The organism is Priestia sp. AB (assembly GCF_028369225.1).
GTDB lineage: Bacteria > Bacillota > Bacilli > Bacillales > Bacillaceae_H > Priestia > Priestia megaterium.
Map to the genome: position 1 here is coordinate 228,628 of NZ_JAQMYN010000007.1, position 57,671 is coordinate 286,298.

Sequence of the window (57,671 nt, forward strand, 5' to 3'; positions counted from 1 at the left end):
CTTTTTCGTTACATCTTATGTTCAAGCGCCTTGAAGTTTTCTTGAAATTGCGCTAAGCGAACAAGTCCTTCTTCACGAAGGCGTTTGTTTTCTTCTTCGATTGCTTTTGTTTCCTGCATTCCTTTCATAATAATATTCCACGTTTGCTCCATCGTTTCTACTTTTACGCTAGGGGCACCGGACATTTTGGCAATTTTAACGCTTTGCTGTGAAATGTTTTCTGCATTGCGAATGAGCAGCTCATTTGTGCGTTTGTCTAATTCGTTCATAGACTCCGCTACTAAATTTTGACGTTTTGCTGCGATTGCGTTAATAAGTCCATTTTTAAAAATAGGAATCGTTGTAATAAACGCAGAATTGATTTTGCCGATCAGCTTTGTATTTCCTCGCTGCAGCATACGGATTTGAGGAGCGGATTGATAAGATACTTGTTTTGCCATTTCTAAATCATATAATCGCTGCTCCATCAGCTCAACCGCATTTTTTAAGGTTTGAAGCTCCATTGCCGCCAGCTGATTTCCACTCGACGCTCTTTCTTCAAGCACCTTTAGCTCTTGTTTTAACTCTTCTACTTTTACTTCGCCCGCTACAATGTATTTTTCAAGCTCCATATAATACTGATAGTTTTGCTCGTAAAGCTGTTCAAGCGTCGTGGTTGAATGCTTCATTTCAATTTCATATTTTGTAATCTCTACATATACTTTATCAATTTCAGAGCCCATTGTTTCATATTTTTGAAACAGCTTGTCTACTATTTTTTGACCGCGTTTAAAAAGCTTAGAGAAAAACCCTTTATCTTCAACAAAATCCTTTGCATCGAATTTGTCCATAATCTTTCCAAGCTGCTTTAATAATTGACTTGACTCTTCCATGCTAGACGATTTAATTGTACTAAGCACTTTTCCGGAAAACGAGGAAATTTCATTGGCTGTTTCTTTCCCATACTCAAGTAGAGCCAACTGATTTTTATAATCAATTTGTTCTGCTAAGCGACGTACTTCCGGCTCATCTCGCAGTTTTGCTTTTACTTCATTAGGCTTTGTTTCTAAAACTTCTTCGGCTTCGTTTACATCTAAAGGCTGTAATTCGTTTGTTGCCATTTAAAAACCCTTCTTTCTTTAAAAGATTCGTTTTAACCATTTTTGAATGAGCGACGGCTCTTTGAATTCTTCATTAAAGCTAATATCTTCTAGCCAATGTATATCGAAATATTTTTCTTCGACAAACGCTTCTATATCTATTTGACCGGTCGGATTAAAAAGAACAATATCAACGCCAAATTCATTTAACAGAAGCAGTAAAGCTGCATCTTCACGCGTAAACGTTTCATGTTCATTTCCGTGATAAATAATGAGCCGAGGGACGTGCTGCGTATAATCAAATTTTTGAAGCATGCGAAGCAAGTTGTTCGGAAGCTTCAAAGACTGATTAAACAAATACATTTGATGCTGATACGCATCTTCATGATCCAACCGAAGGAGCTTTGAATGTGCACAGTATCTGGAAATGGCTGCAGCTAGCCCTTGCTGAAGCCCGATAGGCAGTTCTTTATAGCGCCACCAGTTGCTTTCAATCATTTTATCAGGACTGAGCGTCCCATCACTTCCGAGAGCGCCTTGGTAGTGAAAGTGATTATTTCCTTCTATTTTTTTGACAAAAGGAACAGAATCAACAGTCAGAGCTAACTCATTTTCTGTTTGCATGAGCTCATGCACTTTACTCCAGTACTCTTTTCGGTTTTTAGAAATGCCAAGCACTTTTGAAAACAGAACCGGCACGTGTACATATGGCTTTGACACTTCAAAATTAGGACGAATAAACGCCCGTTCTCTCATTAATAAAAAAATCTCATCATAAGTCGTTTTAAGAGTAACTGCAGTTGGAAAATACGAACGAAATTGCCACGGTTTATACAGCATGGACTCCTCTGAATGAAGCACTTGCTCAATTTCTTGAGAAGCTCGAAATGCTACCGTACCTTTTCGAACCGGTTTATCCATTGGAAAAGGAAAAAGTGAGCTAGTAGAAGGAAACGTATAAACCGTTGTTAAATGTTGGTTCTTATCTACTTCTTTTAAATTATCCTTTCCCTCTGGATGAAAGGTAAGGACGTCAAAACCTAGTAAAATTAAATAATAGAGAAAATACTGCTCGCTTTTATTCGCATCTCCATACCACATGATGCGAGGCGCGTGCTCAGGAAATGCTTTATCGACCATCCAAGGTTTTACATGATTCCACTGCCACTTTATTAAATCGATTAATACACGTTGAAAATGTCCGTCCATAAAGCCCTCTGCATGTTGTTCTTTAAAACACGTTAAGGTTTCAATAAATTTTTCGCGTACTCTTCTATGTATAGCGGGATTTTCTGACTTCACGATCAGCTTTTTTCCTTCTAAAAAAGCAAATAGCCGATTGACAGAAAGGCCGCGCTCTTCTTGATTAATTTTAAGGATCGTTTGTACTTCTTTTAATCTATCATTAGAAATGGACTTATCAAGCTTATCTTGCAAGACAATAATTGATGGTGATGAATGTGCAAGTTCATAAAGAAAAGCTGCGTACTCGTCCGCATCAAGATGAGTGCCTAAATATCTGCCTGCCACTTGTTTATAGGTAGTTTGCTGCTCATTTTGTATAAAGTCACCTCGCAGAGAAACATCTTTAGAAAAAAGAGAAGTTCCATCCTGCTCGTTAAGATTAATCATATGAGGATCAATTAATTTACTCACACCTTACAGCTCCTTTCTTTTCAGACATATACATGCTAAAAAGAAAGGGTACTCGTTAAAGCACCCTTTCTTTTTCATTTATCGCATGCCTTTTTTATACGGATAACCCGTAGTTGCGGCAAAGATCGGCCAATCCGCCAGAAAAACCGCTGCCAATGGCATTAAATTTCCAGTCGTTTCCGTGCTTGTATAGCTCACACACCACAACAGCTGTTTCGATTGAAAAATCTTCGCCTAAATCATAACGAAGCACTTCTTCATTTGTTTCGGCGTCAATGAGACGAACAAACGCGTTGGATACTTGTCCAAAGTTTTGTCCTCGAGCATCTGCGTCGTGAATGGTGACGCTAATTCCGATTTTTTCAACGTGGTCAGGAAGAAGAGAAAAATCAACGGCTATTTGCTCATCGTCTCCATCTCCTGCACCCGTACGGTTGTCACCGGTATGCTCCACAGCGCCATTGGGACTTTTTAAATTGTTGTAAAAAACAAACTCCTCGTCATTTAAAACCTGACTTGATTTATTGGCTAAAAATGCACATGCATCTAAATCGAAGTCCTGAGACCCAGCATATTTATTTGTATCCCACCCAAGACCTACTATTACTTTTGTTAAGCCTGGGTTCGTTTTGGTTAGGTCAATACGCTGACCTTTTGATAAAGAAATTGACATAAAAACATCCTCCGTACATTTTCTTACTTTAATGATTAGGCGTTTAAACCAAAGTCGTTTACAAGTGCCGCTAAGCCGCCTTGATAGCCGCTGCCAATAGCATTGAACTTCCATTCTCCACCGTGTCGATACAGCTCGCCTACCACGACCGCTGTTTCGATCGAGAAGTCTTCACCTAAATCATAGCGAATTAACTCTTCGTCATTTGTTGCATTTAAAATACGAACGTAGGCATTGCTTACTTGGCCAAAGTTTTGACCGCGCGCTTCCGCTTCATGAATCGTAATGGTGAACGCGATACGTTCAATAGATTGAGGCACATTTTTCAAATCTACTTGAACCTGCTCATCGTCTCCTTCACCTACGCCTGTACGGTTATCTCCAGTATGCTCAACCGCTCCGTTTGCACCCGTCGTATTGTTGTAAAAAATAAAATCAGATTCTGAAGCGCATTTTCCCGCTCCGTTTAATAAAAAGACAGATGAATCTAAATCAAAATCGTTTCCACCGTCATACTTATTTACATCCCATCCAAGACCTACTACTACGTTTGTTAATCCTGGATTCGTTTTTGTTAAATCTACTTTTTGTCCTTTTGAAAGATTAATAGCCATTTCGTTTCCCTCTTTTCAAGTTGTTTATTTTGTATATTTATTTGCAATTTCTCCCAATCCAGTATCTCTCGTTGCATCTCCAGTTGCTGAAAACTTCCATTCATTCCCGTCTCGGTAAATTTCACCTGCAAATAGAGCGGTTGCTCCTGAATAGTCTTCAGATAGATTAAAGTAGACAAGCTCTTCGTTTTTAGCGCTGTCTACAACGCGAATAAACGCATTTTTAATCATACCGAAATCTTGGTTTCGCTCAACACACTGATAGATGTTGACCACAAACGCAAGTTTATGTACGTTTCCAGGAACCTTTTTTAAATCAACAAAAATTTGTTCATCGTCTCCTTCACCTGCTCCGGTAAGGTTATCGCCTGAATGCTTAACGCTCCCGCAGTTACTGTGACGATTTCCAAAATACACAACGGCTGAGTTACTTACAAGCTTATCGTTTGAATTGAGCATAAGAACAGATGCATCACAGTCGATACTTGGTCCGTTTCCTCCGAAACCAAAAAAGCTGCGTTTTTTTACAGGATCCCATCCTAATCCAACTGTAATAGAAGATAGGCCTTCTCTTCCTTTTGTTAAATCAATTTTTTGACCTTTTTGTAGATTAATAGCCACTTTTATTTACTCCTTTACTGTAACGAACATATTCTATTTCAGGTTCTATATAGCTCTATATCATAGCGCAGATAAATGAAAAAATAGTGAAATTTTTATACCACTTTTAACGTTTACGTAAATCTTCTTTCCATGGAAAGAATACCACAATTTGGTGATTGTTTCAAAAATTAAGCGGTCTGTTATAGGGTAAATTAATTGATTTAAAGTTTGAAAGTAAAGATAATCTACTAAAAAAAGACTGTCTCTAAACCGGAAATCCGAGTTATGAGACAGTCTTTTTTGACTTATTGAGCTATTTTTAAAGTAGGTTCTTGCTGTTCAGCTGTTTTAGCAGCTGCCACGTTTTGAATGCGTCCTTCAGCTGTGTATTCAAACGGGCTGTTAAGGGTTTTAATATAGTTTACCGTTGCCTGTAAATCTTCTGGTCCCACTTCCATATCTGAAGAAAGTGCACCAATACCGTATTTTTCGTTTCCGTACATATAGTTATTGACTACTACTGTATATTCTTTTTCTTTGTCAATTTTACTTCCATCTGGAAGCGTGATATCGACTACTTTATTAGTACTACTGTCCCACTTATAGTTAAAGCCTGCAATATGGAAATCTAGTCCGGATGAGGTAATTTGATTGTTTAACACCGTTTCTAGATCTGCTCCGCTTAGCTTTACTTTATTTAAGATGTTGCCAAACGGCTGAATCGCAAACAAATCACCGTATGTTACGTCACCTGCATCAAGCTGTGAACGAACGCCTCCGCCATTCATTAAAGCAAAGTCAGCGTTCATTTCTGCTTTCATGCCGTCAGCAATTAAGTTTCCAAGCGCGATATCGCCTGTTAGCCCGCTAGACGGATAGCCTTTTGCCAAATCTGTAGATGACTTCCCAACCACTTCTGCTTTAATAGGTGCTGCTAAGTCTTCGTACTTTTTCATAATGCTTGAAACTTCAGGATCTGGCGTGTAGTCTTTTTGGTATACGGTCACAATTTTTGCATCTTTTTTCACGATGTCACCCGTATTATCGATTTCAACGTCTACGTCAGAAAACGCTGAGCCGTATGAATAAGCTTGAACAATTAGTTTGTTATCTACTACTTTGTTGTTGTATACGTGATTGTGAGCTGAAAAGATAACGTCAACTTCATCGTCAACTTTTTTAGCAATATCTGCTGCATCAAACTCTGTAGAAGTTCCATTTTGATTAGATGGATTATGAGCAAGTACCACAATTGCTTTAATACCTTGCTTTTTCAGCTCTTCTGTATATTTATCAATCGCTTCTGCTTCGTCCGTAATTTTTAAGTTTTCATTTCCTTTACGAACGATCATGCTTGGCGTTTCTTGTGTGACAACGCCGATGAAGCCGATTTTCTTGCCGCCTACTTCTTTTATTGCGTAAGGCTCCGTAATTAATTTATTAGTTGAAGTGTCATAAGCATTTGCCGCTACAACCGGGAAATTCATGCCATCGTACCCTTTTGTTCCTTTTGGATGGTCTCCGCCTTCAATCATACGGTGAAGCTCAGCAATGCCTTCATCAAACTCATGATTTCCAAGCGTACCTACATCAAATCCAAGTGATTCCATCACTTCAACAGTTGGCTCATCTTGAAACAGCGCTGAAACTAACGGGCTTCCGCCAATCATATCTCCAGCATGAACTAAAAGCGTATTCGGATTTTCAGCTTCTTGTTTACGAATAGCTGCTGCTGTATATTTCATATTTCCAGCTAAAAGCGCTTGGCCATTTGAATTGATTTTTGTATCTGTATCGAGCTGACCGTGCAGGTCGTTCATGCCTAAAAGCTGAACCTTTGTATTATCTTTTGATTCGCCGTTTAAATTGATTTTGTAAATACCGAATCCTTTGTCATCCGTTTTATTTGTATACGTAATGTTGCTTCCTTGAGTTAAATAGCTTTCTCCGCGCGGTGAGCTTGTGAACGTCACGTTAGCCGTTCCGTTAATTGGTGCAATGGACCAGTTATCGTCAGCTGTTGGTGTAATTTCTTTTTGCTCAGTGATGTAGTCCATTAGAATTTGACGGTTTTCATCCGCTGAATCCACCACAAGCTCGCTTCCTTTTAGACCAGGGAAGTTTCCGCCTCCGCCAGCTCGGTAGTTATTTGTCACAACGATAAACTCTTGGTTCGGATCAACCGGCTTGCCGTTATACGTTAAGTTAACAACACGGCTTGAATCTCCGTGAATCACGTTTCCATTCACATCGTATTTTGCTGGTTTTGTGACGTCAATTTGGTATTGAACGCCATCGATTACGTCGAAATTATAAACAGGGAAGCTTGGGTTTAATAATTCCTGCTCTTCTGTTTTATTCGGTGTAATTTGATTAAACTTACCCGCAGACATATCAATCCAGTCTTTTACAACAGAACCTTTTACTTTAACCGCTTTTAACGTGTTGTCATATAGATACAGGTCGCCAGCGCTTCGGATCGTTAAGTCACCTTTTTTAATTTCCGTATATTCATCAACGCCGTTTCTTCCTGCTTTAAAAGGTGCTCCAACTGATAAAATTGGAAGGTCTTTGTATTCCGGCTTATTTTGAGAAACATATTTTTCTACGTAATCTTTTTGTGCGTTTGTCACAACTTGAATAGATGGATCATCTTGCACAAGAGAAAAATAGCTGTGGATATCATCGGTCGTTTTACCGATTGGTGTGTTCACGTATTTAACCGTTGCATCATGATCTTTTTGAACTGCTTTAACAACGCCTTTATCCGGTTCTACCGTACTTTGCGTAACCGTTTTCCCTGACGCGTCTTTTACGTCTTTATACGTTTCACGCGTGGACGATTGAGAGCTTACTACTTTCCATTTTCCTTTTTCTTCTTTTAACGTTAAGTCGATTAAACCAAGTGACCCTCCGCCGTAACCTGCTTGAACAGCCGGAACGCCGTTGATCGTTCCTTTTGCATTATCAACTCCAGGAAGAGGTTTTTTATCTGCTCCGAGGAACAAACCGTCTAGCGAAGCTTCCGTTTTAGCAGGGAAGACTTTATGCGTGTGTGAAAACGTAATAGCGTCAATGCCTTTTACTTCACTTAATGAATAAATGACATCTTCCGTGTTTTGCTTGTTGCTGCTAAATCCAGAGTGAGCCATTGCAACAACTACGTCTGCACCTTTTTTCTTCATTTCTGGAATATATTTGTTGGCTGTTTCCACAATGCCTTTTGTAATGACTTTTCCATCAAGGTTTGCTTTATCCCAATCGTTAATTTGAGGCGGCACAAAGCCAATGAAACCAACTTTAATGGTTCGTTTCTTTCCATTTTCATCGACGACTTTTTTATTCATAATTTTATAAGGCGTAAATTTATTTTTATCGTTTTTCGGGTTGTTGTCATGATCATCAACGTAGACATTGGCATTTATGTAAGGAAAGTTCGCGTCGTTATACGCTTCTGTTAGGAAGTCTAATCCATAGTTGAACTCATGATTTCCAAGCGTTGCAATATCATAATCCAGCTGATTCATTGCTTTAAATACAGGATGAACTTCCCCTTTTTTCAGCGGGTCAATCTTAGCTTTGTACGTGCCTAGAGGCGTTCCTTGAATGAGGTCTCCGTTATCTACTAATAAGCTGTTTTTTACTTCTTTTCGAGCGTTTTTGATTAAGGTAGCGGTTTTAGCTAAACCCACTTTCTCGTAAGAGGCATCTTTAAAATAATCATAGTTTAATAGATTCGTATGAACATCGGTTGTTTCCATCAGGCGTATGTTCACAAGCGCATCTTTTTTATTATGGCCTTGATGCTTGCTTTGCTGTGAGCTTTGTCCAGGATGACGTTCTTCCGCTCCTGCCTGTGTAGTTAAAAGAGGCATCGATAATAGAGAAAGTGCCAGTGATGTGGATAGGATTTTTTTCGTTTTACTACTTTTGTTCTTTTTCATCTACCATTCACCTTTCAAGTAAGTTATCATCGCTATAAATCTAGCAACTGTTCAAAAATAGTATAGCAGAAAAGATTTATAAAGGATGTAAATTTTTTGATTTTTTAGTAAACCATTTGTATGCGTTTTATTAACTTTTTGTAAACCGAAAAAATTTTTTTAGTTTCTCTCTTCAAAACCCAGGACTATAGTTTTTATTAATTGGATGAACCCTCCTTTTCAAATGAGTCTTATTACCTAATACATCAACGTTCCCACACCCTTTTTTAATTCAAAAAAAATTTATTTCAAGGGGTGTGTATATATGTACTATACATAGGATATGAAAAGCAGACATTAAGTTTGTCACAGCTTCTAACAAAATTTCGTAGATATAAAAAAGAAAGAAAAGGTTTTTGTCTTCTAATAAATAGATATATTTATATAATTTTACATTTACAACAAAGAAACGAGGTTGAGTCATAAGACATAACTACATCAAACCTACGTTTACCTGCAAATAAAAAAATCCGAACGAAGTTGATTCTCCATCAAGAATCTTGATTCATCGTTCGGATGTTCTTTAGTTAACATACTTTTTTCTCAGCCGCGTTTTCTTACTGACCTAATTCTTTAATTTGTTTCATAATACTTGATACATCTTGAATTGATTGAAACAATTCACTGTTTTTTAGCGCTTCTGGATTGAAGCTCCCATCCTTTATATTGGCTTCATACGCTTCAATTCCACTAATGATTTTTTCGTTTTGTTGAACAAGCTGATCGTGCACATCAGAAGCGATGTCAGGAGCTTTTGTTTGATTAAATTCTTCAGCTTTCCCTTTCATTTCCTGCAGCTTTTGCTCTAGCTTCTTTATTGCCTCGTCGTCATTAACAGCTTTTTCTGCTAGAGGCGGTATTTCTTCAGCAAACTTTTGTGCTTCACTCACGTAATCTTTCGCATCATTTGCGTAGTTCAGCGTACTGCTTGTATCTTCAAAAAAAGAACAGCCGCCGACCATAAAAAGAACAGCAGTTGATATGACTAGCATCCACTTTTTCACTTAGCACTCAACCTTTCTTATTTTCTTTTCTGCTATCTTCTTTTCGATTTTCGTTTCTTTAACTCTTTCATAATAATGGGGACAGCTTTTTTTATTCCTTTTTTTACAGCGGGGCTTTTTAACAGTCTCGATAGTTTTGACATTTTCAAGCTCCTCTCTCATTTTGAAATAACAAAAAACACCTTTACCACATGTGGTAAAGGTGTTTGTATCCAGACCTTTACCAATGGCAACATTGGCAAAGGTCTCGCTAACAATTTGCATTGTCAATAAAGCCGGAGATAATAATCTCGAAATGACGACTTTACTGCAAGAGCTACTCCCCTTTGAGCAAAACAGCATTTTTTGTTAACACAATCATAACGCACGTTCCTGAATATCGTCAACTTATACGGAATTAGTACACGTCTTTTTTGGTAAATACCAGAAACGACACGAGCAGCCCGGCAAGTCCCCAAATGGTTAAAACACCCAAGGAAAACCCTAATGTCATTCCTTCAGTCGGAGGAGCTGTGCCTTGCAGATAAGAAGTTAAATTTAAATTAACCATAAACAAATACTTAGCTGAATGCCATGAAGAAACCATGCTGCTTAAAATTGTACCTGCAATCAAACAAGCAAGCATCACACCCATACCCGCAGCTGTACTTTTAATTAAAACAGACAGCATAAAAGCAAGCGTTCCAACAACTAGTGAGACAAACCAAGCAAGACCAAACTCCATTAAAATATATCTCCACTGCGAAATTAAATGGACGTCCGCTGTATTTAAGTCATTTCCCTGTACGCTAAACCCCGTAAGAATCGGGGCTGTCCAGCCTTTAAATCCAAATACAACACCAGAAATGAGGTACGACAAAACGCCAAACATTAAAATTAAAAACGAGACGGACATGACGAGCGTGATGTATTTACTAAGCAGGATTTTCCACCGTTTCACAGGCCTCGTCAACAATACCTTGATGGATCCCAAGCTGTACTCTGAAGACACTAAATCCGCTGCAATAATCATAATCATCAGAGGCAGCAAAAGCTGAATGGCGTTTTCAATGAACCCTCGCACAAACGTTGGCGCTCCTGGTTCTGAAGGATTGATATCGTTATCTAAGTAATACTGCTGCTGCGCCACGCGAATTTCAAGCTGCTTGCGCCAATCATCTGAAATTTGGCTTCCGCTCAGCCGGTTTTGCGTATCGATAATTTCTTGCTGCAGCGTACTGCGCCAATCGGTCGTTCCTAGCTTTTCTTGAAGGCGCTGCGTTTCGCGAAGCTGAGCATAGGTAAACATGGAAATCAAAACTCCCATGATAAGCGTAACGATTAACAGGCGCTTTTTTCGAACGAGCTTGATCATTTCATTTTGAACCAAACTAATCAATCGATTCGCCTCCTGTCATTTCGATAAATAAATCTTCAAGAGTTGGAAGCTTTCGATTCATTTCTTTTACCGTTACTCCTGCTTGAATGAGCTGTTTATTCCACTCTCCCACTTCAGCTTCTTCATAAAACGTCGTGACATACTCCCCCTGCACTTGTACAAAGTCCGTCACTTGTTTTAAAACGTCTATTCCTCCGGGCTGCGGATCTAGCTTCCATAGTAAACGCTCTTGCTGAGTTAACAGGGTCTTCACCGATTCTGTGTGAATAACTTCTCCTTTTGCGATAATCGCTACTCGGTCACACATTAGCTGAATCTCGCTCAGTAAATGACTCGATACTAAGACGCTTAGACCTTCACTTTCAGCTAAAAAGCGAATAAATTTACGCATATCCCGAATCCCAGAAGGGTCTAGTCCGTTCGTTGGCTCGTCTAAAATAAGTACTTTTGGTTTTCCGAGAAGCGCTTGCGCAATTCCTAAACGCTGCCTCATACCTAACGAATACGTGCGAACTAAATCGTGGATACGCTCTTGCAAGCCAACTAATGCCACAACTTCATGAATGCGTTCTTCCGTCATAGAAGGAATCATGCGTGAAAAGTGCTGCAGATTTTCCCAGCCGCTTAAGTATGGATACAGCTCAGGATTTTCAACAATACAGCCGATATGCTCCATCGCTTTTGTAAACTGCTTCGATACGCTGTATCCACAAATATAAATGGAACCAGCCGTCGGGCGAATCAAGCCGACAAGCATTCGAATCGTTGTCGTTTTACCGGCTCCATTGGGTCCTAGAAAGCCGAACACTTCGCCTCTTTTTAGTTCAAAATCAATATTTTTGATAATTTCTCGTTTTCCTATTACTTTTTTCAGTCCTTTTACTGAAAGCGTTACTTCACTCATATCATTCCCTCCCTTACCACGTAATAAGCGATGCTACACGTTCTGCAATCAGCTTGTAGCCTTTTGCATTAGGATGAAACTTATCGGTATATAAGTAGTCATCTACCTTTAGCTGAAACAAATCAAAGGTCGGAACAAAAACAGTTTGCTTATAATTAGCACTTAATTCACTGCTTTTGTAATTCCATTCTCGTACAATAGCCGTTGTCGTTTTTGCATCTTGCAGGTTACTAAACGGATTGTATAAACCAATCAAAAAAATCGTCGCCTCTTTATTTGCCGACCGGATACTTTTTAAGATGCTGTCTACGTTTTTTAAATAGTCATTTTCTAGCTTTTGAATATTGTTTTTATTTAAGTTTTGCAGCGTTTGTCCGCCTTGAAATAAGTCATTTCCGCCAATCGTAATCAACACGGTATCTGCAGATTTAATCTGCCGCTGAATCTGCTGCTGCTTTACTTGACTTGCCAGCTGCGAAGACGTTTGACCTTTTATACCAAAGTTACTTAAGAGAATTTTTTTCTTCGTTTTTTCTTCAAGATTATCTTTTAAATACCCAACGTATCCTTTTCCCGCTGCGTCTCCTGTTCCTCTTGTCAGGGAATCACCTAAAGCGACAATCGCATAATTCTTGGTGCTTTTGTTACTGCTGCTTGTTTCTTGCTTTGGCTTTGGCATTTCTTTTACAGTAGCTTTTGAGGCGCTAACATAATCATAAATAGACATTCCAAGTCCCGCTGCAAACAGCAGACACGAAATAATCGAAATAAAGGATACAATCCATACCCACTTTCCTTTCGCTTTCACTGGCTGCACTCCTTTTCGTCTTTTTAGTTATCTTTTTTTAGAGCTTCAACTGTTTTTAGTAAAGCGGACCAGTCTAAATGACCCCAGCCATTTTCGATTCCTTGTTCATAATGACCTTTAACAAGCTCTCCTAACGGAAGCGGAGCGGACACTTTTTTGGCTGCATCAATAGCCAGGTTTACATCCTTTAATCCAAGCTCCAGCTTGAACCCGGCTGGATCAAAGTCTCTTTTAGCAATTAAATTTCCGTAATTTTTATACACAGGAGATGCAAATAAGCTATTAACCACTTCAAGAAACTCCTCCGCTTGCATGCCATACTGTTCTACCATGACTACTGCTTCAGAAACAGCTTCTAACATCGATACTAATAAAAAATTATTGCCAAGCTTAGCTACATTTGATAAGTAAGGCTCGTCTCCTACAGTAAAAATAGTTTGACCAATCGCTTCAAACAGCGGCCAAACGTGCTCTCTTGCTTCTTTATTACCTGCAACTATTACTTTGAGAGCCGCGGCTGCTGCTGCGTCGGGGCGACCTAAAACAGTCGCTGCAACAAAATGCTGTCCTGATGCAGCATGTGCGCTTGTTAATTTTTGCGATAAATCTACGCTAATAGTACTCACAGAGACGTGAATACCACCTTCTTGAAGGCCTGCAAGTACACCGACTTCTGAAAGCGTTACTTCTTCTAAAGCCTCATCATTTGAAAGAATCGTAAAGACAAGATTCGCTTCTTGTGCTGCTTGAGCAGGTGTCTCCACAACCTTTGCTCCTTTTTTCACAAGACTTTCCGCCTTTGAAGCAGTGCGGTTATAAATCACAAGTTCATGACCCGCTTTTATCATATTTTCCGCCATCGGTAATCCCATATTTCCTAAACCAATTAAACCCACTTTCATCTTTACCACTCCATTTCAGCACTCAGTATGTACATTTATACTTGTTTTCTACCTTTAGAAAAACCATATTTTCATTATTATATAACTACAGTAAAAGCGAATACAAAGAATAGCCTTTCTAAAATGTTCAAAATGTGACATTTTTTAGACGTGTCTTATGAAAAACTTGTCAAAAAAACAAGGATAGTTTTCAAATAAAGCGCTTGCAATCATAGGAAATTTCTGCTAAGATATAAGAGAATTATTTTTGTTCGGTGGGGATGTATGAGTATTGTCACTTTTCGTCTTTAGATTTGAGCAAGAATAGTACCACAATGTGCGAGTCCGCACGAGGAGGCAACAATTATGGAACAAGGTAAAGTAAAATGGTTTAACGCAGAAAAAGGTTTTGGATTCATCGAGCGCGAAGGTGGAGACGATGTATTCGTACACTTCTCAGCAATCCAAAGCGAAGGCTTCAAATCTTTAGACGAAGGTCAAGCTGTAACATTTGACGTAGAACAAGGTCAACGCGGACCTCAAGCTGCTAACGTTCAAAAAGCATAAGAAACACAACATATCAGAAACAGATCCTTTAAAGGATCTGTTTTTTTGTGTACAAACATAAAAAAGCCCTGTTTTTCAACAGGGCCAGTCGGTACAAATACAGAAGTAAAGTTAATGGTACTCTTAGTATAGCACAAGATCATAACAATCTATACGAAATAATAAAATAAAACTTTCATCCGGTACGTTTACCTATGTTTATAGCTATTCCAGACTCTCTAGGGCGCTCGCAAATCGTTTGATTCCTTCTCGAATGACCTCTTCTTCCCCTCTGCCAAACGTAAAGCGAATAGCTCCGCTTTGAGAACTCAGCACGCTTCCTGGTACAAAAGCCACACCTCTCTTAAGCGATTCTTCCAATAGACGATAGTCATCGACCGGCTGATTCACTTTGCACCATAAGTGAATCCCGCCTTGAGGTGAATCGAAAGATACTTTTGATCCGAGCAATTCGTTCAGACTCGACGACAGGGCATACTCTTGCTTTTTGAGCTCTTGTCTAAGCTTTTCAATATGCGAAGAAAATGTAGGAGAATCTAAGAATTGATAAGCAATCCACTGCGGAAAGATGCTGTGGCCAAAGTCAATTTGCTGCTTAGCGTCTGCCAGGCGCTGAATCACTTGCTCCGGCCCCACTATCCAGCCAATTCGAAGGCCCGATGCCACAATTTTAGAAAGCGAGCTGATATAGAGGACATTTCCGTTCTCGTCCATCGATTTCAGCGTTTGATGTACATTTCCGTCAAATGCCGTGAGTGAATAAGGATCATCTTCAATAAGCGGAATGCCGTATTCTGAAGAAAGCTCTAAAAACCGCTTTCGGCGCGCTTCTGATAACACAATACCGGTCGGGTTTTGATAATACGGATTTAAAAAAACCATACGAATGCGATGCTTTTTATGTAATTCTACTAAGTCCTCCGGGTTGGCTCCATTTTTATCTACAGGCAGCAAAAACGTTCGTAAACCTGCTGATTGAAAAAGCGGCAGTGAATAGCTATAGGATGGATCTTCAATCGCTACTGCATCTCCTGGTTTTAACAAACACTGAACAATCAAATGAAGTGCTTGCTGTGCACCTGATGTAATTAAAATGGAATTAGCATCGGTGGAGATTTTCCGGTACTCATGAACATGAGCAGCAATAGCGTCACGCAGACGTTCATTGCCGTGAGGATGATCATAGCCTAAATGCTCATTAAACGGCATGCCCGCTAATATTCGCTGAAAATCTTCACTTGGAAATAAGCTAGGAGCTAATTCTCCGCTGGCTAAGTTTACAAAATCCGTTCGCAAAGCTTCGCTTCTTATTCGCTGTACGAGCGGTAAGTTAGGCAAAAATGAACCGTCTTCTACATATCTCCCCCAGTTTGGAATACGTTTACGGGAAATTCCCCAGATGCTCGAACTAACTCGCGTGCCGCTTCCTTTTTTACGTTCTACGATTCCAAGTGCCTGCAGTTCTTCATAAGCAGCTACTACCGTGCTTCTGTTCACGTTTAGCTCAGCAGCAAGCGTTCGTTCTGATGGCAGCATAGAATCCGGCGGAAACGCTCCCGATGAAATACAGCTTTCAATATATTCTGCAATTTGTTTATAAATCGCTTTTTTGCTAGCGCGATCTGGTCTCCAGTTCATGCGGCGTCAGTCCTTACATTTAAACTTTCTTATTAGTAGTTTATCCTTTATCTCTCTTATCTTAAAGCAGTTTTATAAAAAAAGACCATCCAATTCGGTGTTTTTTTGCTCATCCACTTTACAAAATAAATATAATATCACCTCTTTTCATTTGCCAGCATTTAAGTTTACATAATAATTTTATAGTTAATTAAAATACATTCACCATTCCAACAAAAAAAATCCAAACGAAGTTGATTCTCCATTAAGAGCTTCAATTCATCGTTCGGATCTTTAAATACTTTCGTCACAGCCTCTTTTTTATAGAGGCGGTAAATCTAGCTTGCCTTCTTGAAACAATTCTTTCACCATATGCTTGGCATAACCCGTTGCTTGTCCTAGCGTAATCTTAGCTGGCATAGGCGCTTCGTTTGCATCAACGATTACATCGATAATACACGGCTTGTTTTGCCTAACAGCACTTTCAAAAGCCGGCAACAGCTCTTCTTCTTTTTCTACTCGGTAGCCAACACCTCCGCAAATATCTGCATACCTAGCAAAGTTCGGATTTGTTAAGTCTGTGCCGAATTCAGCATTTCCCATTACTTCTTGTTCAAATTTAATCATACCGATTTTATGGTTATTAAATAGCACCACAACTAGCGGAAGATTGTATTTAACAGCTGTAATAAAATCTGCCATCGTCATCGCAAAGCCGCCGTCTCCACAGACCGCAAACACCTGCTTCTCGGGATAAGCAATTTTTGCAGCAAGTGCGCCCGGCAGCCCGCAGCCGAGAGTCGCTAGCCAGCTTGAAATCACAAACTGCTGATTTGTCATACGAAAATGACGCGCCATCCACACTGTGACGTTTCCTACATCTACGGACAAGACCGCGTTATCATCCGCTACGTGCTGAAGCGCTCGAATCACTCGCTGAGGCTTGATAGGTACACTTTCTTTGGCTTCTTGGGTATCAAGCTGATTCCACCACTTTTTCATACGTTCTTGACTTTGCTCTAAAAACTGGCGATGCTCTGAGCGGCCAACGTTTTCTAAAAACCACTGAACCGTTGCTTTCGCTTCTCCTGCAAGCCCTGCATCTACAGGATATCTTTTGCCAATTTGTGAAGGATCAATATCAATATGAATCGTTTTCGCATGGTCTGGCAAAAAGCCTGTAAACGGATAGGACGTTCCAATCATGATGAGCGTATCCGCTTCTTGCATCGCTTCATACGCTGGCTTTGTACCGATTAATCCAAGTCCTCCGAGACAATATGGATGTTCATCCGGTATTGCGCCTTTTCCAGGAAGCGTAAGGACAATAGGTGCTGCGATTTTTTCTGCAAATGCAAGCAGCTCTTCTCTCATTTCATGTGTGCCTCGACCGGCTAGGATAACCGGGCTTTCCGCTTTACCAATCAAATCTTTTGCTTTTTCAAGGTCTTCTCTGTGAGGAAAGACGTCTTGTTTAACGATTATGCTTGATGTTTCTCGTGCTTCTGATCCGACTTCAAAACGAGGAATATCATCGGGAATGGTTAACACAGCCACACCTTTTTTAGCATACGCTGTTCGAATTGCTTGATTAACAACAGTGGGAAGCTGTTCAGCGGACATGATTCGCTGATTATATACAGCCACGTCATCGAACATTCGCTCTAAATTAATTTCTTGAAACGCATCGCTTCCGATGAGATCGGACTCCACTTGCCCTGTAAGTGCTAACACGGGAGCTTTGTCTAACTTTGCATCATACAAACCATTCAGTAAATGAATCGCTCCCGGTCCGGCAATAGCCGTGCATACACCGATTTTACCGGTTAGCTTTGCATATGCAGCCGCTGCGAGAGCTCCCGCTTCTTCATGCCTCACTTGAATAAATTTAATTTTATCCTGGGCTTTGCGAAGCGGTTCAATAATTGAATTAATGGAGTCTCCTGGCATGCCGTAAATATGATCAACGCCCCATTCAATTAACAGTTCAATCAGTTTTTCCCCTGCTTTCTGTTTAAACATATGACTGACCCCTTTCTTCTTATATATAGAGATAGTGTGACCTGATACGCTCTTTCTTACTTATTTTCACTCATATAATTTTCGTTTTCATTCATTAAATGAATGAACCACTTTCGTTAAATTTTCTTCATTCCTTGCAATTATCATTATCTTTTGCTATTCTATAAGAAGAATTATTTTTGTTCGGCAACAATCGATAGGTGAATACTTTCGTCTTAAAGATTTTGATCATGAGCAAGGATAGTAATACAATGTGTGCATAGCACACGAGGAGGCAACATTCATGGAAAAAGGTACAGTAAAATGGTTTAACGCAGAAAAAGGTTTCGGATTTATCGAGCGCGAAAACGGCGACGATGTATTCGTACATTTCTCAGCAATCCAAAGCGAAGGATTCAAATCTTTAGACGAAGGTCAAGCTGTAACATTCGACGTTGAAGAAGGTCAACGCGGACCTCAAGCTGCTAACGTTCAAAAAGCATAAGTAGAAAAAGACTCTGATTTCAGAGTCTTTTTTTTATGTAGAACCACGCATAAAACCTTTTTAACGTGCAGTTTGTACACGTTATTATAAATAATAAACTAAAAAAGTCTCTTCATCCCGAAGAGACCTTTTGTGGAAGAAATAGTTGAAGAAATAAAGTGTGGATGTTGCTTCGTCATTATTTTTTAATAACTAGCACCAGCCGCCGAAGCAAGAAGCGCCGATGATGATTAATAAGATGAAAAGTACAATGATTAAAGCGAAACCGCCGCCGCAGCCACCGCCGCCATAACCACAACCGTATCCGTAACCTCCGTAGTATCCCATGTGTTTCACCTCCATTTGCTATACTTTAAGATATGTGGATTTAGTTAAATTGCTCCTAATAATTCCATAGAACTTTTGAAAATGTTTGTCATACACTAAAAATACTGCGTTTTTCAAACATGCCCCATAAAGAGATAAAGCATTTGATTTTATGGGCATTTACTCCTCTTTTCTTTATCTTTCAAAAATGTAATCGCTCCCTTTTTCATGAATGTACACCGTGCTGAATACCTTTAGTTATGTACACTCACACGGGAGGGATTTAATATGTTAACACTCGAAATTTCAAAGCAAATTGTTAAAAACGTCTACCCTATTGTCTTATCGAATCGGAGTAAAATCTTTCAAGAGGAAGTGAGCGTCGCCGCTTTGCAAGACTACTTTGGTCTTGATCATGCCTTTAGCGTGTATGCAGCTGCCACCATTATTTATCAGCTAGAAGCCGACGGGTATGTATCCAAACCTCTGAAGCGCAATGAATACAAGCGAATTTTGCTCAAATAAAAACAAGCATCCCCGCAAGGATGCTTGTCTTATTTATAGCTATACCTGTCGAATAACTGCTCGACTCTTTTATGGTAATCGGCAAGGTAGTCAGAAAGCTCAGTTTTACTCAATTTATTTGCCTGTTCCTCAAATAGTGACAGCAGCGAAATTTTAATCATTGCCATTTCCGTTTCCGAGCGATTTTCATTTCGCAAATCTTTTCTTAAATTCCACAGGCTTTGCTCCATTTCATGCTTCAATTGTTCTAGTGAGTGTGGTTCTTCAGATCCGGCACGAATATCTTTTTTAAATCCACTCATCTTATCACTCCTCGCATTTACACCTGCTAGATAGTATCTAATGTATACTATACCATAAATAACTATACGAGGCTTAAGCATGCCTTTTAAGCAATTGGTCACAAAATAAAAAACATCTCGTTGGATGTCTTTAACGTTACCTTTTATCTTACTTCGTCTTCTTCACCTTTTACATATTTAAAAAATGAATCAATCATTTCGTTTAAAAAATCATTGCGATCTTCAAAATTCATAATTTCTAAAAATTCCACAATATCCTTATCTAAACTAATAGAAGCGGGAACATAAGCAGTCGCTTCCCTTCTTTGCGGGAATGGAATCACATTATTTTTCTTCTTCATAAAACACCGTCCTTTTTCTGTGCTTTACTAGTGTAAGCTTTCAAGGAACGATTTGCAAGTCCCTCTGATGTAAAATTTTATATAAATATTCTTCTGAAAAGCCAGGGTATATCTTTAGCTGCTCAAGTAGGCCCATTTGACATTAGCTTTTTCATATTCTGGCGTCATATTAATAATTCGCTGCTGTTTTCTCTTTTCCTTTTCGCATCTTTTAGCAAATTTAAACACAAATATTTTAAAAGAGGTTTTTATTTCCTTCGTATAGGCTAAAGAAAGGAAACAACATTTTTATATGGAGGGGTTACAAATGATTGCATTAACTGGAAAAGTTGCGCTTGTGACGGGAGCGGCGTCTGGAATTGGACGCGCTTCAGCCATTACACTAGCTGAACAAGGAGCGCGCGTTGCTCTTTTAGATTTAGACGAAGAAAAATTACAAGAAGTAAAAGAGACCATCATGTCGAGCGGCGGAGAGTGTATAACCATTAAAACAGACGTATCTGACTCTGAAAGTATAAAAGAGAGTATCGAAACGATCAGCAGCTTATGGAGTCAATTACATATTATTTCTATTAACGCAGGCATCAACGGTACATTCTCTTCTATTGAAGAACTATCACCAGAAGATTGGACAAAAACGATTGATACAAATTTAACAAGTACTTTTTTAACCGTAAAGCATTCTATTCCTTATTTGAAAGCTCAGGGAGGAAGCATTATTATTACTAGCTCAATTAACGGCAACCGTACATTTTCAAATATCGGCATGAGCGCATACAGTTCCTCAAAGGCTGGCCAAATGGCGTTCGGCAAAATGGCAGCTCTTGAACTTTCTACATACGGAATACGGGTAAACGTCATTTGTCCAGGAGCAGTTGATACAAATATTGAAAGCAATACATTCCGTCAAGAAGACAAATTAAAAGAAGTAGCGATTCCAATTGAATATCCAAATGGCAATCAGCCGCTTGCTAAACGCTCGGCTAAGCCCGAAGAAGTAGCAGATTTAATTTCCTTTTTAGCTTCTGACGCGTCCAAACATATTACCGGAAGTGAAATGTTTATTGACGGCGGAGAATCGCTGCTGTAACGTACAAGCCCCTGCATTATCTGCCAGGGGCTTGTTTTTTGCTTTTATGAACAACTTCTACTCCACCCGAAGCAGATATAATGCTGCCTGTAATCATATCTGAGTTTTCCTCGGAAAGAAACTCAATAATACGCGCAATGTCTTCTCCCGTACCTGATCGGCCCACAGGCGTTTCCTTGTCTTCTAGTAATCTTGCTTTTATAATATCACTTTCTTTCATGTCTCCTACAATATCTCCGGGACAGACCATATTGGCCGTAATCCCGTATTCGGCTACTTCTAGAGCAAGCGATTTGGTCAGAGAAGCTAGCCCTGACTTAGCGGCACTAAAAGCCGCGCGGTACATCCATCCAGGGGTGTGCTCTACATTTTGAAAACCGTATGTAATAACCCTTCCAAACTGCTGCTCTTTCATAATAGGAACAACCGCTTTTACAAAATGAAAAACGGAGCTTAAATTCCCTTCCAGCATTTCATACCATTCACTGTTTGTGTACTCTATTAATTTTTTTCTTTCAAATACATACGGACCTGCATTATTAATTAAAACATCAATACGTCCAAATCGCTCCATAGCCTGCGCAACGACGTGTTCAATATCTGCTTTATTCGTTATATCTCCTTCTACAAACTGTACGTTGTCTTTATATTGATGCCATTCTTCTTGCAGTTCTCGTACTTTATTTTTATCACTGCGAAAATGGACGGTAACAGAATACTGCTTTTTTAAAAACTGTTCTGTTACCTTCTTGCCAATACCTTTATGACCCGCTGTAATCAATGCATGTTTCATCTACCTTCACCTCTTTCACTCTACTTATCTACTATATATTAGACAGCTCCTTAGTTTCTCCTTTACTAACAGAAAAAAGCCCTTGACGAAAGGGCCTTTCTTTTACGGTCTTAACAAAATTTTCCCTGTACTTTTCCGGCTTTCAAGCAGCTCATGTGCTTTCGATCCGTCTTTTAAGTCAAATACCACAGGATCGGTTAGCACAAGCTGACCTTTACTGATCCACTCAAACAGCTGCTGTGAACGTACTTTACGTTCTTCATATGACACAAGCACGTTCCATAAGTCCCCGCCTGTAAGCGTTTTAGAGGTATCCATCAGCATACGCGGGTCGACCGGGGCCGGATCGCCTCCTGCCATTCCGTAAAATACCACGGTTCCGCCTGTTTTTACGGCTTCAAAGCTTTTTTCTAGCGTAACCCCTACAGATTCGTAGGCAGCATCTGCGCCTCGCTTCGTTACTTTTTTCACTTGTTCCACCCAGTTATCTTCGTATAAAAAGACATAGTCAGCGCCTGCTTGAGCCGCTGCTTTTGCTTTTTCAGAAGATGACGTTAAGCCAATAACCTGTCCCCCTAATAGCTTGGCAATTTGAACTAAAAGCTGCCCTACGCCTCCAGCAGCTGCGTGAACAAGTACATAATCGCCCGGCTGAATGCTGTAGCTGTCTTGTGTTAAATAGTGAGCCGTTAACCCTTGCAAAAGCACAGAAGCAGCAGCATCAAACGAAATATCGTCAGGTACAGCAATTATTTTATCTTGTGGCACGGCAACAAGCTCTGCATTTGCAAAAGGAACGTCAGCAAAAGCAATGCGGTCTCCTACGTTAACATGACTTACTTCTGCTCCTACTTCTTCTACCATACCTGCTCCTTCATATCCTAAAATATACGGAGGTGTACCCGTTAAGTGGTAGTTCCCTTTTCTTCGGTACACATCAGCAAAATTAAGTCCAATTGCTTTTGTTCTTACTAGTACGTCTGTTGGACCAATAGAGGGGTTCGGTATATCTTGATAGTGAAGAACGTCAGGTCCTCCAAATCTTTCAAATACTAATGCTTTCATATATAAGTTACCTCGTTTTCTTTATGTATTCCCTTTCATCGTAATTCAACGAGATAACAAACACAAGTTTCTTACTCAGCAAAAAACGCTTTGTCTCATGAGGAGACAAAGCGTTTTTTCAATTTGTTTGCGCTACAGCTTCTTGCATCGTTCCATTTTTTTGATAAGACGTATGAAAAGAAAAGGCTTTTTCAAGAACGTGCGGTGTTTGTCCGCCTCGCGTGAGCGCTTCTTCGTAATACGCCATAAGCTGGTCGCGGTACATTGGGTGGGCACAATTTTCAATGATGCATTTTGCCCGTTCTCTTGGAGCGAGTCCGCGCAAGTCTGCGTATCCTTGCTCTGTTACAATCACATCAACATCGTGTTCCGTATGATCAACGTGCGAAACAAACGGCACTATGCTTGAAATATCACCGTTTTTAGCAATGGATTTTGTTACAAAAATACCGAGACGCGCATTTCGGGCAAAATCTCCTGATCCTCCGATTCCGTTCATCATTTTTGTTCCCATCACATGCGTGGAGTTGACGTTTCCGTAAATGTCTAGCTCTAGGGCAGTGTTAATAGAAATCAGTCCTAAGCGACGAATGATTTCGGGATGGTTTGAAATTTCCTGCGGGCGAAGAATGAGCTTATCTCGATAGGCTTCAAAATTAGAGAAAACTTGTTCCATTTTATCTGCTGAAAGCGTAATTGAGCAGCAGGAAGCAAACGTAACTTTTCCTGCGTCAAATAAATCAAACACAGCATCCTGCAATACTTCTGAATACACCTCTAAATCATGAAACTCTGAGCCTAACAAACCGTGGAAAACGGCATTTGCCACAGATCCAATTCCAGATTGTAAAGGAGCAAGCGATTCAGTTAATCGCCCTTCTTTAATTTCTTCACGTAAAAATGAAATCAAATTTTGAGCCATTACAACCGTTTCTTCGTCAGGTGCTACAATCGTAGACGGTGAATCTAGCTGATTTGTAAATACAATACCCTTTACTTTATCTAAATCAATTGGTATGCCTAACGAACCAATACGATCATCAGATTTTTTCAAAGGAATTGCATCTCGCTGTCCTTGAACGCCCGGATCATACAGATCGTGAATACCTTCTAACAGCTCTGGCTGCGCTGTGTTAATTTCAATAATAATAGATTTTGCATGCTCGGCAAACACCATTGAATTGCCAATTGACGTTGTTGGAATCATCATTCCGTCACCTGTGATAGAAACCGCTTCCAAAATAGCGAAATCTATTGAATCTAACACGCCTGAACGTACCCATTCAGAAGTATGCGATAAATGCTGATCAATAAACTGAAATTCACCTTCATTAATTTTTTTACGCATGGTAGGGTCCGCCTGAAAGGGCAAACGTTTATTTAACATGCCTTTTTCTGCAAATAGCTTATCCACATCTGACCCAAGTGAAGCACCGGTATACACGCTTACTTTTATCGGTTCTGTTTCCGCTCGTTTCGCTAGCGCAAACGGTACAGCTTTGACATCCCCCGCGCGTGTAAAACCGCTTAGACCAAGGGTCATTCCATCTTGAATCCAAGATGCTGCTTCTTCAGCAGAGACAACGCGATTCTGTAGTGCTTCATGCTTAATTCGACTGCAAACGTTTTCCATTCTGTTCACTCCTTGTTTTCGCTCTTTTTTACCATTTTACTGTAAAGCAAGCGTCTACAAGAGTTTTTGGAATGAAATGGACAAAAATAGCGATAAAACAGCATATTTGATGATAATTAAGCAAAATGACGGTTAAAACCCAAGGAGTTTTCGAAAATAGCTGGCGTACGACTGACTGACCGGAATTTTTTCTCCGCTGCTCATTACTAGTAAAAAAGTTGAATGTGTATCAGGATAAATTTCTTGAATTTGCGTCACATTGACGATAAAGGAACGATGACAGCGCACAAACTCTTCTTTTGGAAGCACATAATCAAATTCATTTAACGTGTATTTATGCGTACCCGTATACTTCTGTGCGTACACATATGTTTTTCGGTCACGCGCTTCTACGTAGATAATTTTTGAGAAAGGAACCGGTATCCATCCCTCGTTCACCTTTAACGTCACAACTGACTTTCCGCTCGTTAACGCGGGAAAAATCGCCGTCACGCACCCTTGAACCTCTCCTTCGTCTAAGAAAGGCACGGCCATGCCGTAGTAAGGCGTGCCAAACACGTCTCGGTGAATAAATTCTGATACTTTTTGCTTTCGTTCTAATGCTTTATATGTAATCGTTCCTTTTTTAATTTGATCTCCAGGGCTGATTTTTAAATTAATTCGTTTACTTGCCCGGTAATACACGTACGTTTCTAGATCTGAAACGGCAATCGACGCTTCATCAGAGAACAATTCGCTGATAACGTCTAATAATGCTGAAGCTTTAAATGGTTTCATCTTTTCACCTTCTTTTGTCTAGTCAAACACGCTGCTTCTTTATTGTAGCGCAAAAGCAAAAGCTAGTGGGAAAGAAGCATGGAATTTATCTTTTCAACTGCATAAAATTTCTATTTTTTCACAACATAAAACAATGAAATGAAGGAAGGGTGAAATGTATGGGCTATGCTGAATCGACGTTTCGAATCGCCTGTTCATTTTTTGTGCTGCTTCTTTTAACGCGGCTCATGGGAAAAACAGAAATCAGCCAGCTAAATGTATTTACATTTATTACGGCAATTACGATTGGTAATATCGCTTCTTCCCTCTCCACTGATGAGCGAGTGGAGATTGATAAAGGGGTTTATTCACTGCTAGGATGGACATTTTTAACAATCGCTATGGGCTATCTTGGAATGAAATCGAAAAAAGCGCGGCATCTTATTACCGGTGAGCCTAAAATTGTGATTAAGCAAGGGAAAGTGATGGAAAAGGCATTAAAACAAGTCCGGCTAGATATTGAATCTCTTTTAGGCATGCTGAGGCAGCAAAACGTATTTTCCATAAAAGATGTAGAATACGCCATATTAGAAATCAACGGAAACCTTTCCGTTATGCAAAAACAAGATAAAAAGCCGAACTCGTGGTCAAAAACGCTTTTATTTCCCACTTCAACGGGCGTTATTTACGATGGAAAAGCGAATGAAGATGCCTTGAAGGACCTGCATGTAGATAATAATTGGCTGCATAAACAGCTAGAAAAAGCGGGAGTCAACTCAATTGATGACGTCTTTTACGCTGAGGTCCAGTCCGACGGATCGCTTTACATTGACTATAAAAAAGACAAATTTAACTCATAAAAAAAATCCGTACCAAAAGGCACGGATTTTTTATTAGCTTGCTTTTTTCACACGATTTGTAATGGTATCTTCTTTTGGTGATGTTTTACGAATAAAGAAGGCTAAAACAAACGCTATCACACTTAAAATCGTTGCAATCATAAACGCATCGTTAATACCCATTGCCGTACCTTGATTCACAGCTTCAGCCATACTGCCTTTATCTGTCGGCAAAATTTGCTGATTCGTTACGATGTTTTTCACGTGTTTTTCACCTTGATTCATCATAATAGATACAAAGAACGCCATTCCTACAGCTCCAGCAACCATTCGAAGCGTATTAACCATCGCTGTGCCGTATTTATTTAAGCTAAGCGCAAGCTCATTTAATCCTGCTGTAAATATTGGCATCATGAGCAGCGACATACCAAACATACGAACAGTATAAACAATCATTACATACATAAATGTTGTTGTTGTTTCAAGTTTTGTTAGTTCATATGTTGTCACAACGGTAATCGCTAAACCAATAACAGCAAGCCATCTTGCTCCAAACTTATCAAACAGACGTCCTGTAATCGGAGACATAATCCCCATTACAATTCCCCCTGGCAGTAATAGCAAGCCTGAAAGAAACGGTGAAAAACCGCGTACGTTTTGCATATAAATCGGCATTAAAATCATACCTGAAAACATTGCCATTGTCACAATCACGTTAATGATTGTTGTTAAAGTGAACATACGGTAACGGAAAATACGGAATTCAAGAAGCGGCTGATCGATTTTTAACTGACGGAAAATAAAGAACAGAATTGAAATACCGCCTACAATGAACATAGCTAATACTTCAGTGCTGGTCCAGCCCTTTGTACCGCCCGTAGCGAACGCATAAAGCAAGCCGCCAAATCCAATTGTTGACAAAATAACGCCAAGCACATCTAGCTTAGGTCGGCTTGTTTCCGTCACGTTTTTCACTAAAATAATAGCCGCAATTACGTTAATGAGTGCAATGGGAAACATCATAAAGAATAAAACGCGCCATGAGTAGTGCTCAACTATTAAACCAGAAAGCGTCGGCCCTACTGCGGGTGCGAAGTTCATCGCTACACCAAAAATCCCCATCGCAAAGCCGCGTCGGTCAGGTGGGAATAATGTAAAGATAACGTTGGTAATTAGCGGAAATAAAATCCCTGCTCCTGCTGCTTGCACGACGCGTCCTACTAAAATAACGGAAAATGTCGGTGCAATACCGCAAAGCAGTGTTCCTACTGTAAACAGCCCCATTGCTGTAATATACAGCTGCCTTGTAGTAAATCGATTCATTAAAAATGCTGTAATTGGAATAACAATTCCGTTTACTAACATAAAGATGGTTGTTAACCAGTTACCCGTAGCCGCCGTTACATGGAAATGATCCATCATTTGCGGAAGCGCAATGTTAATCAGCGTTTGATTTAAAAAAGCGACGAGCGCTCCCATTATCATTACGCCAAAAATAGACCGAGTTCGGGCTTGATCGGACTGTTGTGTTTGTGTATTCATTTTAACAAGACCTTTCCCTTTAAAATTATCTGTATGTAAATCTTCAGATGACAAACAGGTTAAGAATATATTTTATGTGTTCATTCTATTAATTTATGTCACGAATATTTAATGAACTTAATTATATACCGGATAAATATATCTGTTTCCGAAATATTTGTCAACAAATATGATCATTTTCGTAAAACTTTTCCATCAGTATATATAAAGTAGTATGCCCTTTAATGAAGAAAAAAATGAGAGCCCTTCAAAGAAGGCTCTCATTTCCTTAAGAAATACTTATTTTAAGATTTGGACTTTTACTGTTTTTCTTCCCCATTTTAACGCTTCTTTTTGAGAAGGAAGAAGAACGTCAATTTTATTTCCTTTAATCGCACCGCCCGTATCAGCTGCGATTGCCGTGCCGTAACCCTCTACGTATACTTTTGAACCAAGCTTAATCACTTTTGGATCGACAGAAATCACTTTTTGATTTGGATTCTTTTTCAAGTCAATTCCAATCGCTGTTTTTCCGCTGCAGCCTTTGCAGTTCGCTGTGTACGCTGTTGCTGTTACTTTAAATTCTTTCACAACGTTTGAAGGCTTCGCAGGCGCTGCTTTAGCAGGCGTGCTTGATTTTGTTTGAGATACTTTTAATACTTGTTTCGGATGAATGCTGTCTGACTTTAAGTTATTCCACTGTTTCAGCTGACTAACCGATACTTTATATGTCTTTGCAATTTTGTATAGCGAATCTCCGCTTTTTACTGTATATGTATTTGTTGCAGCTGATGCACCACTTGCCACTCCGAACAGTGACATTAGAACTAAACTGAACGTAATCATTGTCTTTTTCATGTAATTGATTTCCCCTTTATCTACCAATACATAAAAAATAACACATGAATATTACAGTTATATTTCAGTAACATGTCAATAGTTTGATAGTTTAGTTACAGTAAAAATAAAGATTCTTCCTTTTAAACTAGTAAATTAATCCCTTTACTCTTCAAAAACATACATATTTAGGTATATGACGGTGCTTTTACACACGTTTATAATGGATTATTTCATTTGTAACATTTCACTGGTTCTAGAGGCTTATATTTTATTTTATATTGGTTATTTAGAACATAGTTTATTTAAAATTAATAAATGTGTTAAAGAACCTTAATATAAATCACTTTTTACACCGCTGTTGCTTTCCGCAGGAGTCTTCTTCTTGCTCTCCAATCAACAGCTAGAAACGCATACATACATGATCGTCATAACAATAAAAAATCCGAACGAGTTGGATTCTCTATCAAGAATCTCAATTCATCGTTCGGATTTTTCTTCCACTAAAATACTTTTATCATAGCCTTTTTATTTGAAATTAAGATGCCTGCATTACTTGTTAATATGGCTGCCACTGAAGCATTTTAGCTGCCTCGAACCTTTTTTCTACATTTGGCCAGTAAACTATTTTCCACCAATTATCAACGTACGGATCACGTTCATTTTTGTACTGCAAATAATAGGCGTGTTCCCATACGTCTAATACGAGCAGCGGAATTGTATCCCACTGCGTGAGAAGCTGATGGCGCTCTGCTTGCAAAACTTCAAGCTTTCGCGAACGCGGCGACCATACTAAGATAGCCCAGCCTACACCTTCCACTTTTTTTGCAGCTTGAGAAAAGTGCATCATAAATTTCTCATAGCTGCCAAAGTCTTTTTGAAGCTGCTGCAGCAGCTGCCGTCTCGGCCTCCCTCCTCCTTCTGGACTCATAATTTCCCAAAAGATTGTATGCAAGTAATGACCTGAGCCATGAAAAGAAGCTTCCCGTTCCCAATGTTTTATGAGGTCAAAATTGTTTGTGTTACGGGCTTGCTGCAGCATGAGCTCTGCTTTATTTAATCCATCTACATAGCTTTGATGATGCTTGCTGTGATGAAGACGCATAATTTCCCGGTTAATATACGGTTCAAGAGCTGAATAGCTATAGCCAAGCGGCGGCAGTTCGTGCTGTCCTGGCGCTATCGATTCTCGCTCCCTGCCGTCGTCTCCAAGCCGCTCTTTTAAGACTTTATCAATATGCCGCACTGCATTATTGATTTCTTCTAACGTATATTCGTTGACATCTTCTTCACTTAAATATTCAAGAACGTCTTCTTGCGTGCGCGTTATATATGACGTTATATCTACTTCTGTAATGGCTTCTTCAAATACAGGATCACATACTTGTTCAAGCCAGGTCTGAACTTCCATCAAGTATCTTTTTCTCTCATCTTGATCGGCCATACTTTCCCTCCTTACACCTCATCTTCACTATCATATTCAAAAGAAAAAGCAACATAACTTCCTACTTGTATCTATTGAGTTAGAAAATTCGACATAAAAAAGGTAAGAGTTCCTTTAAGCTTGAACTCTTGCCTTTTTTATTATATTTTCTTTGCCATATTCACATAATCAATCGTTTCTTGCTTGCTAACAGCCGCGTGCTTCAGCTTTGGATTATAATAGAGCTCGACTTTTATATTATTGATTTCACAGTCATCTGGCATATCCTGCAAATCCGTTAAAAATGGCAGCAAGTGGTTGTTCATATCGTATTCAAACGCCCCGTTTTGCAAGTAATACACCTTCGGCACATAGTTAATATGGCGAAAAAACTTCACTGCGTTAATTCGCTCACCGTATGAGGCGATCACTTCATCTTCTGTCAAGCTCGGATAAGATAAATTAAACACTTGCCGAACCGGCGTTTTCAGCCACTTGGTCAAGCAAGTCTGCGGATTGTTGACAAGCGCTTTTGCTCCTTTTACGTACCCCGCTAAAAACATCGACATAAAGCCGCCGCCCGATGATCCGTAAAACAGCACATTAGACGAACTAACCTGCACTTTTTTCATGAACTTTTCAATTAAAACCGCAATGTCTTTTAAATAAAAACGATCGCTTGTCCCTTGTCCCCACGCAAGCGACACCTTTCCTAAATAGAGCGTAGGATCGTTATAGTAAATGATTGAATCTTGGAATTCATTCATCCACGAATGGCGCTGAAAATAGGGAGGGCCTGCAGGCATTTCCTGACTTGCCCCTCCTCCTGAGCCAAACACAAGCAAATGAGAAGACTCTTTTTTTAATCTCACTAAAAACTCAAACAGCACTCCGTTCCAATCGACCGCGACTAAAACGGGCTTATTAAACGGCAGCTGAAGTTCATCTAGCTTTTCATACGTACTAGTTATTTTTTCATATTGATCAAGCAACAGCCCTGCAACTCACTTTCCTTAAAATGATCTGTCGTATGCGTCTGACATTGATCATGGCTCTATAAAAAAAGAACCTGTTACAGTGTATGAAAATCAGTGGACAAATGATTGTACATCTCATCAAAAAGAGGCCCTTACCACATTTCCGCCTAGGCTTCTGTCACGAAATACAACGCTTCACATACGATACAGCATCGTAAAAAATTCAAGGATCGGAGCTGAAGACCGTTGTCAACGTCTTATATGGATTACAATAATCCAAACGTGCAATACTTTTCTGATGTGAATAAAAACAGACTTAACACGCGCAACGATCAAAATTACATTAACCGATTAGGTCGGGATGTGCTCAACACATTAGGAAATGTGTCGTTACTCGATATTTATTTAAGCAAAAGCCGCGTGGTTGAACCGCACTACCATCAAAATGCCGCTGAGCTTGTCTACTGCATTTCAGGCTCAGCCGTCGTTTCATTAATCAATCCGTTTAACAACGAAGTCACAAATATTCCAATTACTCCGGGTCAAGTAGCCAATATTCCTCAAGGCTGGTGGCACTGGGAAATTGCGTCTGAAGACAATACGCATTTACTCGCTATTTTTGACGCTCCGTATCCGGAATACATTTTTGGATCTGATATTTTAAATAAAACGCCTATTGAAGTACTTGCTCATACGTACTGCTTAGATCCGGAGCAGCTAAAGAAAACGCTGGCTCCGTTAAAGAATCAAACTATCGTGATTGGACCAACGGACGAATGCGTAGAAAAAGGGCCTTACAAACAGAAAAAACAAGCTGGCTCCGCTAGCCACGAGACGCCTCCTTATAAGTATCCTCCGCCTCAGAATCCTTATTACTCCCATCAAAACCCCTATCACTATCGATATTGGTAAAGACAAGAAAACCCCGCTGCCAATGCAACGGGGTTTCTTAACGAATACATAACATTATTGTTCTTCTATATACGTGCTATGAAAGGCTGCTTCAATATATGCAACTTGGAAATGATAATGTCCAATTAAATATTTCACAATGTCCACCTGGTCGATTTTGCCGGGCTTATCGACCATCGCTTCTTTTACCATTTCTTCGAATGTACCTTGATCAAACTGTTCTTCATGGACAACAATTGTCTCAGAGTACATGTCGTCTTGTCCTTCTGAAATGCGATAGTAATACAATTTTTTCACCTCGATTTGTCTTAAGTGTATGTATACCCTTAACTACTCATTTTAAAACATTTTTTCAGCGTTCTTTTTCCGCTGTACGATAGGCTGCGGCTTTTACTTTCACAAGCAGCCTTGTAACCCAGTACGCCACTAGCGTTATTCCTATATCAATAAGGAAAATATAAAACAAACTCATTCCTTTTCTTGAATCAATAAATTTAAAATGATGTTCAAGAGGCGCCATTCCAAACGAAAAAACAGCGCTCAAAAGAATTGTATACAGATAAAAATTCTTTTGATGATTCGTACAATATTGATAAAGCAGCAGAAATCCTACCGGCAAAATAGAAGCGGTAATATTCGTTGCGTTCGGAAGCAGCGGCGTTAAGAAAAACGTGTGCGTTAAATGACCGCTTCTTCCAAGTGCAATATCAATATACGCCCAAAGCATGTGCACTGTGTAACCGAAGAAAAACACCTCAAAGATCCTCGTCCAATCTACGGTAAAATACAACAACACAAGAGGAAGAACGAGCGAAGCAAGCACCACCCAAAACTGCCAGTTTCCAAAATCTGAATACTGATGCCAATACGACGATAATAACTCCTGCAGCTTATCGCTTTGTTCATGTATGTTTCCCCAGTATCGTTCATAACTCACTGAAGTAACCTCCTATATAGAGTCTCTGCTTATGTATGTACGAATAAGCTCCATTTTATACAGAGAAACACGGGAAGCGGCCATTTATTGCTTACCATCACCTAAATACGTCACCGGGAGTTCATGCTCAATGACTTTACTTGCTTTTCGATTAACAGCATACGCTTTTGCTGTTGGTCTTGAGCTAACTGATGCGGATAGCTTCTCATCTTTAAAATGCAGCGCGACTCCATCATCTACAGCATAGCCTTCTTTCATTTCCCCGCTTGCCATTAACTCATGATACGAAGGTCTTCGATTGCTTTCTCCTTCGTAGTGAGGACAGTTGCTGCCGGTTAAAAACCCTAAACAGTCGATTTTAGACAGGTTGTTGTTCATTGAATCAGTGACGCCTTCTTCAAACCAGCAAAGTGAACCTGCGCTTATTCCCGCTAAGATTATTCCTTTTTTATAAGCTTCTTTTAAAATTGTATCAAGTCCCCACTCTTTCCATAAAGAAAGCATATTCCTTGTATTACCGCCGCCTACATACAAAATGTCGTGCTGCATCACATATGCTTTTAAATTCATAAAGTTTTGAGAAAACAGCGATAAATGAGACGGTGTGCATATCAACTTCTCAAACGCTTCATAAAACCTTTCTATATAATTATCCGCATCTCCGCTGGCTGTAGGGATAAAGCAGATTTTCGGCACATCTGTATGAGCTTGTGAAAGTATGTATTGATCCAGCAGCAAGTTATCCGGCTCCATCGAAAAACCTCCGCCGCCCATGGCTATAATTTGTCTCATTTCAATCATTCCTTTCAAAAAAGTGATATAGAAAATGTAAAATCATACTATTTCTCATAGATGACTTTCCGTATAATGGAAGAGTGAAAAAGGTGGTGCAAAGCTTTTGAAAATAGTACGAACACTTTTACTAATACTAGGCATTTTTATTATCTTGTTTTGTATTTTTGGCTATATCGATTATAACGGTCAAAAAATGGAACTAGGAGCCAAACAAGAAAAACACATTCCTTCCTCCATTAACACTGACGGAGGTACCATTACGCTATCTGCTGTAAGCGAAAAGTACGATAAAACGCAGTTTGGCTTTTTTGTTATCCAAAACAATTCGACGCATACCTTAACGATTCCTTATGAAAATACGGCGGATCACTTAAAAGACGGAAAGTGGTACGAAGTTGTGCTAAACGGATTAGAGTTCCCTGATAAAACCATCACGCTAAAGCCAGGGAAATCATTCAAACAAGATATCGCAACTCCTAACTACAAGGTAGGAAAATACCGTTTTGTACAGCACTTTAAAGATGAAAACGGAAAAGAGTATGTGTTAGCGGCTCCTTTTGAAATCGTTTGGCCGAGTCTTAAGAACGTTCTCGAGCAGTTTGATTAAAGGTAAAAAAGCACTTACCCGCTATGAGGTAAGTGCTTTTTATCAGTTCTGATTTAAAACGCGAAGCGTAACTTGCTTTGTTCCGACTTTTACCGTCTCTCCGTTTTTAATAGTTTCTTTCACACTGAGACTGTGCAGCAAAAGATTTTCTTGAAGCAGCGTTTCAAACTTCTCGACAGCTTTCTGCACTTCTTCGTCTCCGCTAAGCTCTAAATCGATACGTAAATTCACGGGTAAATCCAGCTTTTTACGATAATCTTGAACCGCTCGAATTACTTCACGAGCGACTCCTTCCTGCACGAGTTCTTCCGTTAACGCCGTATCCAACACCGCAGTATACATGCCGTTTGATGCCACTGCAAAACCTTCTTTTGGCACTTTTTCAACAAGTACGTCTTCCGTTTCAAGCGTTAGGTTCTCTCCCGAAGCAAGCGTAACACTTAGCTTGCCTTGTTCAACAAACTCTTTTCCTTGCTCTTCTGAAAGGTTTTTCAGCGCTTGGTTGACCTCATTCACTTGTTTTCCAAACTTCGGTCCAGCCTGTTTAAAATCCAGTTTTAATACGTATGAAACCAGTTTGTCGTCGTCTTGCTCCACGTTAAAGTTCTTTACATTAAGCTCATCTTTGATTACATCACGATATGCTTTCCACTCTACATCTTCTTCCGTTACCACAAGTGAAAGACTTTGCAGAGGCTGCTTTACTTTTAACGAATGCGTATTTCGAATGCTTCGGCCTAGTTCCACTACTTGAAGCACCGCTGCCATTTCTTTTTCCAGCTTTTCATTCACTTTCGTTTGATCATACACAGGATAGTCCGCTAAATGAACGCTTTTCCCTGTTAGATTTTCATGAACATCATCCGCAACAAACGGCGTAAACGGTGCTAATAGTTGACTTAATGTCACTAGTACTTCATGAAGCGTATCGTAAGCCGCTGCTTTTTCTCCGTCCATTCCTTCTGACCAAAAACGATCGCGGGAACGTCGCACATACCAGTTGCTTAGCTCTTCAATGAATACAGCGATTTCACGAGCCGCGCTTGTAAACCCGTAATCTTCAAGATGTGCTGTTGCTCGCTTAACCGTGCTGTGCAAACGTGAAAGAATCCACTCATCCAATTTTGTTTTTTTAAATTCATACGTTTGCTCCGGATCATAGCCGTCAAGCTTAGCGTACAGCACGTAAAAGCCGTACACGTTCACAAGTGTATCAATGACTTTTGACTTCGCTTCTTGCACGACACGCTCTGAAAATTTCTTCGGATTCCAAGGTGCACTGTCTGCTAAAAGCGCCCATCTAAGCGCATCAGCACCAAATGTATGAATAAGATCAACAGGGTCTAGCGCATTTCCTTTACTTTTAGACATCTTTTGACCGTTTTCATCTAAGACGTGACCAAGAGACAAAACGCGCTTATACGGTGCTTTTCCTGTAAAGAGCGTTGAAACTGCCATCAAGCTGTAAAACCAGCCGCGCGTTTGATCAATTCCTTCTGCGATAACGTCTGCTGGAAACTGCTTTTGAAACAGTTCGCTGTTTTCAAACGGATAGTGATACTGTGCAAACGGCATCGACCCGCTGTCAAACCAAACGTCAATCACTTCCGGCGTCCGCTTCATTTCTCCGCTGCAGACCGGACACGTTAGCTGCACGTCATCTACATACGGCTTATGAAGTTCAATGCTGTCATCCACGGAATGAGACGCATGTTTCTGAAGCTCTTTGATGCTTTTCGGCGCTACTTGATGCTGACATTCTCCGCATTTCCATACGTTCAGCGGCGTTCCCCAGTAGCGTTTTCTGCTGATGTTCCAGTCCACCATATTTTCTAAAAAGTTGCCAAAGCGGCCGTCCTTGATATGATCCGGGTACCACGTCACGCTTTCATTGTTTTTCAAAAATTGTTCTTTTAACGCCGTCGTTTGGATAAACCAGCTTTCATTTGCGTAATAAAGAAGCGGCGAGTCGCATCGCCAGCAAAACGGATAGCTGTGCTGATGCTTTTCTTTATGATACAGCACGTCTTGATTCGCTAAATAACGTACGATATCAACGTCGCAGTCTTTCACAAAACGTCCTTGAAACGGCGGCACTTCAGACGTGTACCGGCCTTTTTCATCCACTACGTTCACAAATGAAAAGTCGTTTTCTTTTACTACTCTGTAATCATCTTCGCCGTATGCAGGTGCTAAGTGAACAACTCCTGTTCCGCTTTGGTCCGTTACGTAATCAGCCGTTACGACTTCATGCCCTTTTTCCACTTTCACAAAATTAAACGGCGGTTCATACGACATCCCTTTTAACTCATTTCCTTTATGTTGAGATAAAACCGTATACTCTCCTTTTAACACTTTGTCTGCGAGTGCTTCTGCCACTATATACACGCTGTCGCCTTGCTCGGCGCGAACGTAGCTCATCTCTTCATGCACCGCAAGCGCCACGTTTGACGGAAGCGTCCAAGGCGTTGTCGTCCAGCCTAAAAAATACTCATTATCGCGGTTTTTTACTTTAAATTTCACCATTACCGTTAAATCTTTTACCTCTTTATACCCTTGCGCTACTTCATGCGAACTTAGTGACGTTTGACAGCTCGGGCAGTAAGGTGATACGCGGTGTCCTTTATAAAGAAGTCCTTTATCATGAATCGTGCCAAGCACGTTCCATACACTTTCAATGTATGAATTCTCCAAGGTGATGTAAGGGTCTTCCATATCAACCCAATAGCCAAGCTGCTCCGTGAACGCGCGCCACTGCTTTTCATACACAAATACACTTTCCTTACACTTGGTGATAAAAGCTTCTACACCGTATTTTTCAATGTCATGCTTTCCTGAAATTCCGAGCTGCTTTTCTACACCGAGTTCAACCGGCAGTCCGTGCGTATCCCAGCCTGCTTTTCGGATCACTTGATGCCCGGTCATTGTCTTATAACGAGCCACGACGTCTTTAATCGTCCGTCCTAGCGCGTGCCCGACGTGAGGAAGACCGTTTGCTGTCGGGGGCCCTTCATAAAATACAAACGACGGATGCCCTTCTCGGTTTTGAACCGACTGCTGAAACACATTTCCCTTTTGCCACTGCTGCTGGATACGCTGTTCGCGCTCTTGCGAAGACTCCCTTACATTCACTTCTTTCATGTGATACCACTCCTTTTAAAGTTAAAAGCACACAAAGAAACCCGTCCCTATGACTAGGGACGGGTTTTAACCGCGGTACCACCCTGGCTTCTATTGATCCGTTCATCAATAGCACTCAGCAACGTACAATCATACGCGTTCTTTTTAACGGTAGACTACCGTTCAAACTTACTTACAGTTCAGTTTGACTTCTCAGAGAGGATATTCCCCTGCAGCTTGAACACCGGCTTTCAGCTATCACCGGCTCTCTGTGGAACAAACTTGCAGCGTACTGATTCTCTTCAACGAATTTGTGTGCTTTTATTAGTAGCTATTGTATGCGGTTTGGAAGGGAATGTCAATGTTTATGATATTTATGTATGTTTCTTCTTATAATACAGCCGTCTATTGATAAAATAACTGCTTACCACTGTTTGCTGCCTTTTTCACGCTCTTAGAAAAAGGCAATGTACACAAAAAACCACCTCATTTAAGGTGGGTATTATTTGCCTCTACGACTTGAAAGATGATCTTTAAAACCAGTTAACAAATGGCGGGATGCTTTGAGGGAAATGAAATAGATTGCACGGATCATATGCTCGTTTCACTTCTCGAAGCTTTTTAAAATTCTCTCCATAATAAGCTGTCGGCCAATCTCTGATGAACCGGTCCGGCCAGTTCACATAATCTCCAGTTGTATATCTCGATAAAGCATTTCTTAATTCTTCAATCCATCGAATGTTTGATCGCTCTTCTGAAGGATGGCTCCATGTAGCAAGGTACTCCTGTGCGATAACAGCATCTCTATAATAGAAGGCCGTTTCATTAGAGCCAACTTCCTCCACTGCTCCCCCAAGAGACTGGTGCCAAATACTAGATTTTTCATTTGGGGCATTTTCTAAAAAATGCTTCATTGTTAGAATTGCCTCTTTTGGAAAAGTTTTATTAAGAAAAGAACCTGACCTTTTTCGAGGAGCGGGTTGATTTCCGCTCGAATCGTCAAAAAACTGTACAGCTTCAATATATGAAACTTCCTTTATTACTACTTTTTTAGGACAACCAACATCTATTAAAGGCTGCAGAAGCTCTTTCAACTTGAATGATGAACCAACGAATTCACCTTGAGCAATAATCTGATTTGCTTCTTTCGATTTTAACTCAATCTCCGAAGTTAAGCGTTTATCGGTATTCGTGGCCCAGTGCTGCCATGCATCAAAAGCAGCTTCGAAATCTTCCCATTCCCATGTAATTGAAAAGATTGACACCTTTGAGATAGGCTGCACCTTGAATGTAAGGGACGTAACAATACCAAAGTTTCCGCCCCCGCCTCCACAACAAGCCCAAAAGAGATCACTATTGTGATTTTTATTTGCCTTAATGAGTTCAACTTCTCTCTGTTCATTTACTATTGCCATTTCAACTTCAAGCAAATTATCACAGGTAAGCCCAAACAACCTTGATAACATCCCAATTCCTCCGCCAAGCACAAGGCCTACAAGACCAACACTGCTTTCCGTTCCTGCAGGGATAGTCGTTCCCTTTTTCCATAATTCATTATATACTTTCCCTAGATTAGCTCCTGCTTCTATTTTCGCTGTCATGCTTTTATTGTCGATCTTGATTCTATCCATTTCACTGACATCAATCACTAATCCACCGTTTACTAATGAAAAATTTTCATAGCTATGCCTACCGCTTCTTATTCGAAATGGGACATGATTTTCCTTTACCCACTTCAATGCATTTACTAAATCGTTTGTATTCTGACAAAATACAATTATTCTTGGAAATTTAGGCACACCTAAATTATTATTTGTTCTAGCCTGATCATATTCCGCATCATCAGGTGTAACGATTCGTCCAGTAAGCTTTGTTTCCTCCACGATATAACCCCCTTCTTAATACAGATAAGATGCTATATCTTATGAATTTTCTTCAGAAAAGACACACAGTTTAAAGGGGAGAAATAGAGAGTAGAAAACTTACTGGAGGGGTTCCTCGTATGCTTATCTGCATAACTTGTACCCTGAAGAATCCGCAAAAGAGATAATCATACCTTTACAACACATAAAATAAACATATACAGAATACTCTCATGGGATTCGAAAGGAGAAATCACCTTTGACAAAATATCGGATCATGACCTTTGATGGAGGCGGCACTTTAGGTGCTTTAAGTTTACAGCTTTTGAATAGATTGGCTTATCAAAATCCAAAGTTAATTAGTGAAACCAATGTTTTTTCAGGAAATTCCATTGGTTCATTCACTGCTCTTGCACTAGCAAGCGGAAGATCACCAGAAGAGGCGTTTCAGTTTTTCAAAGATCAGATCTTACCAGCGTTCAGCGTTTCCCGACCGGGCGGACCTGTTTTTAACCAACAACTACCCTATTCTGGTTTTATTAAAGCCATACGAACGTTTTTCCCCCGAGACCTTCGCCTTAGAGACTTAAAGAAACGAATTGTTGTGCCATCCTTTCACTTATTTGCACCGGAGCTGAATCGTTGGAATCCTGTGTTATTTCATAATTTTCCTGGTTCTCCCTATCTTAATGAAAAAGCAAGTGACGTAATACTTAGGAGCAGCGCTGCACCCGCAACGCAAAGAGCTTATCAAAACTATGTAGATGGGTATACAGTAGCAACTAACACCAGTACAGCTAGTATCGCATTTGCAGTAGGGAAAGCCAAACAGCCCCTGGATCAAATTGCCGTATTATCCATCGGAACAGGTGAACAGCCAACTCAATTAAGGAGAGATACGAAGGGATGGGGAATGGTAAGTGCCGATAACATACGACCTGAAGATATGGAAGACCTTCCGCCAAATTGGGGAGTACTTTTAGAACGGTCTCCTAATGAACCGTTGCTGCCGTTTCTTCAGATTATCTCTGGTGGATCGAGCTACTATGAATCAATGGTCAGCTCTGAGCTTTTAGGCGATCAGTTTTTCCGGTTGAATCCGCGAATTCCTAATTTCTCTAAAACAGATCCTTCGGTGGTGCCCGCTCTTATTTCAATTGCTAATAAAACAAATTTACGGCCTGCGTTTCATTTTATCGAGAAAAACTGGCATTAATACAATTGTACTATAAATGAACTTTTTGTTTTTATTGCATCTATTTGGACTTTTTATGATAAGATATCCACGCTGGCAGCGTAGAGGTCACCCTAACTACTTTCAACGCCCCCAACCACAACAACCGCTAGCCTCCAAAAGGAACTAGCGGTTGTTCATAATCTCTCAGAAACCATTCATTCTTCCACCGGCTTCTGCTCATCTGTTAATGTATCAATTCTAGTAATTTGAAGTTTGTCTTTGCCAGCAGCTTTAACATGATAAATTCGTTCTTTTTTAAACTGCGTGCTTGCATCATATGAGTCGGTGAACGTGTATACTTCGTTTGTATAAATGTCGTAGGTTCCATCGTCGTGTGATTCTGTTTTTGTCACGAGAAACTGACCGTTAGCAAACGATACGTTTTTTCCGGCGAGTGATGTGATATAGCTTTTTAGCTGTTTATAAACTGGCTGACCCGAGTCAATATAAGGCGCCATCCCACTAAAGTCTCCTCTGTTTAAGCTTGAAAAGTAAGCAGCTTTATAAGAAATAAAAAAGTTTTCAAGATCCGTTTTGCTTACAGCATCTGGCTTAGGCTGTTCATTTTTTAACGACTTCGTGCTGGCCGTAGCTTTTATGTTTGAGCTTGTTTCTACCGTTTGATTATCACGATTCATATATACAATCGTCAGCAATAAAACAAAGGCGATAGCGCCTCCTATTAAAATAGGAAAAGTGCGTCGTGATGATTGCTGCTTTTTGAGCACGGGAAAGTCTGCGTAGGCTGGCAGCGTAACAGGGTTTATACTTAGCTTCAACCGAGATAATGCCCCTGGTATTTCCGTGCTTTTTACACTGGCAAGCGGCTGAAGTGCTAAAAATTCTTCATATGCAACAATAAACTCGTTTACTGCTATTCCTTTATACATGCCGTAAGTTCGATTCCACAGTTCCTGACACCGAGTATCCTTGATATCTTCACTCAGTTCGTTAAAAAATGGTCGTGATTTTTTAATAAAAGCCGCTAACCACCTTTGATGAACGTCAACTTTTTGGACTGCATTTAGGTCGTTAAGTGATTGCTTTAACTTGGCGTGTTCATTTGCATCGTTTTGGCTAATGATTTCCATACTGCGTTGCATTTCTTTCAGCACAGTAGAAAGACTCTTACTCATTTTTTCTTGTAGCGTATCAAACTCATTGCAAACATCAGGCCAGTGAAGTTCGAGTAACTGTTTTTGTGCAGTCGTAGCTTTTCGAATACTTTCATTTAGCTCATGCTGCTTTGTGCGAAAGGCGGTCGCTTTTTGTTTGGTCACCAATTTGTTTTTGCTTAGCTGATGCCACTCGTGCTTCAAGCTCTTGTCTTCTCCGAGTACTGCGGCTATCGCTTGTTTTACATGTTCATGCTTGTTTTGAAAGTCAACGAACGCGGGCAAATAAGCATTCCAGCTTTCCTTAATTTCTTTTAATGATGACGTCTTAGCATGTTTTTCTGTTAGTTGAAAAAAGTCGTTTCTAAACGCTACCATATCAGCTTCAGAAATGAGTTCTTTTCCGAAAAGCTCTGTAACACTTCTATGTATGCTTATTAACTGTTGGAGCTGTTTCATATTGCTTTGACGCTTGTTTATGTACTCCGGATAATCGTTTGAAAGAAACGTCACCATTGTATATTCAATGTTGCTCATATTATACTCTGTACGTTCTTTTTCTAGTTCGTCATACACTTTCTGCAGCTGACGTTCTACTATGGAGAGAAATTTTTCTTTATCCATCCCGTCTACTTCTTCTTTTAGCATGTTTAAAGATTCCGTTTCTCCAATAAGAAATGTTTTTTCTTTATATAGCTGTATCCACCTTTCTAGTAAATGTGCTGCTGATTCATTCCAATGGCTTGTATTCATCGTTTGCTTCACCTGTTGTTTTTATTTTTATCCTTTCTTAACTATACAGGAATTGAACAGAAATTCTATTACAGTTTTATTACTCTTGAAAAATGAGGTTTAAGCTTTCTAGAGCCGCTTCTAACGTTTGTTTGTCTCCTTGATCGTAGCTGTGTGCCACTAAGACTACAGTTGTAAACACTGCTTTCCATATGGCGAGCCTGTGCGTTTCTTCATCTACTTCTCCGTATTCTTTTAAAAAACGTGCTCTTCCTTTAGGAGGTAAAAAGCTGTAGGCAATCGCTAGGTCAACTGCCGGATGACCAATATGAACGTCTCCCCAGTCAATAATGCCTGAAACCATATTGTTTTGATCAACAATCATGTTTTTAATATGAAGATCTCCGTGAACTAGTACATGTTTTTCTTGATAGTGAATTTCTTGTATGTCATTTACATAGTCTTCAACAACCCCTTGGTTAGAATAAAGGTTACGCTCTTTTATTTGCTTGACATATTTCTCTAGCGCCGGCTTTCGCTTCATCATATCAAGCCGATTCAGCTCATCAAACGGCACGCCGAGCTTTTGGGCTTTTAAATGAGGATAGTAATGCAGCGTGCGAAGAAATCTTGCTAGTACAGAAGCAGATTGTATGCGCTCTTCTTCTGTTAATCTTGCAGGCGGAGTTCCTTGCACGTAGTGATAGCCCGTAAACGGCCAAGGATAGCCTGCATTCGGCTTACCGAAAAAAATAGGCTCTGCAATGGATATCGGCAGCTGAGAAGCAAGGCTTGGTAAAAGCTGATTTTCTGTTTTTAATAGTCCTACTGCGAGTTCTCTTCTTGGAAACCGAAACACAAAGCGGTCGTTTACTTGATAAACCGTATTGTCAAAGCCGTAGCCAAGCAGCGAAATTGTAGCGGGCGCAAGTTCTGGAAACTGCGTCTCGATTAGCGTTTTGGCAAGCGGTACTGATACAATTTGTTCTGTATCCCATGTATTTGGCACTGTGATCACCTTTCTTTAACGTGAAGTTTGTATGTTATGTAAAAGTATATTATAAATGATTTTGACCATAAAAACCCTCTGACGCAAAGCCAGAGGGTTTCAGTGAATATATAAATAAGATAGGATGCCTTAGAACGGCACACTACGCCTCTAAGTTAGTAGCCTACGGTACGTTTACTACTTAATACGTACACCAAAATACCTCATCAACTGTTTCTTCAACATACTCCATCTTAATAAAGTTCAATAAAAGATCCATTTGGTCATTTCCTGTATACTCATCTTGGTCAACATTATAAAATTGAATAAGCTCGAGCTTGTACATACCGTTTTTAATATCAATTCTATACTTAGAACAGTTTTCATCAGGCACTAACTGATCTTCAAACTGAGCGGCCATCGTAAGGCAGTCATAATCTACGAGATAAAGCTGATGATTGGTTACATTTATATAACCTGTTGCTTTTCTAAAGTATGTACCTATATCCGACTCTGTTCCAATCTTCACTTCTACGTTCCAAGAGTGTTCAATTCCTTCTTCTGTCATTTGACATACTAGGATATTTCTCTTTTTCATTTCACTGCCGAAATGGTTCAAAAGCTGATCTAGCTCCCAATCCTCATCGACAAATGATTGATATTCTTTTGCATTGGCCACTCCGATAAAATTGGTATCGCCAAAATCCATAGAAAATTTCATTTTATCTCCTCTGCTCTTTAAAGTAATTTTTATTATCCATTAACATATATCCGCAAACTTCTTACACGCTTTCTCTAACTCTTTTTTTTTAGCAAGCTGACAAATCCACTCTTCAGGAATGCCATCCAGCTGATAATATGCTCCTGCCATAGTACCGGTAATAAAGCCTATTCTACATATAAAGATCATTAAAACACCACCTCAAGAAAAGGTGGTGTTTGTGCACGCCTGTAGATTTCTTCACATACACATGTACTGTTTGTTGCGGCGTAAAATCTTTAGCTATAAACAGACTCTTTTTTAATTAAACCAAGCGTCTGTGAAGTAGACGCATGAATTTCGTTAAAGAAGTCTGGATGATCAACTAATGACATGCCATAGGAAGGAATCATTTCTTTTATTTTTGGCTCCCACTTGTTCATGTTTTCTGGGAAGCATTTTTCCAATACTTCTAGCATAACGTGAACCGCCGTTGATGCACCAGGAGAAGCGCCAAGAAGTGCAGCAACAGAACCATCAGCGGCACTTACAACTTCTGTACCAAACTGAAGCGTTCCTTTCCCACCGGCTTCCGTGTCTTTGATTACCTGAACACGCTGGCCTGCTACAACGATATCCCAGTCTTCACTTTTAGCGTTCGGGATAAACTCACGCAGTTCTTCCACACGTTTTTCATTTGATAACAGCACTTGCTGAATTAAATATTTCGTTAACGCCATTTCTTTGACGCCTGCTGCTAGCATGGTTAAAATATTATTCGGCTTTACAGAACTGATTAGATCCAGGTTTGAACCTGTTTTTAAGAACTTTGGTGAAAAGCCGGCAAATGGACCAAACAACAGCGTCTTTTTATTATCAATATAGCGTGTATCAAGGTGCGGAACCGACATTGGCGGAGCTCCGACTTTGGCTTTTCCATATACTTTCCCGTGATGCTGCGCAATCACTTCAGGGTTATTGCATACCATAAATAATCCGCTTACTGGGAATCCTCCAATATGCTTGGATTCAGGAATACCTGTTTTTTGAAGTAAAGGCAAGCTTCCGCCTCCACCTCCGATAAAGATGAACTTTGCCGTGTGGTACTCAACTTTGCCGCTGTCTACGTCGGCGACTTTTACTTCCCACATACAGTCACTTTTACGTTTAATATCTTTTACACTTCGTTTGTAATGAACGTGAACCCCTTTATTCTTCAGATGGTCAAACAGCATGCGTGTTAAAGCACCGAAGTTTACGTCTGTTCCTGAATCAATTTTAGTTGCGGCAATTGGTTCATTTGACGTGCGCCCCTTCATGATTAACGGAATCCATTCTTTTAGTTTGTCAGGACTGTCGGAATACTCCATTCCTTGAAACAACGGATTGTTTGACAGCGCTTCAAAACGCTTTTTTAGAAACGATACATTTTTTTCCCCTTGTACCAAACTCATATGTGGAATTGGCATGATAAAGTCTTGCGGATTGCGAATCAACTTGCTGCTTACCAGATAAGACCAAAACTGTCTTGACAGCTGAAACTGCTCGTTAATTCGGATCGCTTTTGTTATATCTATAGATCCATCAGCTTTTTCTGATGTATAGTTTAGTTCGCACAGCGCAGAATGGCCCGTCCCTGCATTATTCCATTCGTTCGAGCTTTCTTCCCCTGCGTCTGCGAGTTTTTCAAATACTTTAATGTCCCATTCAGGTGCTAACTCTTTGAGTAATGATCCCAAAGTTGCGCTCATGACTCCGGCACCAATTAAGATAACGTCTGTTTTTTTCTGTACGTTGCTCATTATAACCTTCCTCATCCCCTATATTTGTAAAAAGATGTAGGCGCTCCTGCTTACGTAGTAAAAAAATTCAGGTGCGACCTAAGAACACACCTTTTTCTGTCTCACTTATAACTATATCACAGTATAATTGTCTGATGATTATAAACTATTCAAAAATGATAAAAAAGTGAGAAAATCGCCCACAAATTCCAAAAAACTTATTAAATTACGTCTACATTTTCTTTTATTAGTAAACTTTTATACCTACTTCTAAGTGGCAAAGCATTGATTAATAAAATAACAAACTATTCCAAAAATTCAGCTTAAAAACCAAAATAACTACCTTGAAAATTTCACCTACTATAACTATACTCATTTGAAAGAACAAACAGCACTATAATTAGAAATGCCTTCATTCTTTTTGACTAGTTATACGTAGATGTATTCATATATGTATAGAGCACCGGCTCGTCCAGGTGCATTTTTAGAAAAATAAGTATATATTGCAATGACTAATTTTCAGCTCATATTGCAAGTTACAATATCTATGTCATATAACATACCATGAAATAAGTGAATAAGTAAATGATTATTCAGAAATTTATGTTATAAAACCTAACATGTATGTTGACTTTTACATAGGACATACTTAACAGTAATTTACATGCTCCTTTCATTTTAAATTTGTTTAATTACTTTATTTATGAGCCATGGTTGTTGATGAGTTCAATCAAAATAAGCCACGATTAGCACGTGACTTATTTTGATTCTTATTGAGCTGGTTGAATATCATCTTGTGTAAACGTCCAAACACCACGATTTTTACTAAAACCGCTAAATTCAAACTTAAAATCGCCTTCTTTTGGTATATCAAACGTTGCAATACCGCTTTGTTTTTCTCCTGGTGAAATGTTTTCGTTCAAATGATTCTCTGTGGCACCAGAAACAACCGTAGCAAAGTATTGAGTGTCTCCTTTTTGAATATCAAAATGAAGTAGCTCACTTATTTTATGATTTTTCTTTCCTTTATTCTTATATTTTGTTTTCTATTCATATTTTTAAAACTATATTAATCTCTCTTACTTAACTCTTCACTTACTTCTTTTTATTCAGTATCATCATCAAACATTAAATTATCCATTTCTTCCCTGTCTCTTGCAACTCCTTCTATCGTCTCAATTAAATTTTTTACCATTTCAAGTGTAATCTCTTCTTCATCTTCGTAAATTTTGATACTTGCTCCCATTAGAAGCAATTCCTCAGCAGACGTCACTAAAAATTTCAATTCTTCTTCATCATAATAATCACATTTAATCACAGGATTTCCCATACTGATATTTTGTTTTATGTCACTTATAGATTTAGATGTTTTTTTTCTTAACAAAGGAATATATTTATTAGCATTCGAGTCATTAAGAACTACTAAATTAATTGTTTCCATATCTATCATTCCTTCCGTAATAATTAAAATTCTATTATTTCCTTAATCGGTTTTCCAGGCAAACTATTTTTATAATTCCTTCCATGCCATCCATAAAAATGTTCTTTATATGTTAAAGGATATATAACTTCTCCTTTATCTGCTAAATGAGGGTATTTTGCAGCACTATATGTGTGATGCCCTTGTAACGTTTGTCCATTAAATTTAGCTCTCTTTTTATTTGAAATATCCTCTATTTGTTCATTAGACCAATTCCTTGTAGGTGTTTCTCCATTTAGAATTCTTATTCTTTCCTGTTTCCAGAATTCTACTACACCCTTATCCCTTATTCTCGCAAACTTTTTATTCCAAATATAAGATTGATATTCCTTTTTTGTAATAGTTCTATTTTCTATTTTTAATTTTAATTCTTTCATCTTCTTAGCACTAAGTTGCTTATATGAAACTGGATGTTCTCTTAAGTCAAAATCTTTAACCCTTTCGGCTATAACATCCTCTGCCTTTACAGTGTATACTTCACCCGTACCCTTAGAAACAGCCGCCTGATCATGAACCTCTTCAACATCCGCTTTACCACCATGATTTCCCACTTTTCCCAATACTTTGGACTGACCTTTCGAAACATTCCCTATCTTATACGTCGTTAATCCATTTAACGCTTCACCAACGGTCTTTCCAGGTAACGCCTCTCCTATCCCTACCAGTTGAGGTTGAGGACGTAAAGTCGGTATCTCCGCATCTAGTAAAGGTTGAAGCTGCTTCTGAACAGGTTCATACACCTTCTTCGACCAATTGCTTGCTGCTTTTGGGCTGACGACATTTCGCATATCGCTTAATGTTTTGGTTGCTTTATGTGCAGGTACACGCGGAACGTTTGTTACTTTTGGAACAGATTTTACGGCTCCTGCGGGTTTCGCTCCTCCAATGACGCTCGCAAACAGAAACATGCTGTTTTCCCAGTGCTCTTTTGAAAGAGGTTTGTCCGGATTAAGTGCCTGCTGCCCTACATCTAAGAGTCCCATCGTGGCGTGATTGACAAAGTCATACGGTGAATCAAACGATTTTTCCCCTCGTTCATTCAACCCCTCTTTGAAGGAAACAGCTCCATCAAATCCGCCCATTGTTATATAGTTTCCAAAGTCATACAAGGAGTTGTACCGTTTATCTGCTCTCTCTCCCATACCGGCCCAAATGTCTTGTGCTACGCCTTTAGTACCCGTAACTGTACCTTTTGCTAAAGTTATAGCCCCTTCTCCTACGTCCTTGACTACAGCTTTTATACCGGTTTCTTCTTTTTTAGCCGCAGGGTTCTCGCAGATTTCTGTAAAGTCAAAGGATTCAGCAGTTTTTTCAGGTGTCACATCTCTAACCTGACCCTGACTCATCACCGACTGCATAAGCATTCCCTCAACGCCCGTAGCGTTTTGAAGAATCTGTTGAGACGTTAGCATGCCCACAGTTGAAGAATCGTTGAGCGCCTGCAGGTATGGACTTTTTTCAAGTTCCACTGCTTGCTCTGCAGGTGACAGTTCCGCTAGTTTTTTCATGTTAGCAGGTGCTGTATCCTGCTGAATTTGCGTTAGCACTTCTCTTATGTAAGGCGAGTTTTTTTCAAGCTTGTGAATTTCTTTTAACTGTTCAGCAGGCGTCATCGCCTGAAGCTGAATCAGTTTTTCAAGGCCTACTTCCTTTATCACTTTCTCTTGTTTTTCTTTTCTTGTCAAGGTTGTTTGAATGCCTTTTTCAAAAACCGAGACGCCTCCTGAATGGGTCATCGCTTTTTTCGCCAACGCACTCAGCTCACTTACATTGCCCGGCTGAATGGAACCATTTTGAAACCCAGCTTTCACTTTAGAAAGCAGCGAGTTTAAAGACGTCAGCTGATCTTGAATGGATGAAAGGCTTTGCGTTTGCTGTTCGTCAAAACTGACTAAATCGTTCATCGTTTTGTCCGCTTTGTTTTTTGCTTGTTCTACTTCTGTTAGAAAACCTTGATCGTTAAGCGCTGAAACAGAAGCAAGGTGACTGACTTTTTGAATCGCTGCATTCGCTTGATCGACAAGCGAAACGGTTGTATTTCTTGTTTGATTTAAATGCGCAGGAATAGTGTCTTGCAGAAACGGCTGCGTAATGTAGCCGTCTTCGCTCGGTTCAAATGAGCGCAGCGCATGTGTGATTTGAGTTAGTCGAGCTTCATAGGAAGTGAGTAATGAATGATACAGCGTTAAAAAAGAAGCATGTCCCGTTTTGTAAAAAGACCGAATCGCTTCTCCTCCTTTTCCTTTAAACGCATCATCTAAGCTTGAAAATGCCTGAACCTGTGAAATCAGGCCCTGAATTTGTTCTTTTTGACTTTTAATAGAGTCTAAGATAGCTTGAATATTTTCGTGAAAAGCATCGACATCAAGTGTTTTCAATAACCTGTAACCTCCTAGCTGTATCGATGTAGAAAAACAACGAACGGTTAACGAACAATCGCCCGTCATTTTTCTAAACCTAAGCGGACGCTCCTCTTTACAAGGCTTGCATCATCCTCTAAATAAAACCTTTCTATTTTATTTGAATGCTAAATTCATGGTGTTTGAAAGGTTGTTTTTGATAGCTTTATATAAAATATGAACATTATTTAGCGGCGTTTGCAGCTTTTTCATCTGCTTCTTTTATGGACTGCACGGATTTTTTGGTGGCGTTCAAATCATCGAGGAGCGTTTGTTTGTAGTCCACAATTAACGTTTGCAGCTGCTGGTTCAGCTGGTTTAATTCATCAAGCACCGCTAGTTCTTGTCCGCTTCCTACGTGAAACGGAAAAAGCGGCTGAAACTGCTGCGCAGCAGCGCTTAGGTCACTAAGCGTTCTATTAATTTCACCATCTATTACTTTAATTTCGTCTGCCATATTGCATCACACCTTATCTTTTGCTTCGTCTTCTTGCATTTTAATGGCGCGTTCCATCCCTTGTATATCTGATTGAAGCGCCGTAATTTTTGCTTCAATTGTCGTGATGGCATCCGTCAGCTGACGGGTCAGCAAATCATCGTATTCGTCTAACATAGCGGTCCGGATGTCTTCAAACCCAACAGCAAGGCTGCCTGACCAAGTGGCGGAAGTGAGCTCTGGTTCTTTTACCTTTTCCTTTGCACGTTCAAGCTCTCCTTTGACTTCCGTTAACGTGTTTTTACTAGCCGTAAGCTGCTGGATATCTTCATGTGCCTGCTTCACTTGGGTATACAGATGAGCAACAAACATCTCATTCATATGATGACACTTCCTTTATATCTATCTCTTGGTTCTTCTAACAGTAATTCCCTTTTATAGCTTATCAAATAAAGAAAGAGAGCACATCGGCACGTTTTCTTATATTTTTTGGGAATAATGTAGGTTTTTAGTTCAATACCCACTCTTCAGGATAAAATAACCAAAACTATCTTACCATTGACAATTTATCAAGATTTTCGGACTACTTCGCTTGTTATTTCCACGCCACTAAAAGGCCTTTTTACACAATTTTTTTGTTAAAACGCATTCATTCTTTCTATTTCCAAATATTTAAACATGCGCTAGTATATACATAATATAAAGAGGAGGTTGAGTATGAGAGAAAAGCTCGTAAGACTCGGTTATTTACTGGGGTTGGCTCTTGTTTTGTCCGGCATTTTATATTTCTTTGCATCGAACTGGCAAGGCTTTGACCGTTACACTAAAATTGCGCTGAGCGTGGGGCTGATGCTGCTGTTTTACGGAAGTGCGTTTGCGGTGCGAAAGCTGCTTCCTCAGCAGGCGTTTTTAAGTCACTGGACGCTTTTGGCCGGCGCTTTTTCATTTGGATTAAGCATCGCGCTTCTTTCTCAAATTTACAACACGCACGCTGAATCGTACTGGCTGTTTTTAATTTGGCTTGTGCCGGTTATTTTGTTTAGCTTTTTTACAAAGTATCAGCCGTTTTACGTGTTATCGTTTGTTCTATTTCAATTCACCATGGCTTTTTTTATTTCACCAACCGGCGCAGTTTCACAGCGAGGCGAACATGAGACGCTTTTACTTTACGCAGGAATGGCGTTTGTGAACTTACTCATCTTTTGGATCATAAAAAAGAAACAGCGCTCGTCTCCTCTGATCATGTATGCGGCGTTTTGTTTGTTTCACTACATTTTTTTAACTGTTTCCCTGCCGGATTTCATAGGTAGCTCTAGCTTACGGATTGGTCTTATTATTTTTTATTTGCTGTTTTTACTAAGCTCCTTTTTTTATTTTTCAAAAGTGGAGCCGCAAAGGTCGTTTTTAGGGATTTCCATTGTGGCATTTGCTTTATTTGTTATTGAACAGTTTTTCGCTTTTATTTTTAAACACTACGCTGAATGGTCACTGTTCTTAGCTTTAGGATTCGTGATTTTATTTATTGGTGCAAGCGTATGGTTTGTCAAATGGCTCACTGCCAACACGTCAGCACAAAAAACTTCACTGCGCGTAATCAAACGAATAGCAGTGATTGGGATTACGGCTATTGCATCGGTGATCGGCAGCAGCTCTTTAGGAGGACTTGTCACACTTCTTACAGGAACATACCCAACGAACGGAATGCTTGTGATTGGCGTTTTGCTGATTGTGGCATGTTATTTAATTAAAGCAGATATTCCAACGGTAAAATATACGCTTTTAATGATGGGCGTATTAATTAGCGGCGGCGCTTCTTTTTTTGTGAACGACATTCTGTTTTTTATCTACGTCATCGCACTTGTAGCGCTTTTAGTATTCACGAAGCATACGCCTGTTCGCCTGTTGCTTTTTGTTCTAGTGCAAGGGCTTCTGTTAATAAAGGTTCCGACTGCTTACTATGACACTATCAAAATAGATTATGTGCTGCTCGCTTTGTTTCTATTAAATGCCGCTGTGTACGCAATAAACCTACACCACGCGTTTAAAAAAGCAGCGCTGCTTCTTGCTTTTATCTTTTTACTATCGCTGACTGAATTAAGCGAACCGTCTTTTTTAAATATCATTTACTGCACGGTGTTTTTTGTAATTTCGACTGTCTTTTTATTTGTGACGGTACGAAAAGAGCCAAAATATGATTTTATTGTCGGCATGATTTTCTGGTTTGTTTTTTTAGCGATGAAATATTACGACTTTGTGTGGGATTTATTTAATAAATCACTTGTGCTCGTTATTTTAGGTCTGATCTTTCTTTTCCTAAGCAGAAAATGGGACCTGTCAACGCCTGATCAGCCGCAGCCGTCGTTTCTTGACCGCAGTCGAACCGCTGTATGGATCATCATTCTTGTTCAGCTTATTATGCTGGGCGGCATTTTCACTAAAAACGAAGTGCTTCTTCAAAACGGAAAAGAAATTAGGCTCGCTTTACAGCCGATCGATCCGCGCTCGCTGCTGCAAGGCGATTATGTTGAGCTGAATTACGACATTGCGCACGTTACCTTACCTCATGTGAAAGACGGAGAAAAAGTAAAGCTCGTTCTTCGCCCTAACAAACAAGAGGTGTATGAATACGCAAAAATCTACCAAGAGGATGATGACTGGAATAAGCCGTACGCTTCTAAGAAGAAAGACGTTGTGATTACGGGCAGCTATCACGACTGGGGAATTCAGTACGGAATTGAGCATTACTTTATTCCAGAAGGAACCGGCAGCAAAGTGGAAAGCGAAGCTCGTTTTGCTACTGTACGCGTTGGAAAAAATGGAGATGCGATCGTTACAAAAGTAGGCAAATAAAAAAGCAGCCGCTTCAACATTGAAGCGGCTGCTTTTTGTTTTAATTGATAAATACGCCGATGGTCATCGTTAAAATAAGGATCACAAAGAAAATAATGATTCCATAGCCAATCCATTTTATTCTTTTGGGCGTTCCTTTTACATTCATATCCGTTAATTTTCCTTCAATACGCTTTTGATGTTCAGTAACATCATTTATTCATTGTTAGGCGAAGTGATATTATCCTTCCTTTCCATTTAATCGTTTTCTTTCTTTTAACAGCTCTTCATATCTTTTTTCAAGCTGCTGCTTTTCTTTTCCTTCTGGCGTGATAGAAAGCTCGCTAATCACTTTTGTTAATTCTAATTGAAGCGCAAGTTTCTCCGCTTCACTTTGCTGCTGTGACGCTTTTTTGCTTTTACCCGTGTCTTCAATCGCCGCGAGCTCCGCTTTGGACTGTTTTAACGCCAAAACATGCGTCGCAAGCTTTTTAACAAAATAGCGGTCGTGCGTCACAAATAAAATCGTCCCTGGATAAGCTTTTAACACTTCTTGAAGCGCTTCTTTTGTATGAAGATCAAGATAGTTGGTCGGTTCATCTAAAAGAAGAACGTTATAATTTCCTAAAAAGACTTTTGCTAATGCCGTTTTCACTCGTTCTCCTCCGCTTAGCATCTCTACTTTTTTATACACGTCTTCACGTTTGAAAAGCAAACGTGATAGTACCGTACGAATAAATTGTTCGGTGTACGGACTGTCTTCTTTAATGTTTTCTAAAATGCTTTTAGCGGGATCTAGATTTTCAAGGCGCTGATGGAAAAAGCCGAGTTTTACAGGCTTCGCAACCGTGATACCTTCTGTTCGCTGCTTAATCATATTCAGCAGCGTAGATTTTCCAGCGCCGTTTTTGCCGACAATCGCTACTTTCGCCCCTGGCTTCACACCGCCTTTTAGATTTCGAAACAAGATATGATTACCAGCTGATGCCGAGACTTTGTCAAAGCTCAGTACCTGCTTGCTGTGTACTTGGTGAAACTGCGACAGGTCAAAATGGATTTCTTCCATTTCTTTTGGCTTTTCTTTTTTCTCCAGCTTTTCGATTCTTGTTTCAATCGCTTTTGCGCTTCTGTCTAGCTTCGCTTTTTGTTTTCCGACCGCTCGCTTATGAAGTCTCGCTTCAGAGTTGCCCATGCGGCTCGGCGCTTTTTTAAGCGACTTTGATTTTTGGCTTTTTTCTTCAGACGCCAGTTCAAGCCGCTGCTTTTCTTTTATATACTGTTCATATTCAAACTGCTGTCTTTCAACTGCGTGTTTTTTTTGCGTCACATATTCTTGATAATTGCCTTCATAGCAGTGAATTTTGCCGTCTTCTACTTCCCAAATAGACGTACAAAGGCGGTTTAATAATTCTCGGTCATGTGAAATCAGCAGGAGACTGCCTGTAAAAGATTTCATTTCTTCTTCAAATTTCTCTACGCCTTTTACATCTAAGTGGCTCGTTGGCTCATCGGCTGCAAGCAATTCTGCGCCGGATGAAAGAGCAGCTGCAATTTTCTTTCTTGTTTCTTCTCCTCCGCTAAGAAAGTCCGCTTCAGTTGGCACGTTCCACTGACTTTTCATCTCAGGAGAAACGTCTCCTGTAGCTTGAACATCAAGCTGAGGAATCAGTGAGGAACGGCCATATGTTTGCACAATTCCTTGATCTGGACTCATTTTTTTCATTAAAATATGAAGCAACGTCGATTTGCCTTCTCCATTTTTCCCCACAATTCCAATTCGCTCTCCGCGATGTACTTGAAGTTTCTCTGCTTGAAAAAGCAGGCGATCTCCATAGCTTTTTTCAATATTTATAGCTTCTAACAATAACATAAAAAAACCTCCCTAGGATTTCTAGAGAGGATTAGAGGTCATAATTAGGCATACGCAAATATGCACCCTTTTTATAGAGTAAAAAAAGGGAGAAATCACTTCATATAAGACATATAGAAATGGCACCTAAAAATGTACAGACTAATCCTATCTAGACAAATGTTCATTTAAAATAAAGTTTTAAAAGAATGTCTAAAAAAATAGGATTACTTATCCATTGTCTACGGTACCTTTCCTTTCTTAGTATAAAATGACTTGCTTCTTACAGTGTATGATGAAGTTTTTTAAATGTCAATATCGATTTGGATGATATTTCCTTCTTTTCCTAAGCACAAAAGATCCTCAGCTGATCTCAGCCGAGGATTCTTTTCTTACACGTATTGGTTCACTTTCCCTGTAGAATCAGGCAGCCACTCGCCGTGCGCTTCAATTAAATCATCGCACATACGAATGATGTCATCCATAGATAATTCCGCATTTGTATGAGGATCTAGCATCGCTGCTTGATAGATGTGCTCTCTTTTCCTAGTGACTGCTGCTTCAATTGTTAGTAATTGCGTATTAATATTCGTACGATTTAACGCCGCAAGCTGTTCAGGTAAGTCTCCTACATAAGTCGGCATAATGCCGCTTCGGTCTACAACACATGGAACTTCTACGCACGCTTTTATCGGCAGGTTACTAATCAAGCCCCCGGTATTTAATACGTTACCGGCAAATTTAAACGGCACGTTTGTCTCCATTGCTTCAATGATTCTAGAGCCGTACTCATGTGAACGTGTATGAGTTAACTGACTGTTGTTAACCATTTCTTCTCTCATTGATTCCCAATTGCTAATTTGCTCTTCGCATCGGCGCGGGTATTCATCAAGAGGGATGTTAAACTGATCAACAAGATTTGGATATTTATGTTTAATAAAGTATGGATGATATTCTGCGTTATGCTCAGACGATTCGGTAATATAATAACCGAACTTATCCATTAGCTCAAAACGCACCATATCGTGATGCTTTGTTCTTTGTTTTTCTTTTGCCAGACGTTTGATTTCTGGGTATAAGTCTTGTCCATCTCTTTTTACTTCTAGCAGCCATGCCATATGGTTAATGCCTGCGATTTTCTCTTGTATTCCTTCATGATCCATTCCGAGAGAATCAAATAAATCTTTTGTACATACTTGGACACTGTGACAAAGGCCTACCGTCTTTACATTGGTATAGCGCAGCATTGCACCAGTCAGCGTTGCCATTGGATTGGTGTAATTTAAAAACAGCGCATCTGGACATACTTCTTCAATATCTTTTGCAAAATCAAACAGGACCGGAATCGTGCGCAGTGATCTGAAGATTCCTCCAATCCCTACTGTATCTCCAATCGTCTGACGCAAGCCGTATTTTTTAGGAATTTCAAAATCAATGACGGTGCTCGGTTTGTAACCGCCTACTTGAATGGCGTTAATCACATACTTGGCTCCTGTTAAAGCTTCTCTGCGGTTCAAATAGGCTTTAACCGTAATATTCACTTTATAGTTTTCTTTTAGATTGTTTAGCATATTTTCCGAATCTCTTAAACGCTCAGCATCTATATCGTATAGCGCAAATTCAAAGCCAGCTAAAGCAGGCACAAACATGCAGTCTCCTAAAATATTTTTTGCAAAAACTGTACTTCCCGCTCCGATAAATGTGATTTTAGACATTGTCATCTTCCTTCCTCGTATTGGTTTTATCCTTTTACAGATCCTGATGAAAGCCCTGCAATAAAGTATTTTTGTAGCACTAAAAATAAAATGGTCATTGGAAGCATCGCAATAATCGCAGCTGCTCCTACTAAGCTAAGATTATTTTGATTTTCGGCAAAAAAGCTTGCTAACGTAACGGTTAATGTATGCATTTCCTTATCTTGAAGGAAGAAAATTGCAAACTGATAGTCGTTCCAAATATAGACGCTGGCAATAATTAAAATGGATGCAGTGACAGGCTTTAGCAGCGGAAATACGATTTTAAAGAAAATCGTTAACGTGCCGGCCCCGTCAATTCTTGCTGCTTCCTCGAGCTCTTTAGAAATAGTGGAGCGAATGAAACCCGCATACAAAAAGATTGTTAGCGGCAAAAATGCTGCGACATTATTTAAAATAGCAATTTGGTACGTGTTCATCATCCCCATATTCACAACCATTTTGTACAGCGGAACTAACGCTGTTAGAGGCGGTATTACCATCACGGCGATAAAGATAAAATAGACGTACTTATTTAGTTTCGTCTGGCGGCGCGCTAGAGGATACGCAGCCATTGATCCTAAAAAAATAAGCAGAACCGCCGAAACGAACGTAATGATAAACGTATTCATAAAAGAACTGCCTAAATTCGCTTGCTCCCAAGCCGCTGTGAAATTTTCAAGGTGTATGCTTTTTGGAAATACCCATTTGGAACTAAAATCCCCGGTTGCTTTTAAAGAAGTCGTAACTAGAATATAAAAAGGGACAATATGAACGAGCGTTATACAAAGCGCTAGAAAGGTAAAAAATCGTTTTTTCCGTTTATTTGTATAGTCCATCACGCTTCTGTCTCCTTTCGCTTAAAGTACACAAGTGCTGATAAGCTAATGACTAAGATAATAAGCGCCATGCACACACCTTGAGTTGCTGCATAGCCGGCGTCCTGTCTTCTAAAATATAAGTCATACATAAAAGTAGACATCGACTGCGATGCATCTCCAGGTCCTCCTCCTGTCAGCGCAACAATGACGTCAAACAGTTTTAAACCCCCGATAATATTTAAAACGACATTAATCGTAATAGAAGGCATGAGCAATGGAAGCGTGATGTTTTTAAACTGCTGAAGAGCAGATGCTCCGTCAAGCTGCGCTGCCTCGTAGTAATCTTTTGAAATACTTTGCAGCCCCGCTAAATAAATAATCATCGCAATTCCAACGAATTGATACGTATTGACGAACACGATAATCCAAGAGTTAAGCTCTGGAGTTCCCAAAGCATTAATCTTCTCAAAGCCTAAAAACACAAGAAGGTCATTTAAAGCGCCTCCTTGGTAGGCAAAAAAGAAGTACCAGATATACCCCATAATAATTGGGCTGATAATAACTGGAAGATAGACAATTGTTCTTGTTACAGCTTTCATTTTAATGCTTTGATTGAGAAGCAAAGCGTATAACAAGCCTATAATATTTTGAAAAATA

51 protein-coding genes, 1 pseudogene and 1 other annotated feature (1 of these 53 running past the window's edge) are annotated in these 57,671 nt (G+C 39.7%); of the genes and pseudogenes, 9 read left to right on the forward strand and 43 right to left on the reverse strand.

Annotation, left to right across the window (positions count from 1 at the left end):
- Positions 1–8: 8 nt before the first annotated feature.
- The 11 genes from POF52_RS21430 to POF52_RS21480 all read right to left on the reverse strand — a co-directional run bounded on the left by POF52_RS21430 (position 9) and on the right by POF52_RS21480 (position 13,604).
- Positions 9–1,100, reverse strand: a complete 1,092-nt coding sequence (locus POF52_RS21430) for a toxic anion resistance protein (protein ID WP_271994719.1) — start codon at positions 1,098–1,100, stop codon at positions 9–11.
- An 18-nt stretch (positions 1,101–1,118) separates the two neighbouring features.
- Complete coding sequence (locus POF52_RS21435; RefSeq protein WP_271994721.1) at positions 1,119–2,735, reverse strand: YceG family protein; 1,617 nt, start codon at positions 2,733–2,735, stop codon at positions 1,119–1,121.
- Positions 2,736–2,829: 94 nt separating this feature from the next.
- The gene (locus tag POF52_RS21440; protein ID WP_098621926.1) at positions 2,830–3,408 is read right to left on the reverse strand and encodes a TerD family protein; all 579 of its coding nucleotides are present in this window, start codon (positions 3,406–3,408) and stop codon (positions 2,830–2,832) included.
- 35 nt (positions 3,409–3,443) lie between these two features.
- The gene (locus POF52_RS21445) at positions 3,444–4,022 is read right to left on the reverse strand and encodes a TerD family protein (protein ID WP_013057396.1); all 579 of its coding nucleotides are present in this window, start codon (positions 4,020–4,022) and stop codon (positions 3,444–3,446) included.
- A gap of 24 nt (positions 4,023–4,046) precedes the next feature.
- Positions 4,047–4,643: a TerD family protein gene (locus POF52_RS21450; protein ID WP_176585350.1), complete on the reverse strand. Its 597-nt coding sequence runs from the start codon at positions 4,641–4,643 to the stop codon at positions 4,047–4,049.
- A 287-nt stretch (positions 4,644–4,930) separates the two neighbouring features.
- Positions 4,931–8,569, reverse strand: a complete 3,639-nt coding sequence (locus POF52_RS21455) for a multifunctional 2',3'-cyclic-nucleotide 2'-phosphodiesterase/3'-nucleotidase/5'-nucleotidase (protein WP_271994727.1) — start codon at positions 8,567–8,569, stop codon at positions 4,931–4,933.
- Positions 8,570–9,165: 596 nt separating this feature from the next.
- Positions 9,166–9,612, reverse strand: a complete 447-nt coding sequence (locus POF52_RS21460; RefSeq protein ID WP_271994729.1) for a DUF6376 family protein — start codon at positions 9,610–9,612, stop codon at positions 9,166–9,168.
- Between the two features lie 397 nt (positions 9,613–10,009).
- A complete protein-coding gene (locus POF52_RS21465) occupies positions 10,010–10,990 on the reverse strand; it encodes an ABC transporter permease (RefSeq protein WP_013057401.1) in 981 nt (326 codons plus the stop codon).
- Positions 10,983–11,894 carry an ABC transporter ATP-binding protein gene (locus POF52_RS21470; protein WP_271994733.1) on the reverse strand — a complete coding sequence of 304 codons (912 nt, stop codon included), beginning with the start codon at positions 11,892–11,894 and terminating at the stop codon, positions 10,983–10,985. Before POF52_RS21470 ends, POF52_RS21465 begins: the two co-directional genes overlap by 8 nt.
- A 13-nt stretch (positions 11,895–11,907) precedes the next feature.
- Positions 11,908–12,702 (reverse strand): GDSL-type esterase/lipase family protein, encoded by a 795-nt coding sequence (locus POF52_RS21475; protein WP_271994735.1) that lies wholly within the window; start codon positions 12,700–12,702, stop codon positions 11,908–11,910.
- A gap of 23 nt (positions 12,703–12,725) precedes the next feature.
- Positions 12,726–13,604: an NAD(P)-dependent oxidoreductase gene (locus tag POF52_RS21480; RefSeq protein WP_271994737.1), complete on the reverse strand. Its 879-nt coding sequence runs from the start codon at positions 13,602–13,604 to the stop codon at positions 12,726–12,728.
- A 345-nt stretch (positions 13,605–13,949) separates the two neighbouring features.
- Here POF52_RS21480 and POF52_RS21485 point away from each other — a divergent pair, with 345 nt between their 5' ends.
- The gene (locus POF52_RS21485) at positions 13,950–14,150 is read left to right on the forward strand and encodes a cold-shock protein (RefSeq protein WP_013057405.1); all 201 of its coding nucleotides are present in this window, start codon (positions 13,950–13,952) and stop codon (positions 14,148–14,150) included.
- A 204-nt stretch (positions 14,151–14,354) separates the two neighbouring features.
- On the opposite strand, the gene pdxR is transcribed toward POF52_RS21485, so the two are convergent.
- Positions 14,355–15,788, reverse strand: coding sequence for a MocR-like pyridoxine biosynthesis transcription factor PdxR (gene pdxR, locus POF52_RS21490; protein WP_034651371.1), 1,434 nt, complete (start codon positions 15,786–15,788; stop codon positions 14,355–14,357).
- Positions 15,789–16,088: 300 nt separating this feature from the next.
- Positions 16,089–17,789: a pyruvate oxidase gene (locus tag POF52_RS21495; RefSeq protein ID WP_271994741.1), complete on the reverse strand. Its 1,701-nt coding sequence runs from the start codon at positions 17,787–17,789 to the stop codon at positions 16,089–16,091.
- A 283-nt stretch (positions 17,790–18,072) separates the two neighbouring features.
- On the opposite strand from POF52_RS21495, the gene POF52_RS21500 reads away from it, so the two are divergent.
- Entirely contained in the window at positions 18,073–18,273 is a 201-nt protein-coding gene (locus tag POF52_RS21500; RefSeq protein ID WP_013057408.1) for a cold-shock protein, read from the forward strand.
- Positions 18,274–18,465: 192 nt separating this feature from the next.
- Here POF52_RS21500 and POF52_RS21505 read toward each other — a convergent pair whose 3' ends face one another.
- Positions 18,466–18,600, reverse strand: coding sequence for a YjcZ family sporulation protein (locus POF52_RS21505; RefSeq protein WP_057235960.1), 135 nt, complete (start codon positions 18,598–18,600; stop codon positions 18,466–18,468).
- Between the two features lie 267 nt (positions 18,601–18,867).
- Here POF52_RS21505 and POF52_RS21510 point away from each other — a divergent pair, with 267 nt between their 5' ends.
- Entirely contained in the window at positions 18,868–19,104 is a 237-nt protein-coding gene (locus POF52_RS21510) for a hypothetical protein (protein ID WP_013057410.1), read from the forward strand.
- A 29-nt stretch (positions 19,105–19,133) separates the two neighbouring features.
- On the opposite strand, the gene POF52_RS21515 is transcribed toward POF52_RS21510, so the two are convergent.
- Both POF52_RS21515 and POF52_RS21520 read right to left on the reverse strand, forming a co-directional pair.
- A complete protein-coding gene (locus POF52_RS21515) occupies positions 19,134–19,406 on the reverse strand; it encodes a hypothetical protein (RefSeq protein ID WP_013083497.1) in 273 nt (90 codons plus the stop codon).
- A gap of 143 nt (positions 19,407–19,549) precedes the next feature.
- A complete protein-coding gene (locus tag POF52_RS21520) occupies positions 19,550–19,747 on the reverse strand; it encodes a hypothetical protein (RefSeq protein ID WP_271994745.1) in 198 nt (65 codons plus the stop codon).
- Positions 19,748–20,054: 307 nt separating this feature from the next.
- Here POF52_RS21520 and POF52_RS21525 point away from each other — a divergent pair, with 307 nt between their 5' ends.
- Entirely contained in the window at positions 20,055–20,837 is a 783-nt protein-coding gene (locus tag POF52_RS21525; RefSeq protein ID WP_271994747.1) for an SDR family oxidoreductase, read from the forward strand.
- A gap of 16 nt (positions 20,838–20,853) precedes the next feature.
- Here POF52_RS21525 and POF52_RS21530 read toward each other — a convergent pair whose 3' ends face one another.
- The 4 genes from POF52_RS21530 to POF52_RS21545 all read right to left on the reverse strand — a co-directional run bounded on the left by POF52_RS21530 (position 20,854) and on the right by POF52_RS21545 (position 25,105).
- Positions 20,854–21,630 carry an SDR family oxidoreductase gene (locus tag POF52_RS21530; RefSeq protein ID WP_271994749.1) on the reverse strand — a complete coding sequence of 259 codons (777 nt, stop codon included), beginning with the start codon at positions 21,628–21,630 and terminating at the stop codon, positions 20,854–20,856.
- A gap of 102 nt (positions 21,631–21,732) precedes the next feature.
- Entirely contained in the window at positions 21,733–22,695 is a 963-nt protein-coding gene (locus tag POF52_RS21535) for a quinone oxidoreductase family protein (RefSeq protein ID WP_271994751.1), read from the reverse strand.
- Between the two features lie 118 nt (positions 22,696–22,813).
- Positions 22,814–24,328, reverse strand: a complete 1,515-nt coding sequence (locus POF52_RS21540; protein ID WP_271994753.1) for an acetyl-CoA hydrolase/transferase family protein — start codon at positions 24,326–24,328, stop codon at positions 22,814–22,816.
- Positions 24,329–24,460: 132 nt separating this feature from the next.
- Complete coding sequence (locus POF52_RS21545; protein ID WP_013083502.1) at positions 24,461–25,105, reverse strand: LytTR family DNA-binding domain-containing protein; 645 nt, start codon at positions 25,103–25,105, stop codon at positions 24,461–24,463.
- 158 nt (positions 25,106–25,263) lie between these two features.
- Between POF52_RS21545 and POF52_RS21550 the strand changes: the two genes are divergently transcribed.
- Positions 25,264–25,944 (forward strand): DUF421 domain-containing protein, encoded by a 681-nt coding sequence (locus POF52_RS21550; RefSeq protein WP_075421760.1) that lies wholly within the window; start codon positions 25,264–25,266, stop codon positions 25,942–25,944.
- Positions 25,945–25,977: 33 nt separating this feature from the next.
- On the opposite strand, the gene POF52_RS21555 is transcribed toward POF52_RS21550, so the two are convergent.
- The 4 genes from POF52_RS21555 to POF52_RS21570 all read right to left on the reverse strand — a co-directional run bounded on the left by POF52_RS21555 (position 25,978) and on the right by POF52_RS21570 (position 30,696).
- Positions 25,978–27,465 carry a DHA2 family efflux MFS transporter permease subunit gene (locus POF52_RS21555; RefSeq protein WP_028413037.1) on the reverse strand — a complete coding sequence of 496 codons (1,488 nt, stop codon included), beginning with the start codon at positions 27,463–27,465 and terminating at the stop codon, positions 25,978–25,980.
- A 279-nt stretch (positions 27,466–27,744) separates the two neighbouring features.
- Positions 27,745–28,302 carry a 3D domain-containing protein gene (locus POF52_RS21560; RefSeq protein ID WP_271994756.1) on the reverse strand — a complete coding sequence of 186 codons (558 nt, stop codon included), beginning with the start codon at positions 28,300–28,302 and terminating at the stop codon, positions 27,745–27,747.
- A gap of 538 nt (positions 28,303–28,840) precedes the next feature.
- Entirely contained in the window at positions 28,841–29,725 is an 885-nt protein-coding gene (locus tag POF52_RS21565; protein ID WP_034651345.1) for a superoxide dismutase, read from the reverse strand.
- A 140-nt stretch (positions 29,726–29,865) separates the two neighbouring features.
- Positions 29,866–30,696 (reverse strand): glycosyl transferase family 2, encoded by an 831-nt coding sequence (locus POF52_RS21570; protein ID WP_271994759.1) that lies wholly within the window; start codon positions 30,694–30,696, stop codon positions 29,866–29,868.
- Between the two features lie 231 nt (positions 30,697–30,927).
- On the opposite strand from POF52_RS21570, the gene POF52_RS21575 reads away from it, so the two are divergent.
- Positions 30,928–31,593, forward strand: coding sequence for a cupin domain-containing protein (locus POF52_RS21575; protein WP_176585340.1), 666 nt, complete (start codon positions 30,928–30,930; stop codon positions 31,591–31,593).
- Between the two features lie 54 nt (positions 31,594–31,647).
- On the opposite strand, the gene POF52_RS21580 is transcribed toward POF52_RS21575, so the two are convergent.
- The 3 genes from POF52_RS21580 to POF52_RS21590 all read right to left on the reverse strand — a co-directional run bounded on the left by POF52_RS21580 (position 31,648) and on the right by POF52_RS21590 (position 33,322).
- Positions 31,648–31,881, reverse strand: coding sequence for a hypothetical protein (locus POF52_RS21580; RefSeq protein WP_176585339.1), 234 nt, complete (start codon positions 31,879–31,881; stop codon positions 31,648–31,650).
- A 64-nt stretch (positions 31,882–31,945) separates the two neighbouring features.
- Positions 31,946–32,530, reverse strand: coding sequence for a hypothetical protein (locus POF52_RS21585; protein ID WP_271994762.1), 585 nt, complete (start codon positions 32,528–32,530; stop codon positions 31,946–31,948).
- A gap of 84 nt (positions 32,531–32,614) precedes the next feature.
- Complete coding sequence (locus tag POF52_RS21590) at positions 32,615–33,322, reverse strand: Type 1 glutamine amidotransferase-like domain-containing protein (protein ID WP_271994764.1); 708 nt, start codon at positions 33,320–33,322, stop codon at positions 32,615–32,617.
- Between the two features lie 106 nt (positions 33,323–33,428).
- Here POF52_RS21590 and POF52_RS21595 point away from each other — a divergent pair, with 106 nt between their 5' ends.
- Positions 33,429–33,932, forward strand: a complete 504-nt coding sequence (locus tag POF52_RS21595) for an immunoglobulin-like domain-containing protein (RefSeq protein WP_271994766.1) — start codon at positions 33,429–33,431, stop codon at positions 33,930–33,932.
- Positions 33,933–33,974: 42 nt separating this feature from the next.
- Here POF52_RS21595 and ileS read toward each other — a convergent pair whose 3' ends face one another.
- The gene (gene ileS / locus POF52_RS21600; RefSeq protein WP_271994768.1) at positions 33,975–37,073 is read right to left on the reverse strand and encodes an isoleucine--tRNA ligase; all 3,099 of its coding nucleotides are present in this window, start codon (positions 37,071–37,073) and stop codon (positions 33,975–33,977) included.
- Positions 37,074–37,125: 52 nt separating this feature from the next.
- Positions 37,126–37,367 (reverse strand) — a binding site (T-box leader).
- A 218-nt stretch (positions 37,368–37,585) separates the two neighbouring features.
- A complete protein-coding gene (locus POF52_RS21605) occupies positions 37,586–38,935 on the reverse strand; it encodes an FAD-binding oxidoreductase (RefSeq protein ID WP_271994770.1) in 1,350 nt (449 codons plus the stop codon).
- A gap of 238 nt (positions 38,936–39,173) precedes the next feature.
- Here POF52_RS21605 and POF52_RS21610 point away from each other — a divergent pair, with 238 nt between their 5' ends.
- On the forward strand, positions 39,174–40,130 hold the full coding sequence (locus POF52_RS21610; protein WP_271994771.1) for a patatin-like phospholipase family protein: 957 nt from the start codon (positions 39,174–39,176) through the stop codon (positions 40,128–40,130).
- Between the two features lie 176 nt (positions 40,131–40,306).
- On the opposite strand, the gene POF52_RS21615 is transcribed toward POF52_RS21610, so the two are convergent.
- The 10 genes and pseudogenes from POF52_RS21615 to POF52_RS21660 form a co-directional block, all read right to left on the reverse strand.
- On the reverse strand, positions 40,307–42,019 hold the full coding sequence (locus POF52_RS21615; protein ID WP_271994773.1) for a TcaA NTF2-like domain-containing protein: 1,713 nt from the start codon (positions 42,017–42,019) through the stop codon (positions 40,307–40,309).
- A gap of 79 nt (positions 42,020–42,098) precedes the next feature.
- Positions 42,099–43,007, reverse strand: coding sequence for a phosphotransferase (locus POF52_RS21620; protein ID WP_271994775.1), 909 nt, complete (start codon positions 43,005–43,007; stop codon positions 42,099–42,101).
- A gap of 181 nt (positions 43,008–43,188) precedes the next feature.
- Positions 43,189–43,695 carry a hypothetical protein gene (locus tag POF52_RS21625; RefSeq protein ID WP_334314411.1) on the reverse strand — a complete coding sequence of 169 codons (507 nt, stop codon included), beginning with the start codon at positions 43,693–43,695 and terminating at the stop codon, positions 43,189–43,191.
- A gap of 51 nt (positions 43,696–43,746) precedes the next feature.
- Positions 43,747–43,896 (reverse strand): hypothetical protein, encoded by a 150-nt coding sequence (locus POF52_RS21630; RefSeq protein WP_271994779.1) that lies wholly within the window; start codon positions 43,894–43,896, stop codon positions 43,747–43,749.
- 89 nt (positions 43,897–43,985) lie between these two features.
- Positions 43,986–45,488 (reverse strand): malate:quinone oxidoreductase, encoded by a 1,503-nt coding sequence (locus POF52_RS21635; protein ID WP_271994780.1) that lies wholly within the window; start codon positions 45,486–45,488, stop codon positions 43,986–43,988.
- A 749-nt stretch (positions 45,489–46,237) separates the two neighbouring features.
- Positions 46,238–46,489 (reverse strand): annotated as a pseudogene (locus tag POF52_RS21640) (DUF4352 domain-containing protein); the annotation flags it as partial.
- Between the two features lie 83 nt (positions 46,490–46,572).
- Entirely contained in the window at positions 46,573–46,908 is a 336-nt protein-coding gene (locus POF52_RS21645) for a hypothetical protein (protein ID WP_271994782.1), read from the reverse strand.
- A 23-nt stretch (positions 46,909–46,931) separates the two neighbouring features.
- A complete protein-coding gene (locus tag POF52_RS21650) occupies positions 46,932–49,325 on the reverse strand; it encodes a T7SS effector LXG polymorphic toxin (RefSeq protein WP_271994784.1) in 2,394 nt (797 codons plus the stop codon).
- Between the two features lie 205 nt (positions 49,326–49,530).
- The gene (locus POF52_RS21655; protein WP_016764504.1) at positions 49,531–49,803 is read right to left on the reverse strand and encodes a DUF5344 family protein; all 273 of its coding nucleotides are present in this window, start codon (positions 49,801–49,803) and stop codon (positions 49,531–49,533) included.
- A gap of 6 nt (positions 49,804–49,809) precedes the next feature.
- Positions 49,810–50,163 carry a YwqH-like family protein gene (locus POF52_RS21660; protein ID WP_098659301.1) on the reverse strand — a complete coding sequence of 118 codons (354 nt, stop codon included), beginning with the start codon at positions 50,161–50,163 and terminating at the stop codon, positions 49,810–49,812.
- 336 nt (positions 50,164–50,499) lie between these two features.
- Here POF52_RS21660 and POF52_RS21665 point away from each other — a divergent pair, with 336 nt between their 5' ends.
- Complete coding sequence (locus POF52_RS21665) at positions 50,500–52,632, forward strand: GDYXXLXY domain-containing protein (RefSeq protein WP_271994788.1); 2,133 nt, start codon at positions 50,500–50,502, stop codon at positions 52,630–52,632.
- A gap of 220 nt (positions 52,633–52,852) precedes the next feature.
- On the opposite strand, the gene abc-f is transcribed toward POF52_RS21665, so the two are convergent.
- The 4 genes from abc-f to POF52_RS21685 all read right to left on the reverse strand — a co-directional run.
- Positions 52,853–54,481, reverse strand: a complete 1,629-nt coding sequence (abc-f, locus tag POF52_RS21670; RefSeq protein ID WP_271994790.1) for a ribosomal protection-like ABC-F family protein — start codon at positions 54,479–54,481, stop codon at positions 52,853–52,855.
- Between the two features lie 371 nt (positions 54,482–54,852).
- Positions 54,853–56,175: an alpha-glucosidase/alpha-galactosidase gene (locus POF52_RS21675; RefSeq protein WP_271994792.1), complete on the reverse strand. Its 1,323-nt coding sequence runs from the start codon at positions 56,173–56,175 to the stop codon at positions 54,853–54,855.
- A 26-nt stretch (positions 56,176–56,201) separates the two neighbouring features.
- Positions 56,202–57,032 carry a carbohydrate ABC transporter permease gene (locus POF52_RS21680; protein ID WP_034651257.1) on the reverse strand — a complete coding sequence of 277 codons (831 nt, stop codon included), beginning with the start codon at positions 57,030–57,032 and terminating at the stop codon, positions 56,202–56,204.
- Positions 57,032–57,671: the 3' portion of a carbohydrate ABC transporter permease gene (locus tag POF52_RS21685; protein WP_271994794.1), read on the reverse strand. It continues 293 nt past the right edge of the window; 640 of the gene's 933 nt are visible here — the last part of the coding sequence; its start codon lies beyond the right edge, outside the window; the stop codon is at positions 57,032–57,034. The genes POF52_RS21680 and POF52_RS21685 overlap by 1 nt, the downstream gene beginning before the upstream one ends.

Bases quoted from the DNA above. Each gene is read 5' to 3' on its own strand.
- POF52_RS21430 (WP_271994719.1), bottom strand. From the start codon at position 1,100: ATGGCAACAAACGAATTACAGCCTTTAGATGTAAACGAAGCCGAAGAA.
- POF52_RS21440 (WP_098621926.1), bottom strand. From the start codon at position 3,408: ATGTCAATTTCTTTATCAAAAGGTCAGCGTATTGACCTAACCAAAACG.
- POF52_RS21445 (WP_013057396.1), bottom strand. From the start codon at position 4,022: ATGGCTATTAATCTTTCAAAAGGACAAAAAGTAGATTTAACAAAAACG.
- POF52_RS21455 (WP_271994727.1), bottom strand. From the start codon at position 8,569: ATGAAAAAGAACAAAAGTAGTAAAACGAAAAAAATCCTATCCACATCA.
- POF52_RS21470 (WP_271994733.1), bottom strand. From the start codon at position 11,894: ATGAGTGAAGTAACGCTTTCAGTAAAAGGACTGAAAAAAGTAATAGGA.
- POF52_RS21480 (WP_271994737.1), bottom strand. From the start codon at position 13,604: ATGAAAGTGGGTTTAATTGGTTTAGGAAATATGGGATTACCGATGGCG.
- POF52_RS21485 (WP_013057405.1), top strand. From the start codon at position 13,950: ATGGAACAAGGTAAAGTAAAATGGTTTAACGCAGAAAAAGGTTTTGGA.
- pdxR (WP_034651371.1), bottom strand. From the start codon at position 15,788: ATGAACTGGAGACCAGATCGCGCTAGCAAAAAAGCGATTTATAAACAA.
- POF52_RS21495 (WP_271994741.1), bottom strand. From the start codon at position 17,789: ATGTTTAAACAGAAAGCAGGGGAAAAACTGATTGAACTGTTAATTGAA.
- POF52_RS21500 (WP_013057408.1), top strand. From the start codon at position 18,073: ATGGAAAAAGGTACAGTAAAATGGTTTAACGCAGAAAAAGGTTTCGGA.
- POF52_RS21505 (WP_057235960.1), bottom strand. From the start codon at position 18,600: ATGGGATACTACGGAGGTTACGGATACGGTTGTGGTTATGGCGGCGGT.
- POF52_RS21510 (WP_013057410.1), top strand. From the start codon at position 18,868: ATGTTAACACTCGAAATTTCAAAGCAAATTGTTAAAAACGTCTACCCT.
- POF52_RS21515 (WP_013083497.1), bottom strand. From the start codon at position 19,406: ATGAGTGGATTTAAAAAAGATATTCGTGCCGGATCTGAAGAACCACAC.
- POF52_RS21520 (WP_271994745.1), bottom strand. From the start codon at position 19,747: ATGAAGAAGAAAAATAATGTGATTCCATTCCCGCAAAGAAGGGAAGCG.
- POF52_RS21525 (WP_271994747.1), top strand. From the start codon at position 20,055: ATGATTGCATTAACTGGAAAAGTTGCGCTTGTGACGGGAGCGGCGTCT.
- POF52_RS21530 (WP_271994749.1), bottom strand. From the start codon at position 21,630: ATGAAACATGCATTGATTACAGCGGGTCATAAAGGTATTGGCAAGAAG.
- POF52_RS21535 (WP_271994751.1), bottom strand. From the start codon at position 22,695: ATGAAAGCATTAGTATTTGAAAGATTTGGAGGACCTGACGTTCTTCAC.
- POF52_RS21540 (WP_271994753.1), bottom strand. From the start codon at position 24,328: ATGGAAAACGTTTGCAGTCGAATTAAGCATGAAGCACTACAGAATCGC.
- POF52_RS21545 (WP_013083502.1), bottom strand. From the start codon at position 25,105: ATGAAACCATTTAAAGCTTCAGCATTATTAGACGTTATCAGCGAATTG.
- POF52_RS21550 (WP_075421760.1), top strand. From the start codon at position 25,264: ATGGGCTATGCTGAATCGACGTTTCGAATCGCCTGTTCATTTTTTGTG.
- POF52_RS21555 (WP_028413037.1), bottom strand. From the start codon at position 27,465: ATGAATACACAAACACAACAGTCCGATCAAGCCCGAACTCGGTCTATT.
- POF52_RS21560 (WP_271994756.1), bottom strand. From the start codon at position 28,302: ATGAAAAAGACAATGATTACGTTCAGTTTAGTTCTAATGTCACTGTTC.
- POF52_RS21565 (WP_034651345.1), bottom strand. From the start codon at position 29,725: ATGGCCGATCAAGATGAGAGAAAAAGATACTTGATGGAAGTTCAGACC.
- POF52_RS21590 (WP_271994764.1), bottom strand. From the start codon at position 33,322: ATGAGACAAATTATAGCCATGGGCGGCGGAGGTTTTTCGATGGAGCCG.
- ileS (WP_271994768.1), bottom strand. From the start codon at position 37,073: ATGAAAGAAGTGAATGTAAGGGAGTCTTCGCAAGAGCGCGAACAGCGT.
- POF52_RS21615 (WP_271994773.1), bottom strand. From the start codon at position 42,019: ATGAATACAAGCCATTGGAATGAATCAGCAGCACATTTACTAGAAAGG.
- POF52_RS21625 (WP_334314411.1), bottom strand. From the start codon at position 43,695: ATGGATTTTGGCGATACCAATTTTATCGGAGTGGCCAATGCAAAAGAA.
- POF52_RS21630 (WP_271994779.1), bottom strand. From the start codon at position 43,896: ATGATCTTTATATGTAGAATAGGCTTTATTACCGGTACTATGGCAGGA.
- POF52_RS21635 (WP_271994780.1), bottom strand. From the start codon at position 45,488: ATGAGCAACGTACAGAAAAAAACAGACGTTATCTTAATTGGTGCCGGA.
- POF52_RS21645 (WP_271994782.1), bottom strand. From the start codon at position 46,908: ATGGAAACAATTAATTTAGTAGTTCTTAATGACTCGAATGCTAATAAA.
- POF52_RS21655 (WP_016764504.1), bottom strand. From the start codon at position 49,803: ATGGCAGACGAAATTAAAGTAATAGATGGTGAAATTAATAGAACGCTT.
- POF52_RS21660 (WP_098659301.1), bottom strand. From the start codon at position 50,163: ATGAATGAGATGTTTGTTGCTCATCTGTATACCCAAGTGAAGCAGGCA.
- POF52_RS21665 (WP_271994788.1), top strand. From the start codon at position 50,500: ATGAGAGAAAAGCTCGTAAGACTCGGTTATTTACTGGGGTTGGCTCTT.
- abc-f (WP_271994790.1), bottom strand. From the start codon at position 54,481: ATGTTATTGTTAGAAGCTATAAATATTGAAAAAAGCTATGGAGATCGC.
- POF52_RS21675 (WP_271994792.1), bottom strand. From the start codon at position 56,175: ATGTCTAAAATCACATTTATCGGAGCGGGAAGTACAGTTTTTGCAAAA.
- POF52_RS21680 (WP_034651257.1), bottom strand. From the start codon at position 57,032: ATGGACTATACAAATAAACGGAAAAAACGATTTTTTACCTTTCTAGCG.